The organism is Pseudomonas sp. D4002 (assembly GCF_013385665.1).
In the GTDB taxonomy this organism is placed as follows: domain Bacteria; phylum Pseudomonadota; class Gammaproteobacteria; order Pseudomonadales; family Pseudomonadaceae; genus Aquipseudomonas.
Genome location: NZ_JACAPN010000044.1, coordinates 1 through 55,519 on the forward strand (window position 1 = coordinate 1; position 55,519 = coordinate 55,519).

General features: G+C 54.9%; 63 protein-coding genes, 4 tRNA genes and 1 pseudogene (1 of these 68 cut by a window edge). 64 read left to right on the plus strand and 4 right to left on the minus strand.

Annotated elements, in window-relative coordinates; all coding sequences use genetic code 11:
- Positions 1-129: 129 nt before the first annotated feature.
- The 49 genes from birA (at position 130) to bfr (ending at position 35,548) form a co-directional block, all read left to right on the plus strand.
- Positions 130-1,089, plus strand: coding sequence for a bifunctional biotin--[acetyl-CoA-carboxylase] ligase/biotin operon repressor BirA (birA, locus tag HX824_RS26680; protein ID WP_177055545.1), 960 nt, complete (start codon positions 130-132; stop codon positions 1,087-1,089).
- Complete coding sequence (locus HX824_RS26685) at positions 1,079-1,828, plus strand: pantothenate kinase (protein ID WP_003210103.1); 750 nt, start codon at positions 1,079-1,081, stop codon at positions 1,826-1,828. Before birA ends, HX824_RS26685 begins: the two co-directional genes overlap by 11 nt.
- 7 nt (positions 1,829-1,835) lie before the next feature.
- Positions 1,836-2,282: a hypothetical protein gene (locus tag HX824_RS26690; RefSeq protein WP_087692334.1), complete on the plus strand. Its 447-nt coding sequence runs from the start codon at positions 1,836-1,838 to the stop codon at positions 2,280-2,282.
- Positions 2,283-2,425: 143 nt separating this feature from the next.
- A tRNA-Tyr gene (locus HX824_RS26695) sits at positions 2,426-2,510 on the plus strand.
- A gap of 23 nt (positions 2,511-2,533) precedes the next feature.
- A tRNA-Gly gene (locus HX824_RS26700) sits at positions 2,534-2,607 on the plus strand.
- A gap of 26 nt (positions 2,608-2,633) precedes the next feature.
- Positions 2,634-2,709: transfer RNA gene (locus tag HX824_RS26705), tRNA-Thr, on the plus strand.
- 163 nt (positions 2,710-2,872) lie between these two features.
- Positions 2,873-2,948 (plus strand) — tRNA-Trp (locus HX824_RS26710).
- A 45-nt stretch (positions 2,949-2,993) separates the two neighbouring features.
- Positions 2,994-3,362 carry a preprotein translocase subunit SecE gene (gene secE, locus HX824_RS26715; protein WP_003210099.1) on the plus strand — a complete coding sequence of 123 codons (369 nt, stop codon included), beginning with the start codon at positions 2,994-2,996 and terminating at the stop codon, positions 3,360-3,362.
- 9 nt (positions 3,363-3,371) lie between these two features.
- The gene (gene nusG / locus HX824_RS26720) at positions 3,372-3,905 is read left to right on the plus strand and encodes a transcription termination/antitermination protein NusG (RefSeq protein ID WP_003176436.1); all 534 of its coding nucleotides are present in this window, start codon (positions 3,372-3,374) and stop codon (positions 3,903-3,905) included.
- Between the two features lie 117 nt (positions 3,906-4,022).
- A complete protein-coding gene (gene rplK / locus HX824_RS26725; RefSeq protein WP_003210097.1) occupies positions 4,023-4,454 on the plus strand; it encodes a 50S ribosomal protein L11 in 432 nt (143 codons plus the stop codon).
- Entirely contained in the window at positions 4,454-5,149 is a 696-nt protein-coding gene (gene rplA / locus HX824_RS26730) for a 50S ribosomal protein L1 (RefSeq protein ID WP_003176434.1), read from the plus strand. Before rplK ends, rplA begins: the two co-directional genes overlap by 1 nt.
- Before the next feature lie 198 nt (positions 5,150-5,347).
- Positions 5,348-5,848, plus strand: coding sequence for a 50S ribosomal protein L10 (gene rplJ, locus HX824_RS26735; RefSeq protein ID WP_003210095.1), 501 nt, complete (start codon positions 5,348-5,350; stop codon positions 5,846-5,848).
- Positions 5,849-5,926: 78 nt separating this feature from the next.
- Positions 5,927-6,292 (plus strand): 50S ribosomal protein L7/L12, encoded by a 366-nt coding sequence (gene rplL / locus HX824_RS26740; protein WP_003210093.1) that lies wholly within the window; start codon positions 5,927-5,929, stop codon positions 6,290-6,292.
- Positions 6,293-6,512: 220 nt separating this feature from the next.
- Positions 6,513-10,586 carry a DNA-directed RNA polymerase subunit beta gene (gene rpoB, locus HX824_RS26745; RefSeq protein ID WP_017476319.1) on the plus strand — a complete coding sequence of 1,358 codons (4,074 nt, stop codon included), beginning with the start codon at positions 6,513-6,515 and terminating at the stop codon, positions 10,584-10,586.
- A 64-nt stretch (positions 10,587-10,650) separates the two neighbouring features.
- The gene (rpoC, locus tag HX824_RS26750; protein WP_003210090.1) at positions 10,651-14,850 is read left to right on the plus strand and encodes a DNA-directed RNA polymerase subunit beta'; all 4,200 of its coding nucleotides are present in this window, start codon (positions 10,651-10,653) and stop codon (positions 14,848-14,850) included.
- A 216-nt stretch (positions 14,851-15,066) separates the two neighbouring features.
- Entirely contained in the window at positions 15,067-15,438 is a 372-nt protein-coding gene (gene rpsL, locus HX824_RS26755) for a 30S ribosomal protein S12 (protein ID WP_002555494.1), read from the plus strand.
- 118 nt (positions 15,439-15,556) lie between these two features.
- Complete coding sequence (gene rpsG, locus HX824_RS26760) at positions 15,557-16,027, plus strand: 30S ribosomal protein S7 (RefSeq protein ID WP_002555493.1); 471 nt, start codon at positions 15,557-15,559, stop codon at positions 16,025-16,027.
- 30 nt (positions 16,028-16,057) lie between these two features.
- Complete coding sequence (gene fusA, locus HX824_RS26765; protein ID WP_003210087.1) at positions 16,058-18,163, plus strand: elongation factor G; 2,106 nt, start codon at positions 16,058-16,060, stop codon at positions 18,161-18,163.
- A 30-nt stretch (positions 18,164-18,193) separates the two neighbouring features.
- Positions 18,194-19,387, plus strand: coding sequence for an elongation factor Tu (gene tuf / locus HX824_RS26770; protein ID WP_003210085.1), 1,194 nt, complete (start codon positions 18,194-18,196; stop codon positions 19,385-19,387).
- Between the two features lie 141 nt (positions 19,388-19,528).
- The gene (gene rpsJ, locus HX824_RS26775; protein ID WP_003210084.1) at positions 19,529-19,840 is read left to right on the plus strand and encodes a 30S ribosomal protein S10; all 312 of its coding nucleotides are present in this window, start codon (positions 19,529-19,531) and stop codon (positions 19,838-19,840) included.
- 81 nt (positions 19,841-19,921) lie between these two features.
- Positions 19,922-20,557, plus strand: a complete 636-nt coding sequence (gene rplC, locus HX824_RS26780) for a 50S ribosomal protein L3 (RefSeq protein ID WP_003194649.1) — start codon at positions 19,922-19,924, stop codon at positions 20,555-20,557.
- A 12-nt stretch (positions 20,558-20,569) separates the two neighbouring features.
- Entirely contained in the window at positions 20,570-21,172 is a 603-nt protein-coding gene (gene rplD, locus HX824_RS26785; RefSeq protein ID WP_003210082.1) for a 50S ribosomal protein L4, read from the plus strand.
- Entirely contained in the window at positions 21,169-21,468 is a 300-nt protein-coding gene (gene rplW, locus HX824_RS26790) for a 50S ribosomal protein L23 (protein WP_002555488.1), read from the plus strand. Before rplD ends, rplW begins: the two co-directional genes overlap by 4 nt.
- Positions 21,469-21,482: 14 nt before the next feature.
- Positions 21,483-22,307 carry a 50S ribosomal protein L2 gene (rplB, locus tag HX824_RS26795; protein ID WP_003210080.1) on the plus strand — a complete coding sequence of 275 codons (825 nt, stop codon included), beginning with the start codon at positions 21,483-21,485 and terminating at the stop codon, positions 22,305-22,307.
- Between the two features lie 16 nt (positions 22,308-22,323).
- Positions 22,324-22,599, plus strand: a complete 276-nt coding sequence (gene rpsS / locus HX824_RS26800; protein ID WP_002555486.1) for a 30S ribosomal protein S19 — start codon at positions 22,324-22,326, stop codon at positions 22,597-22,599.
- A gap of 13 nt (positions 22,600-22,612) precedes the next feature.
- On the plus strand, positions 22,613-22,945 hold the full coding sequence (gene rplV, locus HX824_RS26805) for a 50S ribosomal protein L22 (protein ID WP_003210077.1): 333 nt from the start codon (positions 22,613-22,615) through the stop codon (positions 22,943-22,945).
- Positions 22,946-22,958: 13 nt separating this feature from the next.
- On the plus strand, positions 22,959-23,645 hold the full coding sequence (gene rpsC, locus HX824_RS26810; RefSeq protein ID WP_003176422.1) for a 30S ribosomal protein S3: 687 nt from the start codon (positions 22,959-22,961) through the stop codon (positions 23,643-23,645).
- A gap of 12 nt (positions 23,646-23,657) precedes the next feature.
- Positions 23,658-24,071 (plus strand): 50S ribosomal protein L16, encoded by a 414-nt coding sequence (gene rplP, locus HX824_RS26815; RefSeq protein ID WP_003210075.1) that lies wholly within the window; start codon positions 23,658-23,660, stop codon positions 24,069-24,071.
- Positions 24,071-24,262: a 50S ribosomal protein L29 gene (gene rpmC / locus HX824_RS26820; RefSeq protein WP_002555481.1), complete on the plus strand. Its 192-nt coding sequence runs from the start codon at positions 24,071-24,073 to the stop codon at positions 24,260-24,262. The genes rplP and rpmC overlap by 1 nt, the downstream gene beginning before the upstream one ends.
- A gap of 2 nt (positions 24,263-24,264) precedes the next feature.
- Positions 24,265-24,531 (plus strand): 30S ribosomal protein S17, encoded by a 267-nt coding sequence (rpsQ, locus tag HX824_RS26825; RefSeq protein ID WP_003176419.1) that lies wholly within the window; start codon positions 24,265-24,267, stop codon positions 24,529-24,531.
- Positions 24,532-24,554: 23 nt separating this feature from the next.
- Positions 24,555-24,923: a 50S ribosomal protein L14 gene (gene rplN, locus HX824_RS26830; RefSeq protein ID WP_002555479.1), complete on the plus strand. Its 369-nt coding sequence runs from the start codon at positions 24,555-24,557 to the stop codon at positions 24,921-24,923.
- An 11-nt stretch (positions 24,924-24,934) separates the two neighbouring features.
- Positions 24,935-25,249: a 50S ribosomal protein L24 gene (gene rplX / locus HX824_RS26835; protein WP_007896770.1), complete on the plus strand. Its 315-nt coding sequence runs from the start codon at positions 24,935-24,937 to the stop codon at positions 25,247-25,249.
- Between the two features lie 20 nt (positions 25,250-25,269).
- Entirely contained in the window at positions 25,270-25,809 is a 540-nt protein-coding gene (gene rplE, locus HX824_RS26840) for a 50S ribosomal protein L5 (protein WP_003210069.1), read from the plus strand.
- 13 nt (positions 25,810-25,822) lie between these two features.
- Positions 25,823-26,128: a 30S ribosomal protein S14 gene (gene rpsN / locus HX824_RS26845; RefSeq protein ID WP_003176414.1), complete on the plus strand. Its 306-nt coding sequence runs from the start codon at positions 25,823-25,825 to the stop codon at positions 26,126-26,128.
- A 208-nt stretch (positions 26,129-26,336) separates the two neighbouring features.
- A complete protein-coding gene (gene rpsH / locus HX824_RS26850) occupies positions 26,337-26,729 on the plus strand; it encodes a 30S ribosomal protein S8 (protein ID WP_003186040.1) in 393 nt (130 codons plus the stop codon).
- 12 nt (positions 26,730-26,741) lie between these two features.
- Entirely contained in the window at positions 26,742-27,275 is a 534-nt protein-coding gene (gene rplF / locus HX824_RS26855) for a 50S ribosomal protein L6 (RefSeq protein ID WP_003176412.1), read from the plus strand.
- Between the two features lie 10 nt (positions 27,276-27,285).
- Positions 27,286-27,636, plus strand: coding sequence for a 50S ribosomal protein L18 (gene rplR, locus HX824_RS26860; protein WP_003186037.1), 351 nt, complete (start codon positions 27,286-27,288; stop codon positions 27,634-27,636).
- A gap of 3 nt (positions 27,637-27,639) precedes the next feature.
- Positions 27,640-28,140: a 30S ribosomal protein S5 gene (gene rpsE / locus HX824_RS26865; protein ID WP_003186035.1), complete on the plus strand. Its 501-nt coding sequence runs from the start codon at positions 27,640-27,642 to the stop codon at positions 28,138-28,140.
- 2 nt (positions 28,141-28,142) lie between these two features.
- A complete protein-coding gene (gene rpmD / locus HX824_RS26870; protein ID WP_003186033.1) occupies positions 28,143-28,319 on the plus strand; it encodes a 50S ribosomal protein L30 in 177 nt (58 codons plus the stop codon).
- A gap of 4 nt (positions 28,320-28,323) precedes the next feature.
- Positions 28,324-28,761 carry a 50S ribosomal protein L15 gene (gene rplO / locus HX824_RS26875; RefSeq protein WP_003210066.1) on the plus strand — a complete coding sequence of 146 codons (438 nt, stop codon included), beginning with the start codon at positions 28,324-28,326 and terminating at the stop codon, positions 28,759-28,761.
- Complete coding sequence (secY, locus tag HX824_RS26880) at positions 28,762-30,090, plus strand: preprotein translocase subunit SecY (RefSeq protein WP_003210064.1); 1,329 nt, start codon at positions 28,762-28,764, stop codon at positions 30,088-30,090. It abuts the gene before it with no gap.
- Between the two features lie 27 nt (positions 30,091-30,117).
- On the plus strand, positions 30,118-30,234 hold the full coding sequence (gene rpmJ / locus HX824_RS26885; RefSeq protein WP_002555468.1) for a 50S ribosomal protein L36: 117 nt from the start codon (positions 30,118-30,120) through the stop codon (positions 30,232-30,234).
- Positions 30,235-30,363: 129 nt separating this feature from the next.
- Positions 30,364-30,720 (plus strand): 30S ribosomal protein S13, encoded by a 357-nt coding sequence (rpsM, locus tag HX824_RS26890; protein ID WP_003210063.1) that lies wholly within the window; start codon positions 30,364-30,366, stop codon positions 30,718-30,720.
- Positions 30,721-30,750: 30 nt separating this feature from the next.
- Positions 30,751-31,140, plus strand: a complete 390-nt coding sequence (gene rpsK / locus HX824_RS26895) for a 30S ribosomal protein S11 (protein WP_002555466.1) — start codon at positions 30,751-30,753, stop codon at positions 31,138-31,140.
- 18 nt (positions 31,141-31,158) lie between these two features.
- Positions 31,159-31,779, plus strand: coding sequence for a 30S ribosomal protein S4 (gene rpsD, locus HX824_RS26900; protein WP_003210056.1), 621 nt, complete (start codon positions 31,159-31,161; stop codon positions 31,777-31,779).
- A 22-nt stretch (positions 31,780-31,801) separates the two neighbouring features.
- A complete protein-coding gene (gene rpoA, locus HX824_RS26905) occupies positions 31,802-32,803 on the plus strand; it encodes a DNA-directed RNA polymerase subunit alpha (protein ID WP_003176403.1) in 1,002 nt (333 codons plus the stop codon).
- A 41-nt stretch (positions 32,804-32,844) separates the two neighbouring features.
- Entirely contained in the window at positions 32,845-33,231 is a 387-nt protein-coding gene (rplQ, locus tag HX824_RS26910; protein WP_003210053.1) for a 50S ribosomal protein L17, read from the plus strand.
- Between the two features lie 248 nt (positions 33,232-33,479).
- Entirely contained in the window at positions 33,480-34,928 is a 1,449-nt protein-coding gene (locus HX824_RS26915) for a catalase (protein WP_008436430.1), read from the plus strand.
- A 155-nt stretch (positions 34,929-35,083) separates the two neighbouring features.
- Positions 35,084-35,548 carry a bacterioferritin gene (bfr, locus tag HX824_RS26920; protein ID WP_003210048.1) on the plus strand — a complete coding sequence of 155 codons (465 nt, stop codon included), beginning with the start codon at positions 35,084-35,086 and terminating at the stop codon, positions 35,546-35,548.
- 68 nt (positions 35,549-35,616) lie between these two features.
- Here the strand turns inward: bfr and uvrA are convergent, their stop codons facing one another.
- The gene (gene uvrA, locus HX824_RS26925; protein WP_003210046.1) at positions 35,617-38,451 is read right to left on the minus strand and encodes an excinuclease ABC subunit UvrA; all 2,835 of its coding nucleotides are present in this window, start codon (positions 38,449-38,451) and stop codon (positions 35,617-35,619) included.
- 178 nt (positions 38,452-38,629) lie between these two features.
- Here uvrA and HX824_RS26930 point away from each other — a divergent pair, with 178 nt between their 5' ends.
- From HX824_RS26930 to HX824_RS26965, 8 genes are all read left to right on the plus strand, one after another.
- Entirely contained in the window at positions 38,630-40,024 is a 1,395-nt protein-coding gene (locus HX824_RS26930; protein ID WP_003210044.1) for an MFS transporter, read from the plus strand.
- A gap of 9 nt (positions 40,025-40,033) precedes the next feature.
- Positions 40,034-40,552 carry a single-stranded DNA-binding protein gene (locus tag HX824_RS26935; protein WP_003210042.1) on the plus strand — a complete coding sequence of 173 codons (519 nt, stop codon included), beginning with the start codon at positions 40,034-40,036 and terminating at the stop codon, positions 40,550-40,552.
- 143 nt (positions 40,553-40,695) lie between these two features.
- A complete protein-coding gene (locus HX824_RS26940; protein WP_177055547.1) occupies positions 40,696-41,913 on the plus strand; it encodes a site-specific integrase in 1,218 nt (405 codons plus the stop codon).
- Positions 41,903-43,420: a site-specific integrase gene (locus tag HX824_RS26945; protein WP_150689299.1), complete on the plus strand. Its 1,518-nt coding sequence runs from the start codon at positions 41,903-41,905 to the stop codon at positions 43,418-43,420. Before HX824_RS26940 ends, HX824_RS26945 begins: the two co-directional genes overlap by 11 nt.
- Positions 43,413-45,428, plus strand: coding sequence for an integrase (locus HX824_RS26950; protein ID WP_150689300.1), 2,016 nt, complete (start codon positions 43,413-43,415; stop codon positions 45,426-45,428). Before HX824_RS26945 ends, HX824_RS26950 begins: the two co-directional genes overlap by 8 nt.
- Positions 45,429-45,431: 3 nt before the next feature.
- Positions 45,432-45,845, plus strand: coding sequence for a hypothetical protein (locus HX824_RS26955; RefSeq protein ID WP_024669046.1), 414 nt, complete (start codon positions 45,432-45,434; stop codon positions 45,843-45,845).
- On the plus strand, positions 45,845-46,285 hold the full coding sequence (locus HX824_RS26960; RefSeq protein WP_150689301.1) for a VPA1267 family protein: 441 nt from the start codon (positions 45,845-45,847) through the stop codon (positions 46,283-46,285). Before HX824_RS26955 ends, HX824_RS26960 begins: the two co-directional genes overlap by 1 nt.
- Positions 46,282-48,546, plus strand: a complete 2,265-nt coding sequence (locus HX824_RS26965; RefSeq protein ID WP_177055549.1) for an AAA family ATPase — start codon at positions 46,282-46,284, stop codon at positions 48,544-48,546. The genes HX824_RS26960 and HX824_RS26965 overlap by 4 nt, the downstream gene beginning before the upstream one ends.
- A 544-nt stretch (positions 48,547-49,090) precedes the next feature.
- Here the strand turns inward: HX824_RS26965 and arsN2 are convergent.
- Positions 49,091-49,558, minus strand: a complete 468-nt coding sequence (gene arsN2, locus HX824_RS26970) for an arsenic resistance N-acetyltransferase ArsN2 (protein WP_177055551.1) — start codon at positions 49,556-49,558, stop codon at positions 49,091-49,093.
- A 129-nt stretch (positions 49,559-49,687) separates the two neighbouring features.
- On the opposite strand from arsN2, the pseudogene HX824_RS26975 reads away from it, so the two are divergent.
- The 7 genes and pseudogenes from HX824_RS26975 to HX824_RS27005 all read left to right on the plus strand — a co-directional run bounded on the left by HX824_RS26975 (position 49,688) and on the right by HX824_RS27005 (position 54,573).
- Positions 49,688-50,110: pseudogene (locus HX824_RS26975) on the plus strand (arsenate reductase ArsC).
- 8 nt (positions 50,111-50,118) lie between these two features.
- Positions 50,119-50,463, plus strand: coding sequence for a metalloregulator ArsR/SmtB family transcription factor (locus tag HX824_RS26980; protein WP_218180523.1), 345 nt, complete (start codon positions 50,119-50,121; stop codon positions 50,461-50,463).
- A 24-nt stretch (positions 50,464-50,487) separates the two neighbouring features.
- Entirely contained in the window at positions 50,488-51,771 is a 1,284-nt protein-coding gene (locus HX824_RS26985; RefSeq protein ID WP_177055553.1) for an arsenic transporter, read from the plus strand.
- A gap of 16 nt (positions 51,772-51,787) precedes the next feature.
- Positions 51,788-52,258, plus strand: coding sequence for an arsenate reductase ArsC (locus HX824_RS26990; protein WP_003395039.1), 471 nt, complete (start codon positions 51,788-51,790; stop codon positions 52,256-52,258).
- Positions 52,259-52,305: 47 nt separating this feature from the next.
- Entirely contained in the window at positions 52,306-53,019 is a 714-nt protein-coding gene (arsH, locus tag HX824_RS26995) for an arsenical resistance protein ArsH (protein WP_055135316.1), read from the plus strand.
- Positions 53,020-53,039: 20 nt separating this feature from the next.
- Complete coding sequence (gene arsC / locus HX824_RS27000) at positions 53,040-53,462, plus strand: arsenate reductase (glutaredoxin) (protein WP_007247287.1); 423 nt, start codon at positions 53,040-53,042, stop codon at positions 53,460-53,462.
- Between the two features lie 37 nt (positions 53,463-53,499).
- Entirely contained in the window at positions 53,500-54,573 is a 1,074-nt protein-coding gene (locus HX824_RS27005) for an ArsO family NAD(P)H-dependent flavin-containing monooxygenase (RefSeq protein ID WP_055135314.1), read from the plus strand.
- 33 nt (positions 54,574-54,606) lie between these two features.
- On the opposite strand, the gene HX824_RS27010 is transcribed toward HX824_RS27005, so the two are convergent.
- Together HX824_RS27010 and chrA are read right to left on the minus strand one after the other, a co-directional pair.
- Positions 54,607-55,152 (minus strand): arsinothricin resistance N-acetyltransferase ArsN1 family B, encoded by a 546-nt coding sequence (locus tag HX824_RS27010; RefSeq protein ID WP_055135313.1) that lies wholly within the window; start codon positions 55,150-55,152, stop codon positions 54,607-54,609.
- 223 nt (positions 55,153-55,375) lie between these two features.
- On the minus strand, positions 55,376-55,519 hold the end of the coding sequence (chrA, locus tag HX824_RS27015) for a chromate efflux transporter (protein ID WP_177055556.1). Its footprint extends 1,074 nt past the window's final position; 144 of the gene's 1,218 nt are visible here — the last part of the coding sequence; the start codon falls outside the window, past its right edge; its stop codon occupies positions 55,376-55,378.

The following is a 55,519-nucleotide window of genomic DNA, read 5'->3' on the forward strand; positions in this document are numbered from 1 at the left end:
TTTTGTTTTGCGCGGTCGGAAAATTTGGGCGGTCGAATTTCAAGCATCTTCAATGCTAACGTCCTGCCTTTCTATGCAATGGCCTAATGCATGGCTATCATGCGTGCCTCATTGTGAGGCGAGACCTGCATGCTGACGTTGTTGAAACTTCTAAAAGATGGCCGATTCCACTCCGGGGAGGCGCTCGGTGCTGCCTTGGGTGTCAGTCGCAGTGCTGTATGGAAGCAGCTTCAGCATCTCGAGGCGGAATTGGGTCTACCTATCCATAAAGTGCGCGGCAGGGGGTATCAGTTGGCTGCGCCCCTGATACTGTTAAGTGCCGATGAAATAGCTCGGCATGTACCTGTTCCCGCATGGCCTGTTCATATCTCTGACTCCATTGACTCTACCAATGCCGAGGCATTGCGGCTGATTGAATCGGGTCGCACTGCGCCATTTCTTGTGCTTTCAGAACAGCAAACTGCAGGCAGGGGAAGGCGCGGACGAAAGTGGGTCAGTCCTTTCGCTCAAAACGTCTACTACAGCCTTGTGATGCGGATCGAAGGCGGCATGCGTCAGTTGGAAGGGCTAAGCCTGGTGGTCGGACTTGCAGTTATGCAGGCGCTGCGCGACGCGGGTGTTCGTGGTGCAGGGTTGAAGTGGCCAAATGACGTTTTGGTCGGGCAAAAAAAAATCGCCGGAATTCTCCTGGAACTGGTCGGGGATCCCGCTGACGTCTGTCACGTCGTTATTGGTATCGGCATCAACGTGAACATGCAGAAGGCGGATGAGGTCGATCAGCAATGGAGCTCCGTACAGTTGGAGAGCGGCAGTGCTGTTGATCGCAACTACCTGGTAGCGCGTCTTGGAGTGCAGCTGCAGGCTTATCTTGAGCGTCACCAGGCATCTGGCTTTTCGGCAATTCAGGGTGAGTGGGAGCAAAGCCATTTATGGCAGGGCCGGCCTGTATCGCTCATCGCGGGCGTGAACCGGATTGACGGCGTGGTGCTGGGGGTCGATGGGCAAGGTGCATTGCGGTTGAGCGTGGATGGTGTTGAGAAAGTATATAGCGGTGGTGAGCTAAGCCTGAGGTTGCGTGATGATTCTTGAGCTCGACTGTGGGAATAGCTTTATCAAATGGCGGGTACTTGAGTCGGATAAGGCTCGTATCTTTGCCGAAGGTGTCGTTGGGTCGGATGCCTCGCTGATCGACAGCCTGTTCGCGCTCACGGGGCTCGCGTTAAAACACTGCCGGCTGGTGAGTGTTCGCGCTTCGGATGAGACAAGTCAACTGGTCGCTACCCTGGTCGAGGCATTTGGCGTCAAGGTGCTGTGTGCTGCTTCGGCGAGGCAGATGGGTGGGGTGCGGAACGGGTACGAAGATTTCGAGCGCCTGGGACTGGATCGTTGGCTCGCGATGCTGGGTGGGTTTCAGCTGGCGTCGGGCGCGTGCCTGGTGCTCGATTTTGGCACCGCCGCAACAGCAGACTTCATTTCCGCAGACGGTGAGCATCTCGGCGGTTTCATTTGTCCGGGGATGCCGCTGATGCGTAATCAGCTTCGAACACATACCCGCAAAATACGCTATGACGATATCGCCGCTGAACGGGCTCTTGAGGCGCTGTCTCCAGGGCGCACAACTGTGGAGGCGGTAGAGCGCGGCTGTACGCTGATGCTGAGGGGCTTTGTGTTGACCCAGCTGGAGTTGGCTCGAAGCTATTGGGGGAGCGATTTTACCGTCTTCCTTACCGGTGGGGACGCTGAGCTCGTGGCTGACGCTGTGCCTCACGGTAGGCTTGTCCCTGATCTGGTTTTTGTTGGCTTGGCGATGGCGTGCCCTTTGTCCTGAGGTTTTTATGCGTTGGCTGTTTCTGCTTTTGCTGGTCCTCAATGTCTTCTATTACATCTGGCATCAGCAGGAGGCCCCTCTGCGCGCTAAAGATGTCACGCCTTTGGCTCTCTATCGTGGTTCTCAGCAAGATATCCGCCTGTTGAGCGAATCGGCTGATGCGATGGTTCGGCGAGACAGGGCAAAAGCGCCTGATGCGCAGGCGACGTGCTTGTATATCGGCGGTTTGCCTGATCAGAAAGAGGCTCAGTCCGTTGAGCAGCGCCTCACCAGCCTGGATATCAAGGTCAGGCTGCAGTCTCTGAACCTGCCTGATGCGTCGGGATACTGGCTGCGAGTGGCCCCTGAAAGCAGGCGTCTGGCCGATGATCTGCCCTTTGAAAACCTTGCTAATGAATTCAATGAGTTAAAACATAAAATAATGCCGTGCGAAGGCATTGCAACCTTCGAATAGTTTGCATAGAATGGCGCCCGCTTCGCAGTGAAGACCTTCTAGGTCGACAGGGTGAAGTGAAGGTCAACGCAGCTAACCTCATATTTTTTAATGAGAAAATGCTTGACAGAAGGCTGGCATGATGTAGAATGCCGGCTCGCTTAGGAGGGGTTCCCGAGCGGCCAAAGGGATCAGACTGTAAATCTGACGTCTACGACTTCGAAGGTTCGAATCCTTCCCCCTCCACCATTTTAGCGTGAGCTGCAAGCTCCGCGGGTATAGTTTAGTGGTAGAACCTCAGCCTTCCAAGCTGATGATGCGGGTTCGATTCCCGCTACCCGCTCCAAGTTTGCAGGTTGTGCAAGTTGTTTCGCTCTTGTAGCTCAGTTGGTAGAGCACACCCTTGGTAAGGGTGAGGTCAGCGGTTCAAATCCGCTCAAGAGCTCCATATAACAAGGCAGATATGAAAATATCTGCCTTTGTTTTAACAGCTGCCTCCGGTTGAATGTGCCCTCTCTTGCTGTTTTGTTTGGGTAGGTTTCAGGTCTGCAGGGGTTTGTTGTTGTAAAGTCTTTTTCAGATCGGCATAATTGTCGGCCTGATTTTGTTTTAGGTCAGTAGCTCAATTGGCAGAGCGACGGTCTCCAAAACCGTAGGTTGGGGGTTCGATTCCCTCCTGACCTGCCAGATTCACTTGGTGTGTCTGGCTTTCTTTTCACAGGATCTTCATAGATGACTCCTAAGGCTGAAGCTCAAGGCTCTCGCTTCGATCTGCTCAAGTGGCTTGTAGTAGTCGCTGTTGTGGTTGTAGGCGTTGTTGGTAACCAGTACTACTCTGGGTCGCCAATCCTGTACCGTGTCCTCGCATTGCTCGCCCTTGCTGCTGTTGCTGCCTTTGTTGGCCTGCAGACTGCAAAAGGCAAGTCGTTTGCGGTCCTGGTGAAGGAAGCTCGTACCGAGATCCGTAAAGTCGTTTGGCCGACTCGCCAAGAAACCACGCAGACCACGTTGATCGTGGTGGCTGTTGTTCTGGTTATGGCGTTGCTGTTGTGGGGGCTTGATTCCCTGCTCGGCTGGCTTGTTTCCTTGATTGTTGGCTAAGGGTGTCCCGTGGCTAAGCGTTGGTACGTTGTGCATGCTTACTCGGGTTACGAGAAGCATGTCATGCGCTCTTTGCTAGAGCGCGTAAAGCTGGCAGGCATGGAAGATGGCTTCGGCGAAATTCTGGTTCCCACTGAAGAAGTGGTTGAAATGCGTAATGGCCAGAAACGCAAAAGCGAACGTAAGTTCTTCCCTGGCTACGTGCTGGTTCAAATGGACATGAATGAGGGTACTTGGCACTTGGTCAAGGACACTCCTCGCGTCATGGGTTTCATCGGCGGTACCGCTGATAAGCCTGCTCCGATCACTGACAAAGAAGCAGAAGCAATTCTGCGTCGCGTTGCTGATGGTAGCGACAAGCCCAAGCCGAAGACGTTGTTCGAGCCGGGTGAGGTTGTTCGTGTCACAGATGGTCCGTTCGCTGATTTTAACGGCACCGTCGAAGAAGTTAACTACGAAAAGAGCCGGATCCAAGTGGCAGTGCTCATTTTCGGTCGCTCTACTCCGGTAGAGCTAGAGTTCAGCCAGGTCGAAAAAGTCTAGCTGAGCAAGCATCCCAACCCCGCAGCCTTAGGCTGTGGGGTTTTGTCGTCACTGGGATAAACGCGCAAGTAACCGGGGAGCCTTTCGAGGCGTTCGAACCCGTAATTGGAGTGCCTCATGGCCAAGAAGATTACCGCTTACATCAAGCTGCAAGTGAAGGCCGCTCAGGCCAACCCAAGCCCACCTGTTGGTCCAGCTCTGGGTCAGCACGGCGTGAACATCATGGAATTCTGCAAGGCCTTCAACGCCCGTACTCAGGGTATTGAGCCAGGTCTGCCGACTCCAGTGATCATCACTGTATACAGCGACCGTAGCTTCACCTTCGAAACCAAGTCGACCCCGGCTTCGGTTCTGTTGAAGAAAGCTGCTGGTCTGACTAGCGGTTCCGCTCGTCCTAACACCGTTAAGGTTGGCACCGTGACCCGTGCTCAGCTGGAAGAAATCGCGAAAACCAAAAACGCGGATCTGACTGCAGCTGATATGGATGCAGCCGTGCGTACCATCGCCGGTTCTGCTCGTAGCATGGGCCTTAACGTGGAGGGTGTGTAATGGCTAAGCTGACCAAGCGCCAAAAGGCTATCGCCGGCAAAATCGAAGCGGGCAAGTCCTACAATTTTGTAGACGCTGCTGCTCTGCTGACCGAGCTGTCGACTGTCAAGTTCAGCGAGTCTGTTGACGTTGCTGTAAACCTGGGCGTTGACCCACGTAAATCCGACCAGGTCGTTCGTAGCGCTACTGTGCTGCCACACGGTACTGGCAAGACCGTACGTGTAGCTGTCTTCACCCAAGGCCCAGCAGCTGAAGCTGCTCTGGCCGCCGGCGCCGATCGCGTTGGCATGGACGACCTGGCTGCCGAAATGAAAGGCGGCGACCTGAACTATGACGTCGTAATTGCTTCCCCGGATGCAATGCGCGTTGTAGGTCAGCTGGGTCAGATCCTTGGTCCACGTGGTCTGATGCCTAACCCTAAAGTCGGCACCGTGACTCCAGACGTAGCTACCGCGGTTAAAAACGCCAAGGCTGGTCAGGTTCGTTATCGCACCGACAAAAACGGCATCATTCACACCTCCGTTGGCAAAGTCGGCTTTGATGCCGTCAAGCTGAAGGAAAACGTTGAAGCCCTGATCGCTGATCTGAAGCGTATCAAGCCAGCTTCCTCGAAAGGTATCTACGTCAAGCGCGTTACCCTGAGCACCACTATGGGCCCAGGTCTGGTCATCGACCAAGGCTCGCTGGACGTATAAGACACAAATTGGCGCAAGTAATTGCGCCAATTGAAAGATTGGGGTCCCTGCCTGGCGGGGGCTATCCAAGACCGTAGGCGACGCAAGTCTTAAACCACAAGCCTACGCAGATGGTGCTCCCGGTTCCTTACCGAATCAGACACCAAAACGACATCCGGCCCAGGCCAGATGAAACGGTAACAAGCAGGAGTTAAACCCGTGGCAATTAATCTCGAAGACAAGAAGGCCATCGTCGCTGAAGTCAACGAGGCTGCCAAAGCTGCTCTGTCCGCTGTCGTGGCTGATGCCCGTGGTGTGACAGTAAGCGCTATGACCGGACTCCGTAAAGAGGCTCGTGAAGCTGGCGTATACGTACGTGTTGTACGTAACACCCTGCTCAAGCGCGCTGTTGCTGACACTGAATACAGTGTCCTCAACGACGTGTTCACTGGCCCGACCCTGATTGCGTTCTCCAAGGAACATCCTGGCGCTGCTGCCCGTTTGTTCAAGGAATTCGCCAAGGGTCAGGATAAGTTCGAGATCAAGGCAGCTGCGTTCGAGGGCAAGTTCCTCGCAGCTAACCAAATCGACGTACTGGCAACACTGCCGACCCGTAACGAAGCTATTTCTCAGCTGATGAGCGTGATTCAAGGCGCTACCAGCAAGTTGGCTCGTACTCTGGCCGCAGTTCGCGAGCAAAAAGAAGCTGCCGCAGCCTAAGGCTGAGCATCTCCTCTCGCGTATTTTTGTTTATTTCGATGGCCGCGTAGGCCGTCCCCCAATTCAGGAATTACAGCAATGTCTATCTCCCAAGACGATATCCTCAACGCCGTAGCTGAAATGTCGGTTCTGCAGGTTGTTGAGCTGATCAAAGCTTTCGAAGAAAAATTCGGTGTTTCCGCTGCCGCTGCTTCGGCTGGCCCAGCTGTTGCCGCTGTTGCTGCTGAAGAGCAAACCGAATTCAACGTCATGCTGCTGGAAGCTGGCGAGAAGAAAGTAAACGTGATCAAGGCAGTACGTGAACTGACCGGTCTGGGCCTGAAAGAAGCCAAGGCAGTAGTTGACGGCGCCCCTGCCCAGGTTCTGGAAGCAGTGTCGAAAGACGCAGCTGACAAAGCTAAAGCAGTGCTGGAAGAAGCAGGCGCTAAAGTCGAGCTGAAGTAAGCATCGACCTTGCGTCTCCAGCCCAAGCGTTAAGCTGAAGGCTGATGGCTGGTGGCTCTTGCCACCGGCCTTTTTCCGTTATTGGCAATCGACTCGGTCGTCGCCTATAACGCGCTGTAACCACCCGATGCGGTGGCGCAAACCATGGGGTTTGCAAGATTTTCTGGCTGCTCCCGTCGGGAGGGGCCAAACAAGCAGGTGACCAAGCTGGGGAACGCTGATGGCTTACTCATATACTGAGAAAAAACGTATCCGCAAGGACTTTAGCAAGTTGCCGGACGTCATGGATGTCCCGTACCTTCTGGCTATCCAGCTGGATTCGTATCGTGAATTCTTGCAGGCGGGAGCGACCAAAGATCAGTTCCGCGACGTGGGCCTGCATGCGGCCTTCAAATCCGTTTTCCCGATCATCAGCTACTCCGGCAATGCTGCGCTGGAGTACGTCGGTTATCGCCTGGGCGAACCGGCATTTGATGTCAAAGAATGCGTGTTGCGCGGTGTTACGTACGCCGTACCTTTGCGGGTAAAAGTCCGTCTGATCATCTTCGACAAAGAGTCGTCGAACAAAGCGATCAAGGACATCAAAGAGCAAGAAGTCTACATGGGTGAAATCCCCCTGATGACTGAGAACGGTACCTTCGTTATCAACGGTACCGAGCGCGTTATCGTTTCCCAGCTGCACCGTTCCCCGGGCGTGTTCTTTGACCACGACCGCGGCAAGACGCACAGCTCCGGCAAGCTCCTGTACTCCGCGCGGATCATTCCGTACCGCGGTTCGTGGTTGGACTTCGAGTTCGACCCGAAAGACTGCGTGTTCGTGCGTATCGACCGTCGTCGCAAGCTGCCGGCCTCGGTACTGCTGCGCGCGCTCGGCTATACCACTGAGCAAGTGCTGGACGCTTTCTACACCACTAACGTGTTCCACCTGAGCGGCGAAACCCTCAGCCTGGAACTGGTGCCTCAGCGCCTGCGTGGTGAGATTGCCGTTCTGGACATCCAGGACGAAAAAGGCAAGGTCATCGTTGAAGCCGGCCGCCGTATTACCGCGCGCCACATCAACCAGATCGAAAAAGCCGGTATCAAGACGCTGGAAGTGCCTCTGGACTACGTCCTGGGTCGCACCACCGCCAAGGTCATCGTGCACCCGGCCACCGGCGAAATCCTGGCTGAATGCAACACCGAGCTGAACACCGAGATCCTGGCGAAAATCGCCAAGTCCCAGGTTGTTCGCATCGAGACCCTGTACACCAATGACATCGACTGCGGCCCGTTCGTCTCCGACACCCTGAAGATCGACTCCACCAGCAACCAATTGGAAGCGCTGGTCGAGATCTATCGCATGATGCGTCCTGGCGAGCCACCAACCAAAGACGCTGCCGAGACCCTGTTCAACAACCTGTTCTTCAGCCCTGAGCGCTATGACCTGTCTGCGGTCGGCCGGATGAAGTTCAACCGTCGTATCGGTCGTACCGAGATCGAAGGTTCGGGCGTGCTGTGCAAGGAAGACATCGTCGCGGTACTGAAGACCCTGGTCGACATCCGTAACGGCAAAGGCATCGTCGATGACATCGACCACCTGGGTAACCGTCGTGTTCGCTGCGTAGGCGAAATGGCCGAGAACCAGTTCCGCGTTGGCCTGGTACGTGTTGAGCGTGCGGTCAAAGAGCGTCTGTCGATGGCCGAAAGCGAAGGCCTGATGCCGCAAGACCTGATCAACGCCAAGCCAGTGGCTGCGGCGGTGAAAGAGTTCTTCGGTTCCAGCCAGCTCTCGCAGTTCATGGACCAGAACAACCCGCTCTCCGAGATCACCCACAAGCGCCGTGTTTCCGCACTGGGCCCGGGCGGTCTGACTCGTGAGCGTGCAGGCTTTGAAGTCCGTGACGTACACCCGACTCACTACGGTCGTGTATGCCCGATTGAAACGCCGGAAGGTCCGAACATCGGCCTGATCAACTCCCTGGCTGCCTATGCGCGCACCAACCAGTACGGCTTCCTCGAGAGCCCGTACCGCGTGGTGAAAGACGCACTGGTCACCGACGAGATCGTGTTCCTGTCCGCCATCGAAGAAGCTGATCACGTGATCGCTCAGGCTTCGGCCACGATGAACGACAAGAAAATGCTGATCGACGAGCTGGTAGCTGTTCGTCACTTGAACGAGTTCACCGTCAAGGCGCCGGAAGACGTCACCTTGATGGACGTATCGCCGAAGCAGGTAGTTTCGGTTGCAGCGTCGCTGATCCCGTTCCTGGAGCACGATGACGCCAACCGTGCGTTGATGGGTTCCAACATGCAGCGTCAAGCTGTACCGACCCTGCGCGCTGACAAGCCGCTGGTAGGTACCGGCATGGAGCGTAACGTAGCCCGTGACTCCGGCGTTTGCGTCGTGGCTCGTCGTGGCGGCGTGATCGACTCCGTTGATGCCAGCCGTATCGTGGTTCGTGTTGCCGATGACGAAGTTGAAACTGGCGAAGCCGGTGTCGACATCTACAACCTGACCAAATACACCCGCTCCAACCAGAACACCTGCATCAACCAGCGTCCGCTGGTCAGCAAGGGTGATCGGGTTCAGCGCAGCGACATCATGGCAGACGGTCCGTCCACCGATATGGGTGAGCTGGCACTGGGTCAGAACATGCGCATCGCGTTCATGGCCTGGAACGGTTACAACTTCGAAGACTCCATCTGCCTGTCCGAGCGTGTGGTTCAGGAAGATCGCTTCACCACGATCCACATTCAGGAACTGACCTGTGTGGCGCGTGACACCAAGCTTGGGCCAGAGGAAATCACTGCAGACATCCCGAACGTGGGTGAAGCTGCACTGAACAAGCTGGACGAAGCCGGTATCGTTTACGTAGGTGCTGAAGTTGGCGCAGGCGACATTCTGGTAGGTAAGGTCACTCCGAAAGGCGAGACCCAACTGACTCCGGAAGAGAAGCTGTTGCGTGCCATCTTCGGTGAAAAAGCCAGCGACGTTAAAGACACTTCCCTGCGTGTACCTACCGGTACCAAGGGCACTGTCATCGACGTACAGGTCTTCACCCGTGACGGCGTTGAGCGTGATGCTCGTGCGCTGTCCATCGAGAAGACCCAACTCGACGAGATCCGCAAGGATCTGAACGAAGAGTTCCGTATCGTTGAAGGCGCGACCTTCGAACGTCTGCGTTCCGCCCTGGTAGGCCACAAGGCTGAAGGCGGCGCAGGTCTGAAGAAAGGTCAGGACATCACCGACGAAGTACTCGACGGTCTTGAGCACGGGCAGTGGTTCAAACTGCGCATGGCTGAAGATGCTCTGAACGAGCAGCTCGAGAAGGCCCAGGCCTACATCGTCGATCGTCGCCGTCTGCTGGACGACAAGTTCGAAGACAAGAAGCGCAAACTGCAGCAGGGCGATGACCTGGCTCCAGGCGTGCTGAAAATCGTCAAGGTTTACCTGGCAATCCGTCGCCGCATCCAGCCGGGCGACAAGATGGCCGGTCGTCACGGTAACAAAGGTGTGGTCTCCGTGATCATGCCGGTTGAAGACATGCCGCACGATGCCAATGGCACCCCGGTAGACGTCGTCCTCAACCCGTTGGGCGTACCTTCGCGTATGAACGTTGGTCAGATCCTTGAAACCCACCTGGGCCTCGCGGCCAAAGGTCTGGGCGAGAAGATCAACCGTATGATCGAAGAGCAGCGCAAGGTCGCAGACCTGCGTAAGTTCCTGCACGAGATCTACAACGAGATCGGCGGTCGCAACGAAGAACTGGACACCTTCTCCGACCAGGAAATCCTGGATCTGGCGAAGAACCTGCGCGGCGGCGTTCCAATGGCTACCCCGGTGTTCGACGGTGCCAAGGAAAGCGAAATCAAGGCCATGCTGAAACTGGCAGACCTGCCAGAAAGCGGCCAGATGCAGCTGTTCGACGGCCGTACCGGCAACAAGTTTGAGCGCCCGGTTACTGTTGGCTACATGTACATGCTGAAGCTGAACCACTTGGTAGACGACAAGATGCACGCTCGTTCTACCGGTTCGTACAGCCTGGTTACCCAGCAGCCGCTGGGTGGTAAGGCTCAGTTCGGTGGTCAGCGTTTCGGGGAGATGGAGGTCTGGGCACTGGAAGCATACGGTGCTGCTTACACTCTGCAAGAAATGCTCACAGTGAAGTCGGACGATGTGAACGGTCGGACCAAGATGTACAAAAACATCGTGGACGGCGATCACCGTATGGAGCCGGGCATGCCCGAGTCTTTCAACGTGTTGATCAAAGAAATTCGTTCCCTCGGCATCGATATCGATCTGGAAACCGAATAACACGTGACGCGAATCGAGAGCGGGGTTGTTTAGCCCGCTCTCTGCTCCGCCAGGAGGAAAGGCCTTGAAAGACCTACTGAATTTGCTGAAAAACCAGGGTCAAGTCGAAGAGTTCGACGCCATCCGTATTGGGTTGGCATCGCCTGAGATGATCCGTTCGTGGTCGTTCGGTGAAGTTAAAAAGCCGGAAACCATCAACTACCGTACGTTCAAACCAGAGCGTGACGGCCTGTTCTGCGCCAAGATCTTTGGCCCGGTAAAGGATTACGAGTGCCTGTGCGGTAAGTACAAGCGCTTGAAGCACCGTGGTGTGATCTGCGAGAAGTGCGGCGTTGAAGTTGCACTGGCCAAGGTTCGTCGTGAGCGCATGGCGCACATCGAGCTGGCTTCGCCGGTTGCCCACATCTGGTTCCTGAAATCACTGCCGTCCCGTATCGGCTTGCTGATGGACATGACCCTGCGTGATATCGAGCGCGTTCTCTACTTCGAGAGCTATGTCGTTATCGATCCAGGCATGACCACCCTTGAAAAGGGTCAGCTGCTGAACGACGAGCAGTATTTCGAAGCGCTGGAAGAGTTCGGCGACGATTTCGATGCCCGCATGGGTGCCGAAGCTGTCCGCGAACTGCTGCACGCTATCGACCTGGAACACGAGATTGGCCGTCTGCGTGAAGAAATTCCGCAAACCAACTCCGAAACCAAGATCAAGAAACTGTCCAAGCGTCTGAAGTTGATGGAAGCCTTCCAGGGTTCCGGCAACTTGCCAGAGTGGATGGTGCTGACCGTTCTGCCGGTTCTGCCGCCAGACCTGCGTCCGCTGGTACCGTTGGATGGTGGTCGCTTCGCGACTTCCGACCTCAACGACCTGTACCGTCGCGTGATCAACCGTAACAACCGCTTGAAGCGTCTGCTCGACCTGTCCGCTCCGGACATCATCGTGCGCAACGAAAAGCGTATGTTGCAGGAAGCTGTCGATGCCCTGCTCGACAACGGTCGTCGTGGCCGCGCTATCACCGGTTCGAACAAGCGTCCTCTGAAATCCCTGGCTGACATGATCAAGGGTAAGCAAGGTCGTTTCCGTCAGAACTTGCTCGGTAAGCGTGTTGACTACTCCGGTCGTTCGGTAATTACCGTAGGCCCGACCCTGCGTCTGCACCAGTGCGGTCTGCCGAAGAAGATGGCTCTCGAGCTGTTCAAGCCGTTCATTTTCGGCAAGCTGGAAATGCGTGGTCTCGCGACCACCATCAAAGCTGCCAAGAAAATGGTCGAGCGCGAGCTGCCAGAGGTTTGGGACGTTCTCGCTGAAGTGATCCGTGAACACCCGGTTCTCCTCAACCGTGCACCGACCCTTCACCGTCTGGGTATCCAGGCGTTTGAGCCAGTACTGATCGAAGGTAAGGCTATCCAGCTGCACCCGCTGGTCTGTGCTGCGTACAACGCCGACTTCGACGGCGACCAAATGGCCGTGCACGTACCGCTGACGCTGGAAGCCCAGCTGGAAGCGCGTGCGTTGATGATGTCGACCAACAACATTCTGTCGCCAGCCAACGGTGAGCCAATCATCGTTCCGTCGCAGGACGTTGTATTGGGTCTGTACTACATGACTCGTGAAGCGATCAACGCCAAGGGCGAAGGTCGTGTGTTCGCGGATCTGCAGGAAGTTGACCGTGTGTTCCGTGCCGGCGAAGCCGCACTGCACGCCAAGGTTAAAGTCCGCATCCACGAAACCATCAACGATCGTGACGGTGGCAGCGTCAAGAACACCCGTATCGTCGACACCACTGTCGGCCGTGCGCTGCTGTTCCAGGTTGTTCCACCTGGCCTGTCGTACGACGTGGTCAACCAGCCAATGAAGAAAAAGGCGATCTCCAAGCTGATCAACCAGTGCTACCGCGTGGTTGGTTTGAAAGAGACCGTTATCTTCGCTGACCAGTTGATGTACACCGGTTTTGCTTATTCGACCATTTCCGGCGTTTCCATCGGTGTTAACGACTTCGTTATCCCGGACGAGAAAGCCGCCATCATCGGTGCTGCCACCGATGAAGTGAAAGAGATCGAAAGCCAGTACGCCTCCGGCCTGGTAACCCAGGGCGAGAAGTACAACAAAGTGATCGACCTTTGGTCCAAGGCCAACGACGAAGTGTCGAAGGCGATGATGTCGAACCTCTCGAAAGAGCGTGTTATCGACCGTCATGGCGTGGAAGTCGATCAAGAGTCGTTCAACTCGATGTACATGATGGCCGACTCGGGCGCACGGGGTTCTGCTGCGCAGATCCGTCAGCTCGCCGGTATGCGTGGCCTGATGGCCAAGCCGGACGGTTCCATCATCGAAACGCCGATTACTGCGAACTTCCGTGAAGGTTTGAGCGTACTTCAGTACTTCATCTCGACTCACGGTGCTCGTAAAGGTCTGGCGGATACCGCGTTGAAAACCGCTAACTCCGGTTACCTGACTCGTCGTCTGGTAGACGTTGCGCAAGACTTGGTTGTGACTGAAGTTGACTGCGGCACCGAACACGGTCTGCTGATGACTCCGCACATCGAAGGCGGCGACGTTGTAGAACCGTTGGGTGAGCGCGTACTGGGTCGAGTAATCGCCCGTGACGTATTCAAGCCAGGTACCGAGGAAGTCATCGTTCCTGCCGGCACCCTGGTAGACGAGAAGTGGGTCGAGTTCATCGAACTCAACAGCATCGACGAAGTGATTGTTCGCTCGCCGATCAGCTGCGAAACCCGCTACGGCATTTGCGCCAAGTGCTACGGCCGTGACTTGGCTCGTGGTCACCAGGTGAACATCGGTGAAGCGGTCGGCGTTATCGCTGCCCAGTCCATCGGTGAGCCAGGTACCCAGCTGACCATGCGTACGTTCCACATCGGTGGTGCGGCAAGCCGGACCTCCGCAGCCGACAGCGTTCAGGTGAAGAATGGCGGTACCGTCCGTCTGCACAACCTGAAGCACGTTGAGCGAGTGGATGGCCACCTGGTTGCTGTGTCCCGTTCCGGTGAGCTGGCAATCGCTGATGACTACGGTCGTGAGCGTGAGCGTTACAAGCTGCCGTACGGTGCTGTGATTTCGGTTAAAGAAGGTGACAAGGTCGACGCTGGCGCAATCGTGGCCAAGTGGGATCCGCACACTCACCCAATCGTTACCGAAATGAAAGGTACCGTGACCTACGTGGGCATGGAAGAAGGCATCACGATCAAGCGTCAGACTGACGAATTGACCGGTATGACCAACATTGAAGTACTCGACGCCAAAGACCGTCCAGCTGCAGGCAAAGATATCCGTCCTGCCGTGAAGATGGTTGATGACAACGGCAAGGATCTGTTGCTGCCAGGCACTGACGTTATCGCTCAGTACTTCCTGCCAGCCAACGCCCTGGTCGGTGTTGCGGATGGTGCGAAGATCGCGATCGGTGATGTTATCGCTCGTATCCCGCAAGAAACTTCGAAGACCCGTGACATCACCGGTGGTCTGCCGCGTGTTGCCGACTTGTTCGAAGCTCGTCGTCCGAAAGAAGCGTCGATTCTGGCTGAAGTCAGCGGCACCATCGCGTTCGGTAAAGAGACCAAGGGCAAGCGCCGCCTGGTTATCACCCCGAACGACGGTAGCGATCCGTACGAAGAGCTGATTCCGAAGTGGCGTCACCTGAACGTTTTCGAAGGCGAACAGGTAAACCGCGGCGAAGTTATCTCCGACGGCCCGAGCGATCCACACGACATCCTGCGTCTGCTGGGTGTGAGTGCGCTGGCCAAGTACATCGTTAACGAGATCCAGGACGTTTACCGTCTGCAAGGCGTGAAGATCAACGATAAGCACATCGAGACCATCCTGCGTCAGATGCTGCGTAAAGTTGAAATCGCTGAATCCGGCGATTCGAGTTTCATCAAGGGCGACCAGATGGAACTGACTCACGTACTGGTAGAGAACGAGCGCCTGGCGAACGACGAGAAATTCGTTTCCAAGTTCACTCGTGTGTTGCTGGGTATCACCAAGGCGTCGTTGTCCACTGAGTCGTTCATCTCGGCGGCCTCCTTCCAGGAGACTACTCGCGTACTGACCGAAGCAGCGGTAACCGGCAAGCGCGATTACCTGCGCGGCCTGAAAGAAAACGTGGTTGTGGGTCGTCTGATCCCGGCCGGTACCGGTTTGGCCTACCACAGCGAGCGTAAGCGTCGCCGTGAACTCGACAAGCCGTTGCGCGTAAGCGCCAGTGAAGTGGAAGCTGCACTGACCGAAGCGCTGAACTCAAGCGGTAACTGAGTTCTGCGGTAAATAAGACCGGGCCCTGGCAGCCCCGTTCGTCGGATCGAGACAGATTTGTCCCGGTTCGATGGAAGGGGAGGTCGGGGCCTTGCCTTGACTGGGGACAAGATCCTCTTTAGACTCTTGTACCCCTAAATTTGGCGGGAATTCGTTCCTGCCATTTTGCTTTTCTTGCAAGACAATAGCGTCGCAAGACAACAGTGGAGCTAGTAGATGGCAACTATCAACCAGCTGGTACGTCAGCCGCGTAAGCGTATCGTCGAGAAATCCGACGTGCCTGCGCTGCAGAACTGCCCGCAACGTCGTGGCGTATGCACTCGCGTGTATACCACTACGCCGAAAAAACCTAACTCGGCACTGCGTAAAGTATGCCGTGTGCGCCTGACCAACGGTTTCGAGGTTTCCTCGTACATCGGCGGTGAAGGTCACAACCTGCAAGAGCACAGCGTGGTACTGATCCGCGGCGGTCGTGTAAAAGACTTGCCAGGTGTTCGTTACCACACCGTACGCGGCTCCTTGGATACTTCCGGCGTTAAAGGTCGTAACCAGGGTCGTTCGAAGTACGGTACCAAGAAGCCTAAGTAGTAGCGGCTTTTTGTAAAACTGAATCATCTTATTTTCTGAGTCGATAAGAGTAAGGTCGGAGGCGTCCCGAAAGGGCACCGATTCCGAGCGAACCTGAAGACCGTTTGAGGGCTTATCCATGCCAAGAAGACGCGTAGCAGCCAAGCGCGAAGTGCTTGACGATCCAAAATACGGAAGCCAAATCCTGGCCAAGTTCATGAACCACGTAATGGAAAGCGGCAAGAAAGCCGTTGCCGAGCGTATCGTTTATGGCGCGCTGGAAAAGGTTAAAGAACGCAAGAACAGCGACCCCCTGGAAATCTTCGAGAAAGCTCTCGACGCCATCGCTCCGCTGGTCGAAGTGAAGTCGCGCCGTGTAGGCGGTGCTACTTACCAGGTTCCGGTTGAAGTTCGCCCGTCCCGTCGTAACGCTTTGGCAATGCGCTGGTTGGTAGACTTCGCCCGTAAGCGCGGCGAGAAGTCTATGGCCCTGCGTTTGGCTGGCGAACTGTTGGACGCTGCTGAAGGTAAAGGTGCTGCTGTTAAGAAGCGTGAAGACGTGCACCGTATGGCTGAAGCCAACAAAGCTTTCTCGCACTACCGCTTCTAATTCTAGCTTCACTAATTTTGCGAGGGCTTTATGGCTCGTACTACTCCGATTAGCCGCTACCGTAACATCGGTATCGTTGCTCACGTGGATGCTGGTAAAACCACCACCACCGAGCGCGTACTGTTTTACACCGGCAAAAGTCACAAAATGGGCGAGGTGCATGACGGCGCCGCGACCACAGACTGGATGGTTCAGGAGCAGGAGCGTGGTATTACCATTACTTCTGCTGCTATTACCGCCTTCTGGAAAGGTTCCGAGAAGCAGTACAAGGACGAGCACCGCTTCAACGTAATCGATACCCCGGGCCACGTAGACTTCACCATTGAAGTTGAGCGTTCCCTGCGTGTACTCGACGGCGCTGTCGTTGTGTTCTGCGGTACTTCGGGTGTTGAGCCTCAGTCGGAAACCGTATGGCGTCAGGCCAACAAGTACGGCGTTCCACGTCTTGTTTACGTAAACAAGATGGACCGTGCTGGTGCCAACTTCCTGCGCGTGATCGGTCAGATCAAACAGCGTCTGGGTCACACTCCGGTGCCAATCCAGTTGGCTATCGGTTCCGAAGACAACTTCCAGGGTCAGATCGATCTGATCAACATGGAAGCTGTTTACTGGAATGACGCTGACAAAGGCATGGTTCCTGTTCGTAAGCCTATCCCTGCAGAACTGCAGGAGCTGGCTGACGAGTGGCGTAACAACATGGTTGAGGCTGCTGCCGAAGCCAGCGAAGAGCTGATGAACAAGTACCTCGAAGGTGAAGAACTCACCAACGTGGAAATCAAGGCCGCTCTGCGTCAGCGTACTATCGCTGGTGAGATCGTTCTGGCTGTTTGCGGTTCTTCCTTCAAGAACAAGGGTGTTCCCCTGGTTCTCGACGCCGTTATCGACTACCTGCCTGCTCCAACCGACATTCCTGCTATCAAGGGTACCAACCCTGATAACGAGGAAGAAGAGATGGAGCGTCACGCCGATGACAGCGAGCCGTTCTCGGCTCTGGCGTTCAAGATCGCTACTGACCCATTCGTGGGTACTTTGACCTTCGTCCGCGTTTACTCGGGCGTGTTGGCCTCCGGCGACGGCGTGATCAACTCGGTTAAAGGCAAGAAAGAGCGTGTGGGTCGTATGGTGCAAATGCACGCAAACGCCCGTGAAGAGATCAAGGAAGTACGCGCTGGTGACATCGCGGCCCTGATCGGCATGAAGGACGTCACCACTGGTGAGACCTTGTGCGACGCTGCCAAGCCAATCATCCTGGTTCGCATGGACTTCCCGGAGCCGGTTATTTCGGTTGCCGTTGAGCCTAAGACCAAGGATGACCAGGAAAAAATGGGTATCGCTCTGGGCAAGCTTGCTCAGGAAGATCCATCTTTCCGCGTCAAGACTGATGAAGAGACTGGTCAAACGATCATCTCCGGCATGGGCGAGCTTCACCTGGACATCCTGGTTGACCGGATGCGCCGTGAGTTCAACGTCGAAGCCAACATCGGTAAGCCTCAGGTTTCCTATCGTGAGCGCATCACGAAGAACTGCGAAATCGAAGGCAAATTCGTTCGTCAGTCCGGCGGTCGTGGCCAGTTCGGCCATTGCTGGATCCGTTTTGCTCCTGCTGATGAAGGTCAGGAAGGTCTGCAATTCGTGAACGAAGTAGTGGGCGGTGTTGTTCCTAAGGAATACATCCCGGCTATCCAGAAGGGTATCGAAGAGCAGATGAAGAACGGTGTTGTTGCCGGCTATCCGCTCATCGGCCTGAAGGCGACCGTTTTTGACGGTTCTTACCACGACGTCGACTCCAACGAGATGGCGTTTAAGGTGGCTGCTTCCATGGCTACCAAGCAACTGGCCCAGAAGGGCGGTGGTGAGTTGCTTGAGCCAATCATGGCAGTAGAAGTCGTTACGCCTGAAGACTACATGGGTGACGTGATGGGCGACCTTAACCGTCGTCGCGGCATGATCTTGGGTATGGAAGATACGGTTTCCGGCAAAGTGATTCGTGCCGAGGTTCCGTTGGGCGAGATGTTCGGTTATGCGACCGACGTTCGTTCCATGTCTCAGGGTCGCGCAAGCTACTCTATGGAATTCAAAAAATACAACACAGCTCCGGCGCACATCGCTGAAACTGTATCCAAAAAACAAGGCTGATTCAGTCCTTTAGGCAAGGAGTTAATTGTCGTGGCTAAAGAAAAATTTGATCGTTCCCTACCGCACGTAAACGTTGGCACTATCGGCCACGTTGACCACGGTAAAACCACTCTGACCGCTGCTCTGACTCGCGTCTGCTCCGAAGTTTTCGGTTCGGCTCGTGTTGACTTCGACAAGATCGACAGCGCACCAGAAGAAAAAGCTCGTGGTATCACCATCAACACCGCGCACGTTGAATACAACTCGCTGATCCGTCACTACGCTCACGTTGACTGCCCAGGTCACGCTGACTATGTGAAGAACATGATCACCGGTGCTGCCCAGATGGACGGCGCGATCCTGGTTTGCTCGGCCGCTGATGGTCCGATGCCACAAACCCGTGAGCACATCCTGCTGTCCCGTCAGGTAGGCGTTCCGTACATCGTGGTTTTCCTGAACAAGGCTGACCTGGTAGACGACGCTGAGCTGCTGGAACTGGTTGAGATGGAAGTGCGCGATCTGCTGAGCACTTACGACTTCCCAGGCGACGACACTCCGATCATCATCGGTTCTGCTCGTATGGCTCTGGACGGTCTTGACGACAACGAAATGGGCACCACTGCCGTTCGTAAACTGGTTGAGACTCTGGACAGCTACATCCCAGATCCAGTTCGTGTTATCGACAAGCCGTTCCTGATGCCAATCGAAGACGTATTCTCGATCTCCGGTCGTGGTACTGTTGTGACTGGTCGTATCGAGCGCGGTATCGTTAAGGTTCAAGATCCACTGGAAATCGTTGGTCTGCGTGACACTACCGTCACCACCTGCACCGGTGTTGAAATGTTCCGTAAACTGCTCGACGAAGGTCGTGCAGGCGAGAACTGCGGCGTTCTGCTGCGTGGTACCAAGCGTGACGACGTTGAGCGTGGCCAGGTTCTGGTCAAGCCAGGTTCGGTTAAGCCGCACACTACCTTCGAAGCTGAAGTGTACGTGTTGAGCAAAGAAGAAGGCGGTCGTCACACTCCGTTCTTCAAAGGCTACCGTCCACAGTTCTACTTCCGGACCACTGACGTGACCGGTAACTGCGAACTGCCGGAAGGCGTTGAAATGGTAATGCCAGGCGACAACATCAAAATGGTTGTCACCCTGATCAAAACCATCGCAATGGAAGATGGTCTGCGTTTCGCTATCCGTGAAGGCGGTCGTACCGTCGGCGCTGGCGTCGTAGCCAAAATCATCGCTTAATAAGTGATGACTTGAAAAAGCCCCCGCTCAGCGGGGGCTTTTTTATTGAGTTGACACCCATATGGGGCGTCTATAGAATTGCGCCTCCTTTTAACGGGCGTGTTGCGCTCGCTGGGAATAGCAGCCGGAGTCTGAAATCCAATGGCAAATCAGCAAATTCGTATCAGGTTGAAGGCTTTTGACCACAAACTGATCGACCAATCCACCCAGGAAATCGTGGAAACCGCGAAACGTACTGGTGCTCAAGTGCGTGGTCCAATTCCACTGCCTACCCGTAAAGAGCGGTTCACCGTTCTGGTCTCCCCGCACGTCAACAAAGACGCGCGTGACCAGTACGAGATCCGTACTCATAAGCGCGTGCTGGACATCGTCCTGCCAACGGATAAAACCGTTGATGCACTTATGAAGCTTGATCTGGCGGCCGGTGTGGAAGTACAGATCAGCCTCGGCTAAGACTTGGGTCTTAGTCGTGTAACGCTCTGAAATGGGCGGCCATAGCGGGTGAAAGCCCCGTACACTCATGAGGTTTACAACATGACTATTGGTGTAGTCGGTCGTAAATGCGGTATGACCCGTATTTTCACCGAAGAAGGTGTCTCCATTCCGGTCACGGTCATTGAGATCGAACCGAATCGCGTCACCCAGTTTAAAACTGAAGAAACCGATGGCTATCGTGCAGTGCAAGTCACTGTCGGCGAGCGTCGTGCTTCGCGTGTGACTGCTGCTCAAGCAGGTCACTTCGCTAAAGCAAACGTTGCAGCTGGTCGTACTGTCATGGAGTTCCGTCTTGAAGACGGCGACTACCAGGCTGGCGATCTGATCAACGCTGAAATCTTCGCCGCTGGTCAACTGGTTGATGTAACCGGTCAGTCCAAGGGTAAAGGCTTCCAGGGTACGATCAAGCGTTGGAATTTCCGTGGCCAAGACAACACTCACGGTAACTCCGTTTCCCACCGCGTCCCGGGCTCTATTGGCCAGTGCCAGACTCCTGGTCGTGTATTCAAGGGCAAAAAAATGTCCGGTCATATGGGCGCTGAGCGCGTGACCGTGCAGTCCCTCGAAGTAGTGCGCGTCGACGCTGAACGCAATCTGTTGTTGGTCAAGGGTGCTGTTCCTGGCGCTACTGGCGGCAACCTGGTTGTACGTCCAGCGGCCAAGGCTCGCGGTTAAGGGGAAGCTGACATGCAATTAAACGTAAATGACGCTCAAGCGATCGAAGTTTCCGAACTGACATTTGGCGGCGAATTCAACGAGACGCTGGTTCACCAAGCAGTCGTGGCCTACATGGCCGGCGGCCGTCAAGGTAGCAAGCAGCAAAAGACCCGTTCCGACGTTCGTGGTGGCGGTAAGCGCCCTTGGCGTCAGAAAGGTACTGGCCGCGCTCGTGCCGGTACTATCCGTAGCCCAATCTGGCGTGGCGGCGGTACCACTTTCGCAGCACGTCCACAGGATCACACCCAGAAGCTCAACAAGAAGATGTATCGCGCAGCACTGCGCTCCATCCTTGCTGAACTCGTGCGTACTGATCGTCTGGTCGTGGTTCAGGACTTCGCTGTTGAAGCGCCGAAAACCAAAGATCTGCTGAACAAGCTGAACGGCATGGGCCTGACTGACGTCCTGATCGTGTCTGAAGCTGTTGATCAGAACCTGTACCTGGCTGCTCGCAACCTGCCACACGTTGATGTACGTGACGTGCAAGGTTCCGATCCAGTTAGTCTGATCGCATACGACAAGGTGTTGATCACCGTGTCGGCCGTGAAGAAATTCGAGGAGCTGCTGGGATGAACCAGGAACGCGTATTTAAAGTTCTGCTTGGCCCGCACGTTTCCGAAAAGGCTACGGTTCTGGCTGACAAGAAAGGCCAGTTCGTTTTCAAGGTTGCAACTGACGCAACCAAGCTGGAAATCAAGAAGGCCGTCGAAAGCCTGTTCAGCGTGAAAGTAGAGCGTGTTACTACCCTGAATGTTCTGGGTAAGAGCAAGCGCACTGCTCGCGGTCTGGGCAAGCGTAATGACTGGAAGAAGGCAGTTATCTCCCTTCAGCCAGGCCAAGATCTCGATTTCAGCAGCAGTGCTGAGTAAGGAAGGGGTGCATCATGGCAATCGTTAAATGCAAACCGACTTCCCCTGGCCGCCGTTTTGTGGTCAAGGTGGTCAACCAGGAGCTGCATAAAGGCGCTCCTCACGCACCGCTGCTCGAGAAGAAATCGAAGACTGGTGGTCGTAACAACAATGGTCGTATTACCACTCGTCACATCGGTGGTGGCCATAAGCAGCATTATCGTCTGGTCGACTTCCGTCGCAACGACAAAGATGGCATCGCTGCCACTGTCGAGCGTATCGAATACGATCCAAACCGTACTGCTCACATCGCTCTGCTGCTGTACGCAGATGGCGAGCGTCGCTACATCATCGCCCCTAAAGGCGTGAGTGCTGGTGACCAGCTGATCGCAGGTGCTTTGGCACCGATCAAGCCGGGCAACGCTCTGCAACTGCGCAACATTCCAGTTGGTAGCACCGTACACGGCATCGAATTGAAGCCGGGTAAAGGCGCGCAAATCGCTCGTTCCGCTGGTGCTTCGGCTCAGCTGATCGCTCGTGAAGGTGTCTACGTGACCCTGCGTCTGCGCTCTGGTGAAATGCGTAAAGTATTGGCTGAATGCCGTGCGACCCTGGGCGAAGTCTCGAACTCCGAGCACAGCCTGCGTTCGCTGGGTAAAGCTGGTGCCAAACGCTGGCGTGGCGTTCGCCCAACCGTTCGTGGTGTTGCCATGAACCCGGTTGACCACCCACACGGTGGTGGTGAAGGTCGTACCTCTGGTGGTCGTCATCCGGTATCGCCATGGGGCTTCCCGACTAAGGGCGCGAAGACTCGTGGTAATAAGCGTACCGACAAAATGATCGTCCGTCGTCGCAAGTAAATAGAGGGATACGACAGTGCCACGTTCTCTGAAAAAAGGTCCTTTTATTGATCTTCACCTACTGAAGAAGATCGAAGTGGCGGCGGAAAAGAACGATCGCAAACCGGTGAAAACCTGGTCGCGTCGTTCGATGATCCTGCCACAAATGGTCGGTCTGACCATTGCAGTGCATAACGGTCGTCAACATGTTCCAGTTCTCGTGAACGAAGACATGGTCGGCCACAAACTAGGCGAGTTTGCCGGTACCCGCACATATCGTGGGCACGTGGCAGACAAGAAAGCCAAGCGTTAAGGGGTAAGGAACGATGGAAGTAGCCGCTAAGTTGTCGGGCGCTCGAATCTCCGCCCAGAAAGCCCGCTTGGTCGCCGACCAGATCCGCGGGAAGAAGGTGGGCGAAGCGCTCAACCTGTTGGCTTTCAGCAGTAAGAAAGCCGCCGAGATCATCAAGAAAGTGCTGGAGTCGGCCGTAGCCAACGCCGAGCACAACGAAGGCGCAGACGTTGATGACCTGAAGGTCAGCACCGTTTTCGTCAACGAAGGGCGTTCGCTGAAGCGCATCATGCCTCGTGCCAAAGGCCGAGCTGATCGCATCGTCAAGCGGTCTTGCCATATCACTGTCAAGGTTGCTGACAAGTAACGGAGTCGAAGAGATGGGTCAGAAAGTACATCCCATTGGCATTCGCCTGGGAATCGTCAAGGAGCACACCTCCGTCTGGTACGCAGACGGTCGGACTTATGCGGACTACTTGTTCGCTGATCTGAAGGTGCGTGAGTATCTCCAAGACAAACTAAAAAGCGCGTCCGTGAGCCGTATCGATATCCATCGTCCTGCTCAAACTGCACGTATCACCATCCACACCGCTCGTCCAGGTATCGTTATCGGGAAGAAAGGTGAAGATGTTGAGAAACTGCGTCAGGACCTGACCAAGCAAATGGGTGTGCCTGTGCACATCAATATCGAAGAGATCCGCAAGCCGGAGCTCGACGGTATGCTGGTTGCGCAGAGCGTAGCTCAGCAGCTGGAGCGTCGCGTTATGTTCCGTCGCGCTATGAAGCGCGCAGTACAGAACGCCATGCGCATTGGTGCCAAAGGCATCAAAATCCAAGTGAGCGGTCGTCTCGGCGGTGCTGAAATCGCACGTACTGAATGGTATCGCGAAGGTCGTGTGCCACTGCACACCCTGCGTGCCGACATCGACTATGCCAACTACGAAGCTCACACCACCTACGGTGTGATCGGTGTAAAGGTTTGGATCTTCAAAGGCGAAGTAATTGGTGGTCGCCAAGAAGAACTGAAACCACAAGCACCAGCGCCTCGTAAAAAAGCTGCTAAGTAAGGGGTACGCCAAATGTTGCAACCAAAGCGTACGAAGTTCCGCAAGCAGATGACAGGCCACAACCGTGGTCTGGCTCAGCGCGGTAGCAAAGTCAGCTTCGGCGAATATGCGCTGAAGTCTGTAGCTCGTGGTCGTCTCACCGCTCGTCAGATCGAGTCAGCGCGTCGTGCACTGACCCGTCACGTTAAACGTGGCGGCAAGATCTGGATCCGTGTATTCCCGGACAAGCCTATCTCCAAAAAGCCCCTCGAAGTTCGGATGGGTAAAGGTAAGGGTAACGTGGAATATTGGGTTGCCCAGATTCAGCCAGGCAAAGTCCTGTATGAAATCGAGGGTGTTACTGAAGAGCTGGCGCGTGAGGCTTTCGCCCTGGCTGCTGCAAAGCTGCCGCTCGCCACCTCCTTTGTTAAACGGACGGTGATGTGATGAAAGCGAATGAACTTCGTGAAAAATCCGCACAGCAGCTGAACGAGCAACTGCTCGGCCTGCTGCGCGACCAGTTCAATCTGCGTATGCAGAAAGCAACTGGCCAGTTGGGGCAGTCTCATCTGCTCTCGCAAGTTAAGCGTGACATTGCTCGCGTGAAGACTGTGCTCAACCAGCAGGCAGGTAAGTGATCATGGCTGAAGCCGAAAAGACTGTCCGTACGCTGACTGGCCGTGTTGTCAGCGACAAGATGGACAAAACCATCACCGTTTTGATCGAGCGTCGCGTTAAGCACCCGATCTACGGTAAATACGTTAAGCGTTCGACTAAGCTGCACGCGCACGACGAAACCAACCAGTGCCACATCGGCGACAAAGTCACTATTCGTGAAACTCGTCCGTTGGCCAAGACCAAGTCTTGGGCCCTGGTTGATGTTCTCGAACGCGCTGTGGAAGTCTAAGGACTAGGGGTCGGAGAAATTATATGATTCAGACTCAATCCATGCTCGATGTGGCCGATAACAGCGGCGCACGCCGCGTTATGTGCATCAAGGTGCTGGGTGGCTCCCATCGTCGTTACGCTGGTATCGGTGACATCATCAAAGTTACCGTGAAGGAAGCAATTCCTCGCGGTAAAGTGAAAAAAGGCCAAGTGATGACTGCTGTTGTAGTCCGCACTCGTCACGGCGTACGCCGTGCAGATGGCTCCATTATCCGCTTTGATGGCAACGCTGCTGTTCTTCTGAACAACAAGCAAGAGCCGATCGGCACCCGTATCTTTGGGCCAGTGACCCGTGAACTTCGTACTGAGAAGTTCATGAAGATCGTCTCGCTCGCCCCAGAAGTGCTGTAAGGAGATCCGACATGCAAAAGATTCGTCGTGACGACGAGATCATCGTGATCGCCGGCAAAGACAAAGGTAAGCGCGGTAAGGTGCTGAAGGTTCTTGCTGATGACCGTCTGGTCGTTGGTGGTCTGAACCTGGTCAAGCGTCATACCAAGCCTAACCCGATGTCGGGCGTACAAGGCGGTATCGTCGAGAAAGAAGCGCCACTGCACGCTTCTAACGTCGCCATCTTCAACGGCGAAACCAACAAGGCTGACCGCGTTGGTTTCAAAGTAGAAGACGGTAAGAAAATTCGTGTCTTCAAGTCGACCCAAAAAGCGGTTGATGCTTGAACACTGCTAGGTAGAAGACCATGGCACGACTAAAAGAGATTTACCGGAAGGAAATCGCACCGAAACTTAAGGAAGAACTTAAGCTTTCGAACGTGATGGAAGTTCCGCGCGTTACCAAAATCACCCTGAACATGGGTCTGGGCGAAGCGATCGGCGACAAAAAAGTCATCGAGCACGCTGTTGCTGACCTGGAAAAGATCACCGGCCAAAAAGTCGTTGTGACCTACGCTCGTAAATCCATCGCTGGCTTTAAAGTCCGTGAAGGATGGCCGATCGGCGTCAAAGTGACTCTGCGCCGTGAGCGTATGTACGAATTCCTGGATCGTCTGCTGTCGATCTCCCTGCCTCGGGTCCGCGACTTCCGCGGCCTGAATGCCAAGTCCTTCGATGGTCGTGGTAACTACAGCATGGGCGTTAAAGAGCAGATCATCTTCCCGGAAATCGACTACGACAAGATCGATGCTCTCCGCGGTCTGGACATCACCCTGACCACCACTGCCAAGAACGATGATGAAGGCCGCGCTCTGCTGCGTGCGTTCAAATTCCCGTTCCGCAACTGATTGGAGTAGGACCATGGCCAAGATGAGCATGAAAAACCGCGAGCTGAAGCGTCAGCTCACGGTTGCCAAGTACGCCAAGAAGCGTGCAGCACTGAAAGCAATCATCGTTGATCTGAACGCAAGTCCAGAAGCGCGTTGGGAAGCTACAGTTGCTCTGCAGAAGCAGCCACGTGACGCAAGCGCTTCGCGCATGCGTAACCGCTGCCGCCTGACCGGTCGTCCACACGGCGTTTACCGCAAGTTCGGCCTCGGCCGTAACAAACTGCGTGAAGCGGCAATGCGTGGTGACGTACCAGGTCTGGTTAAAGCCAGCTGGTAAGTACGTTCGAAGTCTCGGTGGCCAGGATCGCAAGATACTGACCACCGGTGGCCTAGAATCTGGAACAAGCCCCTTTTGGGGCTTGTTTCATTTCCGGAGTGTGTCTAAAATACGCGGCTCGCCTGAGCCCGTGTGTTTTGTGCTCGGAGATTCTCGGCGACACGTAATGGCCGCAAGGCTAATTTTTTTGTATTAGGAGCGTCTAGCCATGAGTATGCAGGACCCGTTAGCGGACATGCTAACTCGTATCCGTAATGCCCAGATGGCTGAAAAGTCCGTCGTAAGCATGCCATCTTCCACGTTGAAGGTTGCTGTTGCCAAAGTCCTGAAAGACGAAGGCTACATTGCGGGTTATCAGATCAGCAGCGAAATCAAACCACTGCTGTCCATCGAGCTGAAGTACTTCGAAGGCCGTCCGGTCATCGAAGAAGTGAAGCGCGTTAGCCGTCCAGGCCTGCGTCAGTACAAGTCCGTTGATGATCTGCCAAAAGTTCGTGGCGGTCTCGGTGTGTCTATCGTCTCCACCAACAAAGGTGTGATGACGGATCGTGCTGCGCGCGCTGCCGGTGTCGGCGGCGAAGTTCTTTGCACTGTGTTCTAAGGGGGGATAAGCATGTCACGCGTCGCTAAGAACCCCGTTAAGCTGCCAGCCGGTGTCGAAGTAAAATTCGCAGGCCAACAGCTTTCGGTGAAGGGTGCCAAGGGCACTCTGGAACTGAACATCCATTCGTCCGTTGAGATCGTTGAAGAAGCTGGTGAGCTGCGTTTCGCTGCTCGCAATGGCGATCAACAAACTCGCGCAATGGCCGGTACCACTCGTGCGTTGGTAAACAACATGGTCCAAGGCGTAAGCCAAGGCTTCGAGCGCAAGCTCCAGCTGGTCGGTGTTGGTTACAAAGCGCAAGCAAAAGGCACGGTTCTGAACCTGGCCCTTGGCTTCTCGCACCCAGTGGATTACGAACTGCCGGAAGGCATCACCGCTGAGACCCCTAGCCAAACCGATATCCTGATCAAGGGTATTGATAAGCAGCTGGTAGGTCAGGTGGCCGCTGAGATCCGCGACTTCCGTCCACCAGAGCCGTACAAAGGCAAAGGTGTGCGCTACGCGGACGAAGTCGTCCGTCGTAAAGAAGCCAAGAAGAAGTAGGGCATAGCAAATGACCGACAAAAAAGTTACTCGACTGCGTCGCGCTCGCAAAGCACGCCTGAAAATGCACGAACTCGAAGTCGTGCGTCTCTGCGTGTTCCGCTCGTCGCAGCACATCTACGCCCAGGTCATCTCGGCCGACGGCAACAAAGTCCTGGCAAGCGCCTCGACTTTGGATAAAGAACTGCGTGATGGTGCCACTGGCAACATCGACGCGGCCACTAAGGTTGGCCAGCTGGTCGCTACGCGTGCTAAGGCCGCCGGCGTCTCGCAAGTGGCTTTCGACCGCTCTGGCTTCAAGTACCACGGCCGCGTGAAAGCGCTGGCTGATGCTGCTCGTGAAGCTGGGCTGGAGTTCTAAGTTATGTCAAATAACGACCAAAAGCGCGACGAAGGCTACATTGAGAAGCTGGTTCAAGTTAACCGCGTAGCCAAAACCGTTAAAGGCGGCCGTATCTTCACTTTCACCGCGTTGACCGTGGTAGGTGATGGTAAAGGGCGCGTTGGCTTCGGCCGTGGCAAGTCACGTGAAGTGCCTGCTGCGATCCAGAAGGCAATGGAAGCTGCTCGTCGCAACATGATCCAAGTTGATCTGAACGGCACTACTCTGCAGTACGCAATGAAGTCCGCTCACGGCGCTTCGAAGGTGTACATGCAGCCTGCCTCTGAAGGTACCGGTATCATCGCTGGCGGCGCTATGCGTGCTGTCCTCGAAGTTGCTGGCGTTCAGAACGTTCTGGCCAAGTGCTACGGCTCGACTAACCCGGTGAACGTGGTTCACGCCACTTTCAAGGGTTTGAAAGCAATGCAGTCTCCTGAATCCATTGCCGCCAAGCGTGGCAAAAGCGTCAAGGAGATCTTCTGATCATGGCTACCGTTAAAGTAACGCTGATCAAAAGCATGACCGGCCGCATCCCTAACCACAAATTGTGCGTTAAGGGTTTGGGTCTGCGTCGCATCGGTCACACTGTAGAAGTACTTGATACTCCCGAGAATCGCGGGATGATCAACAAGGCTTACTACATGCTGCGTGTCGAGGGTTAATTCGATGAAACTCAATGATCTGAGTCCAGCGCCGGGTTCCCGTCGCGAAAAGCATCGTCCGGGCCGTGGTATCGGTAGTGGTTTGGGCAAGACCGGTGGCCGTGGCCACAAAGGTCAGTCCTCCCGCTCCGGTGGCACCATCGCTCCAGGCTTTGAAGGCGGTCAACAGCCGCTGCATCGTCGCCTGCCGAAGTTCGGTTTCGTTTCCCTGAAAGCCATGGACCGCGCAGAAGTGCGTCTGTCCGAGCTGGCCAAAGTGGAAGGCGACATCGTTACCGTGCAGACCCTGAAAGATGCCAACGTGATCAACGTCAACGTACAGCGTGTGAAAATCATGCTGTCCGGTGAAGTGACTCGCGCTGTCACTATCGGCAAGGGAATCGGCGCCACCAAAGGTGCGCGTTCGGCTATCGAAGCAGCTGGCGGCAAGTTCGAGGAATAAATGGCTAAGCAAGGTGCTCTCTCAGCGCTCGGCAAAGGCGGTATGTCTGAACTTTGGGCTCGTCTGCGTTTTCTGTTCCTGGCGATTATCGTCTACCGAATAGGCGCACACATCCCGGTTCCAGGTATCAACCCGGACCGACTCGCAGACCTGTTTCGACAGAATGAGGGGACCATTCTTAGCTTGTTCAACATGTTTTCCGGCGGCGCGCTGGAACGGATGAGCATCTTTGCACTGGGGATCATGCCGTACATCTCGGCATCGATCATCATGCAACTGATGACCGCCGTCAGTCCGCAGTTGGAGCAGTTGAAGAAGGAAGGTGAAGCTGGCCGTCGCAAGATAAGCCAGTACACCCGCTACGGCACTGTCATCCTCGCCCTGGTCCAGGCTATCGGCATGTCCGTTGGCCTGGCCGGGCAGGGTGTTGCGTTCACTGGTGACTTTGGCTTCCATTTCGTCGCGGTATCCACATTTGTGGCTGGTGCGATGTTCATGATGTGGCTGGGTGAGCAGATTACTGAGCGTGGTGTTGGTAACGGTATCTCGATGTTGATTTTCGCAGGTATCGTTGCCGGTCTTCCGAGAGCGATTGGGCAGTCTTTCGAGTCTGCACGTCAGGGTGATATCAATATCTTCGCCCTGGTTGCCATCGGTTTGTTGGCAGTAGCGATTATCGGTTTTGTGGTGTTCATTGAGCGTGGCCAGCGTCGTATTGCTGTTCACTACGCCAAGCGTCAGCAGGGCCGCAAGGTCTTTGCCGCGCAGACCAGCCACCTGCCGCTGAAAGTGAACATGGCCGGGGTTATTCCTGCCATTTTCGCGAGCAGCATTTTGCTGTTTCCGGCTTCGTTGGGTGCCTGGTTCGGTCAGTCTGAAGGTATGGGCTGGTTGCAGGACATCTCGCAGTCGATCGCTCCTGGTCAGCCGTTGAATATTCTGCTGTTTAGTGCAGGGATTATTTTCTTCTGCTTCTTCTATACGGCGTTGATGTTCAATCCGAAAGACGTAGCGGAAAACCTGAAGAAGTCCGGTGCCTTTATTCCGGGTATTCGTCCAGGTGAGCAGTCTGCGCGCTACATTGATGGCGTTCTGACTCGCTTGACCATGTTCGGTGCTCTATATATGACGGCCGTCTGCCTGTTGCCCCAGTTCCTGGTGGTTGCAGCAAACGTTCCGTTCTACCTTGGCGGGACCTCGTTGCTGATCGTCGTCGTGGTTGTGATGGACTTCATGTCCCAAGTACAATCGCACCTCGTTTCGCACCAGTACGAATCCCTGATGAAGAAAGCCAACCTGAAGGGTTACGGCAGCGGCATGTTGCGCTGAGTACCCATAAGGTTCGAGGAGTTGGTGATGAAAGTTCGTGCATCGGTGAAAAAGCTGTGCCGTAACTGCAAGATTATTCGCCGCGAAGGTGTTGTTCGAGTAATTTGCAGCGCGGAACCGCGTCACAAACAGCGCCAAGGCTGAGTGTGATCCGCTTGAAGCCCGGCAGCTAGTGCGCTGCCGGGTTGATTATTTGTTATTACAGCGATATTATCTCGCGCCCTATTTCTTGGCTTCCGGGGCGTAGGTAGCTGTCAATTGGAGTCCCACTGAATGGCCCGTATTGCAGGCGTTAACATTCCAGATAACAAGCACACTGTTATCTCGCTGACCTACATCTATGGTGTTGGTCGCACTACTGCGCAGAAAATTTGCGCAGATACTGGGGTAAACCCAGCCGCAAAGATCAAGGATCTGAGCGACGAGCAGATTGAGCTGTTGCGTGGCGAAGTGGCGAAGTTCACCACTGAAGGTGACCTGCGTCGCGAAATCAACATGAAAATCAAGCGTTTGATGGACCTCGGTTGCTACCGTGGTCTGCGTCATCGTCGTGGTCTTCCAGTACGCGGTCAGCGTACCAAGACTAACGCGCGTACCCGTAAAGGTCCGCGTAAGCCGATCCGCAAGTAATCGCCCACGCGAATCGACAGGAAATTAATCATGGCAAAACCTGCTGCTCGTCCTCGTAAAAAAGTTAAAAAGACAGTGGTTGATGGCATCGCCCACATCCATGCATCTTTTAACAACACAATCGTGACCATCACCGACCGTCAAGGTAACGCGCTTTCTTGGGCTACCTCCGGTGGTTCGGGTTTCCGCGGTTCCCGCAAGTCCACCCCGTTTGCTGCTCAAGTAGCTGCTGAACGTGCTGGTCAAGCTGCGCTGGAATATGGCCTGAAAAACCTCGACGTCAACGTCAAAGGTCCAGGTCCAGGTCGTGAGTCTGCTGTCCGTGCATTGAACGGCTGTGGCTATAAGATCGCCAGCATCACCGACGTGACGCCAATCCCGCACAACGGGTGCCGTCCGCCGAAGAAGCGCCGCGTGTAATCCAGGAGATTGTAAAGAATGGCTCGTTACATTGGTCCAAAATGCAAACTCGCTCGTCGTGAAGGCACCGATCTCTTTCTGAAGAGCGGCGTGCGCGCGATCGAATCGAAGTGCAACATTGAAGCAGCACCTGGTATCCACGGCCAACGCCGCGGTCGCCAGTCCGACTACGGCACCCAACTGCGTGAAAAGCAGAAGGTCCGTCGTATCTACGGCGTTCTCGAGCGTCAGTTCAGCGGCTACTACAAAGAAGCTGCTGGCAAGAAAGGTGCAACCGGTGAAAACCTGCTGCAACTGCTCGAATGCCGTCTGGACAACGTTGTATACCGTATGGGCTTTGGTTCGACTCGTGCCGAATCCCGTCAGCTGGTATCGCACAAATCCGTCAGCGTAAACGGCCAAACCGTTAACGTCCCGTCGTACCAGGTTCGTGCTGGTGACGTGGTCGCGATTCGCGAGAAAGCAAAAAATCAACTTCGCATTGTCCAAGCTCTCGATCTGTGTGCCCAACGTGGCCGCGTAGAATGGGTAGAAGTAGACACTGAGAAGAAGTCGGGCGTTTTCAAGAACGTTCCTGCTCGCAGTGATCTGTCCGCCGACATCAACGAAAGCCTGATTGTCGAGCTCTACTCCAAGTAAGGGCTAGAAAATAGGTGCATCCATGCAGATTTCGGTAAATGAGTTCCTGACACCCCGTCACATTGATGTGCAGGTTGTCAGTCCAACCCGCGCCAAGATCACTCTCGAGCCTCTCGAGCGTGGTTTTGGCCACACCCTGGGCAACGCGCTGCGCCGCATCCTGTTGTCCTCAATGCCCGGCTGTGCAGTAGTCGAGGCCGAGATTGACGGTGTGCTCCACGAGTACAGCGCCATCGAAGGTGTACAGGAAGACGTAATTGAAATCCTGTTGAACCTTAAAGGTCTGGCTATCAAGCTGCACGGCCGTGACGAAGTTACGCTGACCTTGTCGAAGAAGGGTTCGGGGGTGGTTACCGCTGCCGATATTCAGCTGGATCATGATGTCGAGATCGTTAATCCCGATCACGTAATCGCTAACCTGGCGTCTAACGGCGCCCTGAACATGAAGCTCACCGTAGCTCGTGGTCGTGGTTATGAACCGGCCGACTCGCGTCAGAGCGATGAAGACGAAAGCCGCAGCATTGGTCGCTTGCAGCTCGACTCTTCGTTCAGCCCGGTTCGCCGTATCGCATACGTGGTGGAAAACGCCCGTGTCGAACAGCGTACTAACCTGGACAAGCTGGTTATTGATCTGGAAACCAACGGTACTCTGGATCCTGAAGAGGCTATCCGCCGCGCTGCAACCATTCTGCAACAGCAGTTGGCTGCGTTCGTCGACCTCAAGGGTGACAGCGAACCAGTGGTAATCGAGCAGGAAGACGAGATCGATCCGATCCTGCTTCGCCCGGTTGACGATCTGGAACTGACTGTACGTTCGGCTAACTGCCTTAAGGCGGAAAACATTTACTACATCGGTGATCTGATTCAGCGCACCGAAGTAGAACTGTTGAAGACTCCGAACCTGGGCAAGAAATCCTTGACTGAAATCAAGGACGTTCTGGCCTCCCGCGGTCTGTCCCTCGGCATGCGCCTCGACAACTGGCCGCCTGCAAGTCTTAAGAAGGACGACAAGGCGACTGCCTGATCGTCGTAATCACCGAACGTGAGTTTGGTAAGGAATGAACCATGCGTCATCGTAAAAGTGGTCGTCACCTGAGCCGTACCAGCTCGCACCGTAAGGCTATGTTCCAGAACATGGCGGTGTCGCTGTTCGAGCACGAGCTGATCAAAACTACACTGCCGAAAGCTAAAGAACTGCGTCGCGTTGCTGAGCCGCTGATTACTTTGGCCAAGACAGACAGCCTGGCTAACCGCCGTCTGGCTTTCGACCGTACTCGTTCGAAAGCTATCGTTGGTAAGCTCTTCAACGACCTGGGCAAGCGTTACGCTACCCGTGAGGGTGGCTACCTGCGCATCCTCAAGTGCGGTTTCCGCGCTGGTGACAACGCGCCTATGGCGTACGTTGAGCTGATCGATCGTCCAGTTGGCGGTGAAGCTGTATCCGCTGAGTAAGACGTCAGTCTGTAACGAAGAACCGGGCCTAGTGCCCGGTTTTTTGTGCGCGTTGGAAAACTGGAATTACCTCGAGCGAATACACATTCAGCCCGTGCAGCTACTTCTGATATCCGTTCGGATGTATCGTTAGTTAATTTCTATCGGTGGGTATGATTTAATAAATTTGATGGTGTCATCTTCCTGGTCAATAATCGCTCCAAGCCGATTAGCCGGCAGTTCCAAGACTGACCTGAGGAAGATTGAGCATGAGCCAGAATAAAACCCTTACTACCGCCAGCGGCGCACCTGTCGCGGATAACCAGAATTCCCGTTCCGCCGGTCCACGCGGCCCGCTGCTGCTCGACGACTTTCACCTGATCGAGAAGCTCGCTCACTTCAACCGTGAAAACATTCCTGAGCGTCGTGTACACGCCAAAGGCTCGGGCGCTTACGGTACCTTCACCGTCACTCAAGACATCACGCAGTACACCAGCGCCAAGCTGTTCGATTCTGTGGGCAAGCAAACCCCGACTTTCCTGCGCTTCTCCACGGTGGGTGGCGAGCGTGGTTCGGCTGATACTGAGCGCGACCCGCGTGGTTTCGCGTTGAAGTTCTACACCGAAGAAGGCAACTGGGACATCGTTGGTAACAACACCCCGGTGTTCTTCATTCGCGACCCGCTGAAGTTTCCCGACTTTATCCACACCCAAAAGCGCCTGCCGCAAAGCAACCTGAAAAGTGCACAGATGATGTGGGACTTCTGGTCGCACTCCCCTGAGGCGCTGCACCAGGTCACCATCCTGTTTTCGGACCGTGGCATCCCGGACGGCTACCGTCACATGCACGGCTTCGGCAGTCACACCTACAGCTTGATTAACGCCAAAGGCGAGCGTCACTGGGTGAAGTGGCACTACAAGACCAAGCAAGGTATCAAGAACCTGGCGCCGGCTGACGCTGCACGCCTGGCGGGTACCGACCCTGATTACGCTCAGCGCGATCTGTTCGGTGCTATTGAGCGTGGTGACTTCCCGAAATGGCGCGTGTGCATTCAGATCATGACTGAGGCCCAGGCCAACGCTCACTACGAAAACCCGTTCGACGTGACCAAGACCTGGTCGCAGAAAGAGTTCCCGCTGATCGAAGTGGGTGAGCTGGAACTGAACCGCAACCCGCTGAACTACTTCGCTGAAGTTGAACAGGCGGCTTTCGGTCCAAGCAACATGGTCCCGGGTGTTGGCCTGTCGCCAGACCGCATGCTGCAAGGGCGCGTGTTCGCTTACGCCGATGCCCATCGCTACCGCGTAGGTACCAATCACCAGCAACTGCCGGTGAATGCGCCACGCAGCCCAGTCAACAGCTACCAGCGTGATGGTTCGATGGCATTCGGCTCCAATGGTGGTGCGGCCCCCAATTACGAGCCAAACAGCTACGCCGATGCGCCGAAGCAGGCTCCTCAGTATGCCGAGCCAGCCTTGGCCCTGAGCGGTGCGGCTGATCGTTACGATCACCGCGAAGATACCGACTACTACAGCCATGCCGGTGCGCTGTTCCGCCTGATGAACGATGAGCAGAAAGCCCTGCTGATCAACAATATCGCCGGCGCAATGGCGGGTGTTTCCAGCGACGTGGTGCAGCGCCAGTTGCAGTACTTCTTCAAGGCCGACCCGGCTTATGGAGAAGGGATCGCATCTGCACTGGGTGTATCGCTTAACTGACTCTAAACGATAAGCAGAACCGCCCTCATTTGGGCGGTTTTTGCGTTATTTAAGCTACTTTTCACCGGAAATCTTCACTTTTCTGCCGTTGGTCCCGTGACCTCCGGGTCATCATGGTTCAAACTACAGACTTTCAAGCAGGGAGATGTAGGGCGATGCAAGGTCACCCCGACGTAATCGATTACCTCAACACGTTGCTGACGGGCGAACTGGCAGCTCGTGACCAATATTTCATTCACTCGCGGATGTACGAAGACTGGGGCTTTACCGAGCTCTACGAGCGTATCAACCATGAAATGGAAGAAGAGGCACAGCACGCCGACGCGCTGATGCGCCGTATCCTGATGCTCGAAGGCACGCCGCGTATGCGTCCCGACGACCTGGACACCGGCACCACGGTGCCAGAGATGCTCGCCAGCGACCTGCGCCTTGAGTACAAGGTCCGTGCCGCGCTCTGCAAGGGCATCGAGCTCTGCGAGCAGCACAACGACTACGTCACGCGGGAAATCCTGCGGGTGCAGTTGAATGACACCGAAGAGGATCACACCTACTGGCTGGAAAAGCAGTTGGGCCTGATCAAGCTGATTGGCCTGGAGAATTACCTGCAATCGCAGTTCTGATTCCTCCAGCTACTAAAAAGCCCCTGTCACTTACACGGTGACAGGGGCTTTTTCGTGGGGCTGAACAATCAGTCCTTGTCGCGAGCCAGCAGAGGCTTGAGGTAGAAGCCGGTGTGAGACTGCTTCATCTCCGAGACTTGCTCCGGTGTGCCGACCGCAATGATCTGCCCACCTTTGGAACCGCCTTCCGGCCCCAGGTCCACCAGCCAGTCGGCGGTCTTGATCACATCCAGATTGTGCTCGATCACTACCACCGTATTGCCGTGGTCACGCAGGCGATGCAGCACATCCAGCAATTGCTGAATATCCGCGAAGTGCAGGCCTGTGGTCGGCTCGTCGAGGATGTACAGCGTCTTGCCGGTATCACGCTTGGACAGCTCGCGAGACAGCTTGACCCGCTGGGCCTCGCCACCCGACAGCGTCGTCGCCGACTGACCCAGCTTGATGTACGACAGGCCTACATCCATCAGCGTCTGCAGCTTGCGCGCCAGGGCCGGTACCGCGTCAAAGAACACCCGGGCTTCCTCGATCGTCATCTCGAGGGTTTCGTGGATGCTCTTGCCCTTGTACTTGATCTCCAGGGTTTCGCGGTTGTAGCGCTTGCTCTTGCACACGTCGCACGGCACGTAGATATCCGGCAGGAAGTGCATCTCAACCTTGATCAAGCCATCGCCCTGGCACGCCTCACAGCGTCCACCCTTGACGTTGAACGAGAACCGGCCAGGCCCGTAACCGCGTGAGCGCGATTCCGGCACACCGGCGAACAGCTCGCGAATCGGCGTGAACAGCCCGGTGTAGGTCGCCGGGTTGGAGCGCGGTGTGCGGCCAATCGGGCTTTGGTCGATATCGACCACCTTGTCCAGGTGTTCCAGGCCCTTGATGCTGTCGTGAGCGGCGGCTTCCAGGGTGGTCGCGCCGTTCAGTGCAGTGGCACTCAACGGGAACAGCGTGTTGTTGATCAGCGTTGATTTGCCCGAACCGGATACACCGGTCACACAGGTCAGCAGGCCCAGCGGGATCTCCAGGTCGACATTGCGCAGGTTGTTGCCACGCGCGCCCTTGAGGTGCAGTGCCATCTTCTTGTTGCGCGGGGTGCGTTTGGCCGGCACGGCGATCTTCACGCGACCCGACAGGTACTTACCGGTCAGCGAGTCAGGATGCGCCATCACTTCAGCCGGCGTGCCCTCGGCGACAATATGCCCACCGTGAACACCCGCTCCCGGGCCGATATCGACCACATAATCGGCCAGGCGAATCGCGTCTTCATCGTGCTCGACCACGATCACCGTATTGCCGATGTCCCGCAGGTGCTTCAGCGTGCCCAGCAAGCGGTCGTTGTCACGTTGATGCAATCCAATCGACGGTTCATCGAGGATGTACAACACGCCCACCAGGCCGGCACCGATCTGGCTGGCCAAGCGAATCCGCTGGGCTTCACCGCCGGAAAGCGTGTCGGCACTGCGGTCCAGCGACAGGTAGTCCAGGCCCACGTTGACCAGGAACTGCAGCCGTTCACGAATCTCCTTGAGGATCTTGTCGGCAATTTCCCCGCGGCGGCCCGTCAGTTTCAGCGTGCCGAAGTATTCGCAGGCATCGCCAATCGGCAGGTTGGTCACTGCCGGCAGGGTCTTCTCGCCAACCCACACATGCCGAGCCTCACGGCGCAGGCGTGTGCCACGGCAATCCGGGCAAGGCTGGGTGCTGAGGAACTTGGCCAGCTCCTCGCGCACGCTGGCGGACTCTGTCTCGCGGTAGCGCCGCTCCAGGTTCGGCACGATGCCTTCGAACGGGTGCGAGCGTTTGACGATATCGCCACGGTCGTTCAAATACTTGAAGTCGACGTTCTGTGAACCGCTGCCATGCAGGATGAATTTCTGCTGTTCGGCCGGCAGTTCGTTGAACGGCACTTCCAGGCTGAACTTGTAGTGCGAAGCCAACGACCCCAGCATCTGGAAGTAATAGACGTTACGCCTGTCCCAGCCACGTATCGCACCCTCCGCCAGTGTGAGGTCACCGTTGACCAGGCGCTTGATGTCGAAGAATTGCTTAACCCCCAGGCCATCACAGGTCGGGCAAGCGCCGGCCGGGTTGTTGAAGGAAAACAGCTTCGGTTCCAGCTCGCTGATGGCATGGCCGCAGATCGGGCAGGCGAAGCGCGCGGAGAAGATGATTTCTTCCCCGGGTTCGTCGTCCATCGGCGCCACCAGGGCGATACCGTCTGCCAGCTTCAGCGCGGTCTCGAAAGACTCCGCCAGGCGCTGCTGCAAATCGGCACGCACCTTGAAACGGTCGACGACCACATCAATCGAGTGCTTTTTCTGTTTATCCAGCTTCGGCGCTTCGTCCAGCTCGTAGAGCTTGCCGTTGATGCGGGCACGCACGAAACCCTGGGCACGCAGTTCTTCAAAGACCGAAAGGTGTTCACCCTTGCGCTCGCGAATCACCGGTGCCAGCAGCATCAGCTTGGCGCCCTCCGGCTGGGCCAGCACCAGGTCGACCATCTGGCTGACGGTCTGGGCTTCCAGGGGAATGTCGTGGTCCGGGCAGCGGGGAATACCGACGCGGGCATACAGCAGGCGCAGGTAGTCGTAGATCTCGGTGATGGTGCCCACGGTGGAACGCGGGTTGTGGGAGGTGGATTTCTGTTCGATGGAAATCGCAGGCGACAGGCCTTCAATGGTGTCGACGTCGGGCTTTTCCATCATCGACAGGAACTGGCGGGCATAGGCCGACAGGGATTCCACGTAGCGGCGCTGGCCTTCGGCGTACAGCGTGTCAAACGCCAGGGACGACTTGCCGGACCCGGACAAGCCGGTGATGACGATCAGTTTGTCCCGTGGCAGGGTCAGGTCGATGTTCTTCAGGTTGTGGGTTCGAGCCCCACGAATCAGGATCTTGTCCAAGATGGCCTCGCACGGCGGGCGTAAATAATGCAGGAGTATACGGCTAAAGACTGGATGAATATACACTGTCAAAGTGCCGGGTGCAGCCTTACATGAAAGCTGCGCGGCAAAGCGCCGCATATACCCTCTCAATCGATGGGACTGGTAGAATCGCCGCCGGTTCACACGAGGTTTATCCATGCACGATCCCCACAGCGAACGCATGAGTGGCAGCGAGACCCGCGCAGCAAGCGGTCTGGCCCTGGTGTTCGCATTCCGTATGCTTGGCATGTTTATGGTGTTGCCGGTGCTGGCGACCTATGGAATGGATCTCGCAGGAGCGACCCCGGCCCTGATCGGCCTGGCGATTGGCGCCTATGGCCTGACCCAGGCGCTGTTTCAGATTCCGTTCGGCGTCATTTCCGACCGCATCGGCCGCCGGCCGGTGATCTACCTCGGCCTGATCGTCTTCGCCCTGGGCAGTGTGCTTGCGGCCAATGCCGATTCGATCTGGGGCGTGATCGCCGGACGCGTCCTGCAAGGCGCCGGCGCGATTTCCGCCGCCGTCATGGCACTGCTCTCCGACCTGACCCGCGAACAACACCGTACCAAGGCCATGGCCATGATCGGCATGACCATCGGTCTTTCGTTCGCCGTGGCGATGGTAGTCGGCCCGCTGCTGACCCGCGCGTTCGGCTTGCACGGCCTGTTCCTGGCGACGGGTGGCATGGCGCTGTTCGGCATCGTGATCGTCGCCTTCATGGTTCCGCATTCCACGGGGCCGTTGCAGCACCGTGAGTCGGGCGTCGCCAAGCAGGCATTGCTGCCGACACTCAAGCACCCGGACCTGTTGCGCCTGGATTTGGGTATCTTCGTATTACACGCAATGCTGATGTGCAGCTTCGTCGCCTTGCCTCTGGCCCTGGTACAAAAAGCCGGGCTGCCCAAGGAGCAGCACTGGTGGGTGTACCTGACCGCGCTGCTGATTTCGTTCTTCGCCATGATCCCGTTCATCATCTATGGCGAGAAGAAACGCAAAATGAAACGAGTTCTGCTGGGCGCCGTCGCGACATTGATGCTCACTGAGCTATTCTTCTGGCAGTTCGGCGACAGCCTGCGGGCGCTGGTGATCGGCACGGTGGTGTTCTTCACCGCGTTCAACCTGCTGGAGGCTTCACTGCCTTCGCTGATCAGTAAGGTTTCACCGGCCGGCGGCAAAGGCACGGCGATGGGCGTGTATTCCACCAGCCAGTTCCTCGGTTCTGCACTGGGCGGGATCATGGGTGGCTGGATGTTCCAGCATGGCGGTTTGTCGGTTGTGTTCCTGGGATGCGCAGGTCTGGCTGCCCTCTGGCTAGCCTTTGCTGTTACCATGCGCGAACCTCCCTATGTGACGAGCCTGCGCTTGCCGTTATCGCCCGAAGCGATCCGCGAAGCCGGTCTGGTCGAGCGCCTTAAGGCCGTTGTTGGGGTTACGGATGCTGTGGTTGTTACTGAAGAAGCCGCCATCTACATCAAATTGGACACCGAATTATTGGATCGCGCGACGCTCGAGCAACTGGTCAACCCAGTGCCGACAGCGCGCCCAGCCTAGGAGAACGTTATGGCCCGTGGGGTTAACAAAGTCATATTGGTCGGTACATGCGGCCAGGATCCCGAAGTTCGCTACTTGCCGAACGGTAACGCCGTGACCAACCTGAGTCTGGCGACCAGCGAACAGTGGACCGACAAGCAAACCGGCCAGAAGGTCGAGAAAACCGAATGGCACCGTGTGTCGATGTTCGGCAAGGTTGCAGAGATCGCCGGTGAATACCTGCGCAAAGGTTCGCAGGTCTACATCGAAGGCAAGCTGCAAACCCGCGAGTGGGAAAAAGACGGCATCAAGCGTTACACCACCGAAATCGTGGTCGACATGCAAGGCACCATGCAACTGCTGGGCGGCCGTCCACAGGGCGACCAACAGGGCCAGGGCGGCATGTCCAACTCGGCGCCGCGTCCACAGCAGCAGTCCCGTCCGCAGCCAACCCAGCAGCCACAGCGTGAGTCGCGTCCAGCGCCACAGCAGGCCGCTCCTCAGCCGGCAGCCGACTTCGACAGCTTTGATGACGATATTCCGTTCTGAGGAGCCGCAGAGACCGTTTTGTTAGGTTTCTTCCTAAAACCCCCGCCATGCGGGGGTTTTGTCGTTTTGGGGGTGTTAAAAAAAACTTGACCGAAATTTACTAGGCTCATACCTTGAGTTTCTGTTAGGTATTCGAGGTGGGTATGCAGCTAGCGATCAGGCGGTTTAAGGGCGAGTCGGGCGAAAGGTTCGCGATTCTGATCGACGAGTTTGGCATGCCGCTGTTCTACCCCGCTCTTTACGTAACTGCACAGATGCGTGGGGCCTCGCTGTCGATCAATACCATAGACAATGCATTGTCGGCACTCAAAGCAATGTATGCCTGGCAGAGCTACTACGATCTCAACCTAGAGTCGCGTTTTAAGCGGAGCGAGTTGCTCGTAGGTCATGAAGTCCACTCTCTGAGAGACTTCATGCAGAAGCCTATGAGTAGCATGTGGCCATCAGCTGGTAATGTCTTAGCAATTCAGCGGAAACAGGATCGAGTAGCTAAAGATAATCAGTACAACCGCATGAGTGTTATCGCCGAATACGTCGGATTTCTTGCTGGAAGGTTGCATCCTGTGACGGCAACTAGCGCTCGTGAGATCGCGGCGATGGTGTCTCAGGTCAAAGCTAACCGGCCCACTCTGAGCAGCCAAACGGAAAAGGACAGATCGGAATCAGATTTTGACGATAACGTCCTGGACGTCTTAGAAGAAATTCTCAAACCTGGAGGCGACTCCAATCCTGTTACTGATATTGGATTGCAGTATCGAAACGCTTTGATGTTTACAGTTCTCCGACTAACTGGGATGCGTCGGGGCGAGTTGTTAAACCTAAAGATCGAGGACTTCGATTTTGGGAAATACACCTTGAAGATCGTACGTCGGCCAGACTCTGCCGGTGACCCCAGAACCTATCAGCCACTTGCAAAGACGCGAGAGCGAACATTTCCGCTGATTCCAGAGTTGATGGACAAGATCCAGCGCTATATCAGTGGTTACCGTAACAAGGTTCCTGGGGCTCGTAAGCATGGCTACCTTTTTGTTACCCACCGCCCTGGAAAAACTGTCGGATGGCCTCTTTCGGGCTCCGGCTTCGGCAAGTTCATTGGCTCATTGTCGAATTTGGCGGATGAGTTCTCTGGCATGCACTCGCATGCGTTGCGGCATCACTGGAATTACATGTTCTCAAAAAACAGCGAAGAAAAAGGCTTGAGCCAGGAGCGAGAGAACAAGCTACGGTCGTACCTCATGGGTTGGAGTGAAACCTCGGGGACAGCACAAACTTATAATAAAAGACACATCAAAGAAGCTGCCGGGGAAGCGACCATGAGTTTGCAGAAAAAGCATTTGGGGATTAAGTCTGATGATTATTAACAGTTCTATCATTGCCCGTTATGAGCGTACCAATTTTATTTCCAAGGACGGATATGAGGTAGCAATCTTCTCCGACCACTGGAAGCTAAACAAAGATATCGGATTCTTCCTGGATCACCTTCCAGAATGGCTTGATAGTGAGATCAAACGGGCGTTTCTACAGGTGCTGTCAATTTATGCTCAGACTTCTTCTGCACCTTACACAGTGGCGGTGTTCAGGCGGTTCAGACATTATTTTGAGTCTACGACAGGGCCCCTGTTGTTCTCCCCAGAATCGGTCATTTCCTATCGTTCCGCTTTAGAAGGTGAGGATTGGCATCTCAGTTCGATGCGTGCGTTCATCAGAACCTGGGTTAGCTTGGGCTACGAGGGCGTGCCTGGTGAAACGCTGAAGATGATGGAGGGCTGGAGAATAAAAGGAAATGAGAAAGGATATGCAGTGCAGTCGATGTGTCCTGAGAGTGGGCCGCTCACGGATATTGAAATGGAAGGGGTCGTCTCTAGACTTATTGATTGTTACTCAGATGGTAGCCTAAGCCTCCGAGAGGTTTGCTACGCAATGATTTTAGCACTGACTGGCCGACGCCCATCCCAGATTGCAGCCCTCAAGGTTAAGGATTTACTTTTCCGAGGAGGTCGCTATTTCATTAACTTCCCCAGAGCAAAGCAGAAATATGGGGTTTGGCGTGCCTCCTTTAAAAAGTATCAAATTGTTGAAGATCTGTGGACTTTGCTTCAGGAGCAAGCAGAAAGTTCAAAATCAGCATTTGTTGAGGCGTGCGGCGATAAATTCAATGCTGATTTGATACCCGAGTTGCCGCTCTTCCCAGCTATCAAATATTACGATGGTGGTGTGGAGCTTGGCATTCAACTGTCAGGAGATTATTTGCATGCGCGTGTTGCTGAGCTCTCCTATGTAATGACTAAAGTAAAAGAGAAAGTTGCAGTTATCAGTGAGCGGACTGGAGCGATCACTCATCTGAACCCCTATCGCTTCCGTTATACCTTGGGTACAAACCTGGCTCGAGAGGGCCGAGGCGAATATATTATCGCTGAAGCACTTGATCATTCGGATATCCAGAATGTCGGCGTTTATGTAAAGAACATCCCTGATATCGTGAAACGCATCGATAAAGCGGTAGCCTTACAATTGGCGCCTTTCGCACAAGCTTTTCAAGGAGTGATCGTCAGGGATGAAGCTAAAGCGCGCCGGGGCGAAGATCGCGCCAGCCGTGTATGCAGTGCGGGTGGCAATGTCGGCACCTGCGGCAGCTATGGCTTCTGCGGTGCTCTCGCCCCGATTGCTTGTTACACATGCTCTCACTTCCAGCCGTGGTTGGACGGCCCACATGAGCTTGTTCTGGATGACCTCCTTCGTGAGCGCGACAACGTACGTGATACTACCGGTGACCTGAAAATCGCATCCGTAAATGACCGACTCATCCTTGCAGTCAGTAATGTCGTAACCCGTTGCAATGCAATGAAGAGCGAGTTTGTGAATGCCTAATGTCTTTCTTTTTGTACCCAAAGCCCAAATCACCAGTCGGCAAAATTTGGAAGAGTTCATTCTCATGTGTCGTGACAGGCTCACGGTGTTCGGCGATGACTTGGACTGGTATAGCCACGCGTGGCCGGGTGTCGGCAACTTCACCAAGAAAGGTGCTCCCTCTCGCGGTTTTACTCAAGATCAGTTGATGGACGCTGAGATCATTCCGTTCGCTAAAGCATACGTCCGCTACCAGCAAGGACATAACCCGAGCAAACTGAAGAATGAGTTCAAGGCTATTCGCTGTATTGAAGCTGCTCTCCTTGAGATCAAAGGTTGCGCGGACATCACCCAGACTGACATTAGCGTGATGAACGAGGCAGCCCAAGTTGCGCGCACCTACGACGCGTCGTCTTATCAAGCAGGGATCAGCCTCGTGAAACTCCTAGAGTTTCTGAATGAAAGCGGGATCATCCCTGCGCCAGTCGATTGGAAGAACCCGATTAAAAAGCCAAAGGAGATTCACGGTACAGATGCTATGGCCAAAGGGCGACGTCAGGCAAAAATGCCACCTGACTACCTACTCGACTCAATGGCAGAGATCTTCAGCAACGATCTCTTGGGCGCACGAGATCGCTTCACCTCATCCATTTTTGCATTGTGTATGTGTGCTCCGTCGAGAGTCACGGAGGTGCAGGATTTACCGGTGAACTGCCTGTACCGAGGACTCGACAATGAAGGAGTAATGCGGCTCGGGCTGAGGTTCTACGCAGGTAAAGGTTATGAGTCAGATATCAAATGGATGCCTACGCCGATGGAGCAAGTTGCTGAGGAGGCCGTGCGCCGGCTTGCCGAGATGTCTGAGCCAGGTCGCAAGCTTGCAAAGTGGCTGGAAACCAATCCGAACGAGTTCTACCGTCATGAAGACTGTCCAAATGTTGGTGAAGACCAGCTATTGACGGATGCCCAAGCATGCATGGCGATAGGGTTTGATCCGGGAGAATCGCTAGGTGTTTCCCGCCAAAGACTCAAACTTGGAATGAAATCGTACGAACCATTCTTGGCTTTTTACGCTAAACACGGCCATGTAACTCTACGGTTTCTCAACGGCTACATGCATAGCATGTTGCCAAAGGGTTGGCCATGGATGAACAAAGAGCGGCACATCAAATACTCCGATGCGCTTTGCTGTTTCCGTCAAAACGAGTTGCGGATGGATATGCCTCCTCGACCAATCATCGTATGGGGCCCTGGAAAAAGCACGTTCACGACTGACATCAACTACATCGAGGGTCAGGAGCGAAGCATCTGGGAGCGCAATGGGTACAAGAATCCAGACGGCAGCCCTATTTCGATGTCGTCACACCAGATTCGGCATTTCCTGAATACGATTGCCCAGCGTGGCGAATTAGGCCAATTGGACATTGCGAAATGGTCTGGTCGGGCGAATATTCATCAAAACGCTACTTACAACCACATGACCGACGACGAGCACGTCGAAATGGCAAGGGAAGCCGGGATCGGGGTAGCGTTGACCAAGATCCGAGAAAACGTGCCGGTCACACTGGAAGATCTAGATGCCATCGGTGAAGGGATCGCACACATCACGATTTTCGGATTTTGTGTGAAAGACCTTTCGATGGTGCCGTGCCAGAAGCACCGGGACTGCCTCAACTGCACCGAGCAAGTCTGCGTCAAAGGGGACGATAGCAAACTCCAACGTCTCAAAATTCACAGAGATTCCATTCGCGTCCAGCTCGCGAAAGCTCAGGCAGCGAACGAGGACGGTATCTACGGCGCTGATCGCTGGAGCCAGCATCAAATCAAAACCTTGGAACGAGCTGACCAACTGATCCAGATCCTTGAATCGAAAGACACTCCAGATGGCACCATCATCCGTTTGAGTAACGACCAGGAATTCAGTCCACTTAAACGCGCCATTGCTGCTCGCTCTGCAATGCCAAGCCTGCCTGCGCCGAAGGAAGACGAACCGGATATGGATGAGATCCGCGCTCTGATGGGGATGTAAGCGATGGCCAAGCACTTAAGCGAAAGAGATATTGATCTGGTCGTTGGGTTGATCGACGGATGGGAGGGAAAGCTTAGCTGGGACGCTCTCGGCGATGCTGTCGAGCCTTTGATCGGGACGCGCCCTGCCAGGCAAACGCTTGCCTTGCAGGAGAGAGTCAGAAACGCCTTCGATCACCAAAAAGCAAGGCTGAAGTCGGGTTTTACAAAGGTGAAACCGCCGGCAAGCTTGCGGATTGCCGAGCAACGAATTCGCCGGCTAGAAGCCGAAAACTCTCGTCTGGAGCATGAAAACGCACGTTTGCTTGAGCGGTTTATGCGCTGGCAGTACAACGCTCATAAATTCAACGTGTCGGCTGAGAAACTGGATGCTCCGCTTCCATTTGTTGATCGCGACTCGTCAGAGGCCAAGTCCTAATGGCTAATGGGCAACAGATCGCAGAAGAAAACCTTGCGGCGTTTATGGCATGGTCGACATCCAAGTCTGATGATGACTTTAGAGGGTACGTGCATCGTGGCAAGCTGAAACGTTCCGAAATCGCGACTGAGTGCGGGTTTGGGAAAAGTGCGCTCACGCAGAACCCGGCGATCCGCTCGGCCTTGGAAGGCCTCGAAAACGAGCTAAGAGCGGCAGGAATACTGCCTCCCTTGCTCGCTTCATTGCCTGTTGGTCAGCGACTGGAGCCAGCGCTCAGGGACACTGAAGCCAAACAGCGTCGGCATGACGGTCAGCGTCTCAATTCTCTGGAGCAAGAGAACGCTGCACTCCGTGCAGAGCTTCAGGCCGCAAAGCAGATGCTTGGTCGCCATGCACTGATTACTGAGTTTTTGGAAGAAACAGGACGGATGCCTCGATGAGCACCGCAGCTCCTTCGCTTATCAATGTTAGCGTTCGTATCACCAGCATCCGCTCTGTCAACAGGAAGGGGTGCATAGCATTCGGTCATCGAATGGATGTAGCCCTCGGCATCAATGATCGTTCGAGTCCTGTCGTTATTCGGGTTTCAGACGCTATTGCAAAGCTTTCGGATATCGCAGTAGGGGCGATTTTTGAGGTTTATGGCGAAGCGACCACGGTATTGCGCAGCCATGGCACCTTCGTAGTCAGTGAATTGACCGTGGACGCCCAGGATTTAAGGATTGTTCGCCCTAGTGGTTCCCAAGTCATCCAATGGCTGGGGGACAACGTCAAAGGTGTTGGAGAAGTCAAAGCCACCCGTCTGTGGGACGCTCTGGGGGAACGTTTGTACGACTCCTTGGATCACGCTGACCACGGGGCGGTTGAATTAGTCCTCCCAACCGAAGACGTCCGGAACGGGATGTTTGAGCGGTGGGCTCAGGACGGTGATGCAAAGACGTTACGGTTTGTACAAGACAAGCAGATCCCGCTGGATATCGCTCGCAAAGCGATTCGTTTCCATAAGAAACAAACAATCTGGGCTCTTACCAACGACCCCTATCGACTGCTCAGTTTCGCAGGTACTTGGGACTGCGTTGATCGGGTCGCCAGGAATAGTTTTGGATTACGTCTGGACGACCCGCGACGATTGGCTGCGGCACTGGAGGAGGCTCTGTATCGCGTTTCTGAACAGGGGCATACCTGCAGCACATTTAGTGCTCTTCACGCTTCAGTTGGCCAACTGATCAAACCACATGCTGCACCTACAGCTGCCTTGTCGGAAGCTCTTCTGGCAGGCGCGAAAGTCGGTCAGTTTGTATTCCAAGATTTACCGCTTTTGGGGCCGATGCTTTTTGCGCCGGGCTCGTGGCTCATGGAACGACGTTGTGCCCAGTTCATAAGGGACTTGATCTCCATTCCTCTAATGCAGCCACAGTTATTCAAGGTGGATGTAAGCGATGTCATATCACGCTTCGAGGAAAAAGAGCGTGCCCACCTTGGCCTGCCGGCGTTTGGCTTGAACCAAGCCCAGCGAGATGCCGTTGCCACTTCATTTTCAAATCGATTCAGCGTTATAACTGGAGGTGCTGGCGTCGGGAAAACTACTGTCCTCAAGGCGCTCTACAAGGCGTTGGATACAACCGGGCGGCCACGTTTTCAAATGGCCCTATCTGGCCGAGCCACGGCTCGAATGATTGAAGCTACTGGCGAGGAGGCGCGGACTATCGCAGGCTTTCTGCGCAAAGTAGGCGACAAGGAAATGGGCCTTGCACCAATCATTGTCATTGACGAAGCTTCGATGCTTGACCTCGTGACGTTCTACCGACTGGTTCAAAAGTTGCCATCTGAGTCTCAGATAATCTTGGTGGGTGATCCGTATCAACTGCCGCCAATTGGCGCCGGCCTGATCTTGCATGTGCTGTGCGATATGGCGGCGGTGCCAATCACTGAGCTGGTTGAGGTCAAACGCCAAGCCAAAGACTCATCAATTCCATTAGCGTCCCGCCAGATTCGAGATGGCCAGCCTCCGACATTTAGCTCGAATGAGCGCGATGAGGTCGTGTTCTTGCCTTGCTCTGATGAGCAAATCATTCCAACTGTCCTCAGGCTATATGATCAAGATTCTGAAAACACCCAGATCCTGTCAGCAACAAGATCGTGCCGATTTACGGGCGTTAATGCTTTAAACCGGATCTGTCACGTCCAGTATGGGGATCACACCAGGCAGTTGTTGGTCGAGAACCAAGAGACAGGTGAGGTTGAAGCGACCGGGCTCTCTGTCGGAGATCTTGTGATGTACACGGCAAATGACTGGGCTCGTAACCTCCAGAATGGGTCTCTTGGCAAGTTAGAGGAGGTTTTTGACAAGCCGCGCTCAGTGGATCTGGGCGATGAAAACAAGCCTTATTTTTGCACGGCCCTAGGCATGGCTACGTTTGAGGGGGTAAAGCATTACATTCTAAACACTGACATTGACTCACTGGAGCTGGCGTACTCAATCACAGTCCATAAGGCTCAGGGTTCCCAGTTCAGGCGAGTGATCATCCCAGTGCGTAAGTCACGCATTCTTGACCGTACCTTCGTATACACGGCTGCAACCCGAGCCCAAGCGCAAGTGGTGTTCGTCGGTGAGTTGGATGCGGTGAAGGAGGCTATTGCATTACCCCCCAGAGCTTTCTCACGGCAAGTTGGTCTGCGTGCGTTGCTGGAAGCAGTCTAGAACTTTTAGCAGTTTAATTTCCATAAAACACTAAGTTGTTAGTTGGTCGTGGACGTGCTCAGTCACATCAATGCCAGATGGTGGAGCGGGCGCTCCGTTTGGCTAGCGCCAATGATCATCAGCGTAAAATGGGCGCCGTAAGTGCTATCTCTCAAATCATAATTGCTTTTACTGGGTTCGTTAGTGTTAGTTGTATTATAGTGCTAGGAATTACAGTATTAAAGTATATTTCTCGTTTGCTCTTGAAGTTGTGTTTTGAAATGGTACAACTTATATACCACTCAAATAATTAACAAGGAGTGTGTGGAGGACTGAAAATGAAAAACAAAAAGATACTAATAGTTGTTGTGTGCGTGATTTTGGCCGTATGGCCAGGAAGGGTAGGGGAGGACTTTGTCTCTGCCCCCTTTGAAGTAGAGCGTACAGGGGGTGGTGAGGCAAAATAAAGTGTTATAGAACTACGACCGTCAGGTCGTTTTTTTTTGTCGGTGTTTGATACTATAATATTTGCATTAAAGCTATTTTACTTATATTCAAATAAAGCCTATTGCAGAATGGCAGTCTCAGTTAATGCCTTGCACATGTACCAAGCCGAGCCAGGGCAAAGCCCCCTGAACTGCTCCGTCTGAGAAATAAGAGGTGGCGCAGAGCCTCGTTGATTTACTGCATAGCCCTGCTGCTCAAAAAAGCCTGACGCAGTTGTTGTCAGCAAATGAAATCGAGCGATTCCCTGCTCGGCGGCTTTCGCTTCAATGTTCTTAAGCACCGTGACACCGACCCCTTTCGATCTGTATGTCGAGACTACGACCAGGGAACGCAGCAACCCGTCCGTACCATGCGTTTCGAAACCTCCCCATGCGACCGTCTCACTATCCTGTGTGAACTCAAAAAAGGTTCGGCCTGGAAGATCAATATCGTCTCCTGGAAGGTCAGCAGATTTCAGTGCATCGCGAAAGCGCTGCCATTGACCTCCGGCTATTTCCGTTGCCTGGATCATCATCTCTTTGCCCATCCCCTTATCTCCTTTGTGCCGCTTTGTAAGAACTGTCACGGCTCAAGCCGAAGCAGCAGTCATCATATTCGCTTTACCGAATATTCGCTAAAGCGTATATTCGATTTTCCATATGCGTCGAGTTTAACCATGAGCCCTGCTATCAAAGTGCTTTTCGTGTGCGTTGCCAACTCAGCCCGATCCCTGCTTGCAGAGGCATTGCTGTGTCACACCGATCAGCGCTTCGAGGCTTTCAGCGCAGGGTCTGAACCGTCTGAGATTGATCTTCGCACGACTCAAGCATTGTAGGCGGTTGGAGTCGATGCAACGGGCCTGCGCAGCAAGTCCATCAGCGAGTTTCAAGCTGATCGATTCGATTACGTAATCACTCTTTGTGATAAATCCGCAAGCGAGTGCCTACCAATACCCAGCGCAGGTGAAGTCATTGCTTGGGATTTTCCTGACCCAGTTACTAGCGTTGATCCTGGCGCATTTCGCCACACGCTCCACGACATCCACGAGCGCATCAAGCTCTTCGTTTTGGTCAAGACCAAACACCTGGAGGATCTGTGACAGAACCCATGAACCCCACCACCTTATTCAAGTGCCTGGCGGATGACACCCGAGCAAAAATTACGATGCTCGTCGTGAGTGAAGGCGAGTTATGTGTCTGCGAGCTGACAGCCGCTCTTGAGATGAATCAACCCAAAATTTCTCGTCACTTGGCGCTGCTTCGTTCAGCAGGCTTGCTGATGGATCGTCGCCAGGGTCAGTGGGTGTACTACCGCCTGAATCCCGATTTGCCTGCGTGGGTAACTGCGGTTTTGAAAGAAGTCGTAGACGCCAATCAGCAATGGCTGGAAACCGAGACTAAACGCCTGTGCGGTATGAGCGACCGTCCGATCAACCAGGCCGTGTGCAGCTGATTCACACCCAACCGGATTAACGAAATGCTGATTGCCGTATTGATATTTATCGCCACCATCGTGCTCGTCATCTGGCAGCCAAAGGGGCTTGGGGTCGGCTGGAGTGCGATGTTCGGTGCCATCGTGGCGTTGCTGGCAGGTGTCGTTACCCTTGCCGACATACCAGAAGTTTGGCGCATCGTCTGGAATGCCACTGGGACTTTCATCGCGGTCATCATCATTAGTCTGCTGCTTGATGAGGCAGGCTTTTTCAAATGGGTTGCGCTGCATGTGGCCCGATGGGGAGGCGGGAGCACCCGCAAGCTGTTCGCATTTATCGTCCTGCTGGGCGCAGCGGTGTCGGCCCTGTTCGCCAATGACGGAGCAGCATTGATCCTCACACCCATTGTGATCGCGATGTTGCTGGCGCTGCGTTTTTCTCCTGCTGCTACGTTGGCATTCGTTATGGCAGCCGGTTTTATCGCCGATACGGCGAGCTTACCGCTGGTGGTTTCCAACCTGGTCAACATCGTTTCTGCCGACTACTTCGATATCGGCTTCAACGAATATGCTTCGATCATGGTGCCGGTAAACATCGTCAGCGTGGCGGCGACGTTAGCCATGCTGCTGTGGTTTTTCCGCAAAGATTTACCAAAGACCTATGACCTCAACCAACTGGACAATCCGGACGAGGCAATCCACGACCGGGCCACTTTTGTAGCCGGCTGGTGGGTGCTGGCATTACTCCTGATCGGCTTCTTTGTCATTGAGCCATTGGGGGTTCCGATTAGCGCCATTGCAGCGGTCTGTGCATTCATTCTCTATGTAATCGCGGCTCGTGGTCACGCCATTAACACAAGCAAGGTGCTCAAAGAGGCGCCATGGCAGGTGGTGATTTTTTCTTTGGGTATGTACCTGGTTGTTTATGGCCTGAAGAACGCCGGCCTGACCGACCATATCGCGCAGATCCTGAACGTGTTCGCCGGTTATGGCGTTTGGGGCGCGTCCCTTGGTACAGGGCTGCTAACAGCGTTGCTGTCTTCGATCATGAACAACATGCCCACCGTTCTGGTAGGCGCCTTATCCATTCATGCCGCTGAAGTCGATGGTGTAGTCCAGCAAGCGATGGTTTACGCCAACATCATCGGCTGCGATTTGGGCCCGAAGATCACCCCAATTGGGAGCTTGGCAACTCTGTTGTGGCTGCACGTGCTCGCCCGGAAAAACATAACGATCAGCTGGGGTTACTACTTCAAGACCGGGATCGTGCTGACCGTGCCCATCCTCGTCGCCACATTGTCCGCCCTGGCACTGCGCCTCAGTTTCTGAATCAAGGAATCGTCTGATGAAAGTCTTGTTCATGTGCACTCACAACAGCTGCCGCAGCATTCTGTCCGAGGCGCTTTTCAACCACTTGGCGCCCGAGGGTGTAGAAGCCGTCAGCTCAGGAAGCTTTCCCAGTGGCCGGGTGAATCAACGGGCATTGCAAACGCTGGAGGCGGCGGGTATCTCCACGGCGGGCTTGAGCAGCAAGGCTTCGGATGCTTTTGAGGGCTCACCGCCAGACATCGTGATCACTGTCTGTGACCGGGCAGCGGGTGAGGCATGCCCAATCTTCTTTGGGCCAGCTTTGAAGGCGCATTGGGGTCTGGCCGACCCGTCTGACGCTAGCGGTTCGGAAGCCGAGATCACCGCAGCTTTTGAAACCACACTCGCCAAAATTCACGAGCGCGTGAGCGCATTTCTTGCGCTGCCACTGAAGACCATCAGCGCTGAACAGTTGAAGGCTGAACTGAACCGAATCGGTTCGCTTTAAAGATCTACCGAGGCGGCACCCAACCAGGCGCCGCCGTAGGAGTTTATATGCAAGACACATTGCCGAACGTACACGCCGACCTGATCGACATTCCTTCGCTGGAGCAACTGTCGCCTCGTACTCCTTCGCTCCATAAACCTCGCATTCTTCTGCTGTACGGATCAACGCGAGAACGCTCATTCAGCCGGTTAGTCACGCAAGAGGCGGCACGCCTGCTGAATGAGTTTGGTGCTGAAACCAAGATCTTTGACCCATCGGGTCTGCCGCTTCCGGATGACGCTCCCGATACACATCCCAAGGTCGCTGAGCTGCGCGAGCTGATGCAATGGTCTGAGGGACAGGTGTGGTGCTCCCCTGAGCGTCACGGCTCCATGAGTGCAGTATTCAAAGCCCAAATTGACTGGGTTCCGCTGGCGATTGGCGCTGTACGACCTACGCAAGGCAAAACCCTTGCTGTGATGCAGGTCTGCGGCGGCTCGCAATCTTTCAACGTGGTCAATCAGCTGCGCGTACTGGGTCGATGGATGCGGATGTTCACCATCCCAAACCAATCTTCGGTGGCCAAGGCATTTACCGAGTTCGACGAGACAGGTCGTATGAAGCCGTCCTCGTACTACGACCGTCTCGTGGACGTGATGGAAGAGCTGATGAAGTTCACCCTGCTGTTGCGGGATCGCCAGGATTATTTGGTTGATCGGTACTCCGAGCGTAAAGAGTCCGCCGAAGAGCTTTCCAAACGCGTCAACCAGCGCTCCATCTAACGTCAGTACGAGGAAGCGATATGAGCCAGATCACGATCTACCACAACCCCGAATGCGGCACCTCTCGCAACACCTTGGAGTTGATCCGTAACAGCGGGGAAGAACCGACGGTTATCGAGTACCTGAAGAACCCGCCTGATCGCACCACACTTGTCAGACTCATTGAGGATATGGGTATCGGGGTGCGGGCTCTTTTGCGTATCAAAGGCACTCCGTACGAAGAGCTAGGATTGGGCGATGCATCACTGACGAACGAACAGCTCATCGATGCCATGATGGCTCACCCTATCCTGATCAATCGCCCCATCGTCGTGACGCCTTTGGGGACGCGTTTGTGTCGTCCGTCAGAAGCTGTGCTCGATTTGTTACCGCAAGAGCAGCGTGGGAGTTTCGTCAAAGAGGACGGCCAAGTGGTCATTGATGAGCACGGTCGCAGAGTCTGATACGACGACGGTGAGGTGCCGCGATTGAGCCTGGAGGATGCTGGTGAGTCAGAATTCGAAACTTGATGTTGTGGTCATTGGCGGTGGTCAATCCGCGCTGACAGTCGCCTATTTTTTGAAGCGGTCAGGCTTGTCTTACGTGCTGCTCGATGCGGAGTCGGCACCAGGAGGAGCCTGGCGGCATGGCTGGGATTCGTTGCGACTCTTCTCTCCATCGGCATGGAGCTCGATTGCAGGCTGGCCGATGCCTGCCGTATCAGAAGAAACACCTCACCGTGATGATGTTATCGACTATCTGACTCTGTACGAGCGTCGATATGACTTCCCCATCATCCGATCCACCAGGGTGACCCGTGTCGAGAAAATCGAAGAAGGATTACGGGTTGTCTCCGGGGATAGAAACTGGGATGCCAAAGCGGTTATCAGTGCAACAGGCACCTGGAGCCGCCCATTTACTCCGAGCTATCCCGGACAGGAGTTGTTCGTAGGGCAGCAGCTTCATTCCGCTCATTACGTTGGGCCGGATGAGTTTGAGGGGAAAACCGTCCTTGTCGTGGGTGGTGGCAACTCGGGAGCCCAGATTTACGCCGAGGTTTCTAAAGTGGCTCAGGCAACCTGGGTGACTCAAGAGGCTCCAAAGTTTCTACCTGATGAGGTTGATGGGCGCGCCCTGTTCGAACGAGCTACTGCTCGATTGAAGGCGCAACAGGAAGGTGTGGAGCCTGAACAACCCGCTGGGGGGCTGGGCGACATCGTAATGGTGCCATCGGTGAAGGACGCTCGTGAACGCGGTGTATTGAGCGCAGTACGGCCATTCACGCACTTCACTTCAACAGGCGTTGTTTGGTCATCAGGAGACGAAACAGCGGTGGATGTCGTCATCTGGTGCACTGGGTTTTCTCCAGCGCTCGACCACCTGGGCAACCTGGGTATCGTTGACGATGACGGTAAAGTCGCCGTGAATGAAAACCGGAGTGTTGCTTCACCTAATCTGTGGCTGGTGGGCTACGGCGATTGGACGGGGCTAGCCTCCGCTACATTGATCGGAGTGACCCGCACCGCTCGAGATGTAGTCAACCAAGTCCAAAGCTATCTCACAAGCGAAGCCTGATGGCTCGCGAAGCAAATCGAGTGCGCCTACTGTTTATACGACTTCAAGATCGGGGAAGAGAATAGGCTCCAGTGGCGGAGTTGCCTGGCACAGTCCGAGCCGCCAGTAGCCGACGTCGTGCCATTTCCCAAGCTTGAAGCCAACCTCCGGATATGTACCGATGTGGACGAATCCCAGCGACTCGTGCAGACCCACACTGCCTTCATTGGGCTGAGCAATTCCGGCGTAAGCTGCACGAAAGCACTGTTTTTCAAGGATCGGAAGCAAAGTCTCATAGAGCTCACGGCCAACGCCCTGACGGCGAGCCGATTCAGCTACGTACACCGTCACGTCCACCGCCCACCGGTAGGCTGGACGTGCGCGGTGCTGGCTGGCATAGGCGTAGCCCTCGATCTCCCCACCTTCTTCGGCCACTAGGTAGGGATACGTCTGAAGTGTCGTCGCTATCCGCTGAGCAATCTCCTCACCGCTTGGCGGGGTCTCTTCGAATGAGATCGCCGTGTTCGAAACTATGGGAGCATAAATGCGCTGGATTGCCTGTGCATCTGTAACCACTGCAGCTCGAATTCTGACAGGCATGTGAGTCGTCCCTGAATAAAAGTTTGAAAATTACCTTTCCCGGATCAGTTTCGCCATTAGCCCATTTGAAAAAAATGAGCTGTGTGAAATCTAAAATTCAGGTCGCAATGCATGTTCTCAGTTCTGCACCTTCGGCTCATCAAATTCATCGGCTGCATCAACAACGCAGAACACTGTAAGCGTGCGCTAAGCGACCCGTCCTGACGGCATCGCTTAGCCGACCTCAAAATAAAATGCTGAGTAACCATCCGATAAGACCTCCCGCCAGGACGACCAACCATGGAGGAACCTTCCAGAACATCAAAGCCACAAGCGCTATCAGCGCCAAGCCAAAATCTGTAGGAATCAATATGGCGCTCGTCCAGAC

Excerpts from the sequence above, each read along its gene's own strand:
- birA (WP_177055545.1), top strand. The coding sequence starts at position 130 with ATGCTGACGTTGTTGAAACTTCTAAAAGATGGCCGATTCCACTCCGGG.
- HX824_RS26685 (WP_003210103.1), top strand. The coding sequence starts at position 1,079 with ATGATTCTTGAGCTCGACTGTGGGAATAGCTTTATCAAATGGCGGGTA.
- HX824_RS26690 (WP_087692334.1), top strand. The coding sequence starts at position 1,836 with ATGCGTTGGCTGTTTCTGCTTTTGCTGGTCCTCAATGTCTTCTATTAC.
- secE (WP_003210099.1), top strand. The coding sequence starts at position 2,994 with ATGACTCCTAAGGCTGAAGCTCAAGGCTCTCGCTTCGATCTGCTCAAG.
- rplK (WP_003210097.1), top strand. The coding sequence starts at position 4,023 with ATGGCCAAGAAGATTACCGCTTACATCAAGCTGCAAGTGAAGGCCGCT.
- rplA (WP_003176434.1), top strand. The coding sequence starts at position 4,454 with ATGGCTAAGCTGACCAAGCGCCAAAAGGCTATCGCCGGCAAAATCGAA.
- rplL (WP_003210093.1), top strand. The coding sequence starts at position 5,927 with ATGTCTATCTCCCAAGACGATATCCTCAACGCCGTAGCTGAAATGTCG.
- rpoB (WP_017476319.1), top strand. The coding sequence starts at position 6,513 with ATGGCTTACTCATATACTGAGAAAAAACGTATCCGCAAGGACTTTAGC.
- rpsL (WP_002555494.1), top strand. The coding sequence starts at position 15,067 with ATGGCAACTATCAACCAGCTGGTACGTCAGCCGCGTAAGCGTATCGTC.
- rpsG (WP_002555493.1), top strand. The coding sequence starts at position 15,557 with ATGCCAAGAAGACGCGTAGCAGCCAAGCGCGAAGTGCTTGACGATCCA.
- fusA (WP_003210087.1), top strand. The coding sequence starts at position 16,058 with ATGGCTCGTACTACTCCGATTAGCCGCTACCGTAACATCGGTATCGTT.
- rpsJ (WP_003210084.1), top strand. The coding sequence starts at position 19,529 with ATGGCAAATCAGCAAATTCGTATCAGGTTGAAGGCTTTTGACCACAAA.
- rplC (WP_003194649.1), top strand. The coding sequence starts at position 19,922 with ATGACTATTGGTGTAGTCGGTCGTAAATGCGGTATGACCCGTATTTTC.
- rplD (WP_003210082.1), top strand. The coding sequence starts at position 20,570 with ATGCAATTAAACGTAAATGACGCTCAAGCGATCGAAGTTTCCGAACTG.
- rplW (WP_002555488.1), top strand. The coding sequence starts at position 21,169 with ATGAACCAGGAACGCGTATTTAAAGTTCTGCTTGGCCCGCACGTTTCC.
- rplB (WP_003210080.1), top strand. The coding sequence starts at position 21,483 with ATGGCAATCGTTAAATGCAAACCGACTTCCCCTGGCCGCCGTTTTGTG.
- rplV (WP_003210077.1), top strand. The coding sequence starts at position 22,613 with ATGGAAGTAGCCGCTAAGTTGTCGGGCGCTCGAATCTCCGCCCAGAAA.
- rpsC (WP_003176422.1), top strand. The coding sequence starts at position 22,959 with ATGGGTCAGAAAGTACATCCCATTGGCATTCGCCTGGGAATCGTCAAG.
- rplP (WP_003210075.1), top strand. The coding sequence starts at position 23,658 with ATGTTGCAACCAAAGCGTACGAAGTTCCGCAAGCAGATGACAGGCCAC.
- rpmC (WP_002555481.1), top strand. The coding sequence starts at position 24,071 with ATGAAAGCGAATGAACTTCGTGAAAAATCCGCACAGCAGCTGAACGAG.
- rpsQ (WP_003176419.1), top strand. The coding sequence starts at position 24,265 with ATGGCTGAAGCCGAAAAGACTGTCCGTACGCTGACTGGCCGTGTTGTC.
- rplN (WP_002555479.1), top strand. The coding sequence starts at position 24,555 with ATGATTCAGACTCAATCCATGCTCGATGTGGCCGATAACAGCGGCGCA.
- rplX (WP_007896770.1), top strand. The coding sequence starts at position 24,935 with ATGCAAAAGATTCGTCGTGACGACGAGATCATCGTGATCGCCGGCAAA.
- rplE (WP_003210069.1), top strand. The coding sequence starts at position 25,270 with ATGGCACGACTAAAAGAGATTTACCGGAAGGAAATCGCACCGAAACTT.
- rpsN (WP_003176414.1), top strand. The coding sequence starts at position 25,823 with ATGGCCAAGATGAGCATGAAAAACCGCGAGCTGAAGCGTCAGCTCACG.
- rpsH (WP_003186040.1), top strand. The coding sequence starts at position 26,337 with ATGAGTATGCAGGACCCGTTAGCGGACATGCTAACTCGTATCCGTAAT.
- rplF (WP_003176412.1), top strand. The coding sequence starts at position 26,742 with ATGTCACGCGTCGCTAAGAACCCCGTTAAGCTGCCAGCCGGTGTCGAA.
- rplR (WP_003186037.1), top strand. The coding sequence starts at position 27,286 with ATGACCGACAAAAAAGTTACTCGACTGCGTCGCGCTCGCAAAGCACGC.
- rpsE (WP_003186035.1), top strand. The coding sequence starts at position 27,640 with ATGTCAAATAACGACCAAAAGCGCGACGAAGGCTACATTGAGAAGCTG.
- rpmD (WP_003186033.1), top strand. The coding sequence starts at position 28,143 with ATGGCTACCGTTAAAGTAACGCTGATCAAAAGCATGACCGGCCGCATC.
- rplO (WP_003210066.1), top strand. The coding sequence starts at position 28,324 with ATGAAACTCAATGATCTGAGTCCAGCGCCGGGTTCCCGTCGCGAAAAG.
- secY (WP_003210064.1), top strand. The coding sequence starts at position 28,762 with ATGGCTAAGCAAGGTGCTCTCTCAGCGCTCGGCAAAGGCGGTATGTCT.
- rpmJ (WP_002555468.1), top strand. The coding sequence starts at position 30,118 with ATGAAAGTTCGTGCATCGGTGAAAAAGCTGTGCCGTAACTGCAAGATT.
- rpsM (WP_003210063.1), top strand. The coding sequence starts at position 30,364 with ATGGCCCGTATTGCAGGCGTTAACATTCCAGATAACAAGCACACTGTT.
- rpsK (WP_002555466.1), top strand. The coding sequence starts at position 30,751 with ATGGCAAAACCTGCTGCTCGTCCTCGTAAAAAAGTTAAAAAGACAGTG.
- rpsD (WP_003210056.1), top strand. The coding sequence starts at position 31,159 with ATGGCTCGTTACATTGGTCCAAAATGCAAACTCGCTCGTCGTGAAGGC.
- rpoA (WP_003176403.1), top strand. The coding sequence starts at position 31,802 with ATGCAGATTTCGGTAAATGAGTTCCTGACACCCCGTCACATTGATGTG.
- rplQ (WP_003210053.1), top strand. The coding sequence starts at position 32,845 with ATGCGTCATCGTAAAAGTGGTCGTCACCTGAGCCGTACCAGCTCGCAC.
- HX824_RS26915 (WP_008436430.1), top strand. The coding sequence starts at position 33,480 with ATGAGCCAGAATAAAACCCTTACTACCGCCAGCGGCGCACCTGTCGCG.
- bfr (WP_003210048.1), top strand. The coding sequence starts at position 35,084 with ATGCAAGGTCACCCCGACGTAATCGATTACCTCAACACGTTGCTGACG.
- HX824_RS26930 (WP_003210044.1), top strand. The coding sequence starts at position 38,630 with ATGCACGATCCCCACAGCGAACGCATGAGTGGCAGCGAGACCCGCGCA.
- HX824_RS26935 (WP_003210042.1), top strand. The coding sequence starts at position 40,034 with ATGGCCCGTGGGGTTAACAAAGTCATATTGGTCGGTACATGCGGCCAG.
- HX824_RS26940 (WP_177055547.1), top strand. The coding sequence starts at position 40,696 with ATGCAGCTAGCGATCAGGCGGTTTAAGGGCGAGTCGGGCGAAAGGTTC.
- HX824_RS26945 (WP_150689299.1), top strand. The coding sequence starts at position 41,903 with ATGATTATTAACAGTTCTATCATTGCCCGTTATGAGCGTACCAATTTT.
- HX824_RS26950 (WP_150689300.1), top strand. The coding sequence starts at position 43,413 with ATGCCTAATGTCTTTCTTTTTGTACCCAAAGCCCAAATCACCAGTCGG.
- HX824_RS26955 (WP_024669046.1), top strand. The coding sequence starts at position 45,432 with ATGGCCAAGCACTTAAGCGAAAGAGATATTGATCTGGTCGTTGGGTTG.
- HX824_RS26960 (WP_150689301.1), top strand. The coding sequence starts at position 45,845 with ATGGCTAATGGGCAACAGATCGCAGAAGAAAACCTTGCGGCGTTTATG.
- HX824_RS26965 (WP_177055549.1), top strand. The coding sequence starts at position 46,282 with ATGAGCACCGCAGCTCCTTCGCTTATCAATGTTAGCGTTCGTATCACC.
- arsN2 (WP_177055551.1), bottom strand. The coding sequence starts at position 49,558 with ATGGGCAAAGAGATGATGATCCAGGCAACGGAAATAGCCGGAGGTCAA.
- HX824_RS26980 (WP_218180523.1), top strand. The coding sequence starts at position 50,119 with ATGAACCCCACCACCTTATTCAAGTGCCTGGCGGATGACACCCGAGCA.
- HX824_RS26985 (WP_177055553.1), top strand. The coding sequence starts at position 50,488 with ATGCTGATTGCCGTATTGATATTTATCGCCACCATCGTGCTCGTCATC.
- HX824_RS26990 (WP_003395039.1), top strand. The coding sequence starts at position 51,788 with ATGAAAGTCTTGTTCATGTGCACTCACAACAGCTGCCGCAGCATTCTG.
- arsH (WP_055135316.1), top strand. The coding sequence starts at position 52,306 with ATGCAAGACACATTGCCGAACGTACACGCCGACCTGATCGACATTCCT.
- arsC (WP_007247287.1), top strand. The coding sequence starts at position 53,040 with ATGAGCCAGATCACGATCTACCACAACCCCGAATGCGGCACCTCTCGC.
- HX824_RS27005 (WP_055135314.1), top strand. The coding sequence starts at position 53,500 with ATGCTGGTGAGTCAGAATTCGAAACTTGATGTTGTGGTCATTGGCGGT.
- HX824_RS27010 (WP_055135313.1), bottom strand. The coding sequence starts at position 55,152 with ATGCCTGTCAGAATTCGAGCTGCAGTGGTTACAGATGCACAGGCAATC.